General features: G+C 68.1%; 54 protein-coding genes (2 of these 54 only partly in view). 32 read left to right on the top strand and 22 right to left on the bottom strand.

The window, feature by feature from the left end; all coding sequences use genetic code 11:
- From DZG09_RS05900 to DZG09_RS05910, 3 genes are all read left to right on the top strand, one after another.
- On the top strand, positions 1-184 hold the final stretch of the coding sequence (locus DZG09_RS05900; protein ID WP_119696701.1) for a TetR/AcrR family transcriptional regulator. The gene continues 755 nt to the left of window position 1, outside the view; only the last 184 of its 939 coding nucleotides appear in the window; its start codon lies beyond the left edge, outside the window; its stop codon occupies positions 182-184.
- A gap of 306 nt (positions 185-490) precedes the next feature.
- Positions 491-694, top strand: coding sequence for a helix-turn-helix domain-containing protein (locus DZG09_RS05905; RefSeq protein ID WP_087054935.1), 204 nt, complete (start codon positions 491-493; stop codon positions 692-694).
- Positions 695-986: 292 nt separating this feature from the next.
- Entirely contained in the window at positions 987-1,085 is a 99-nt protein-coding gene (locus tag DZG09_RS05910; protein ID WP_003792170.1) for a 30S ribosomal protein bS22, read from the top strand.
- A 162-nt stretch (positions 1,086-1,247) separates the two neighbouring features.
- Here the strand turns inward: DZG09_RS05910 and DZG09_RS05915 are convergent, their stop codons facing one another.
- Positions 1,248-2,558: a M20/M25/M40 family metallo-hydrolase gene (locus tag DZG09_RS05915; RefSeq protein WP_119696702.1), complete on the bottom strand. Its 1,311-nt coding sequence runs from the start codon at positions 2,556-2,558 to the stop codon at positions 1,248-1,250.
- A gap of 194 nt (positions 2,559-2,752) precedes the next feature.
- Here DZG09_RS05915 and DZG09_RS05920 point away from each other — a divergent pair, with 194 nt between their 5' ends.
- Entirely contained in the window at positions 2,753-4,330 is a 1,578-nt protein-coding gene (locus DZG09_RS05920; protein WP_119696703.1) for a molybdopterin-dependent oxidoreductase, read from the top strand.
- Positions 4,331-4,382: 52 nt separating this feature from the next.
- Here DZG09_RS05920 and DZG09_RS05925 read toward each other — a convergent pair whose 3' ends face one another.
- Both DZG09_RS05925 and DZG09_RS05930 read right to left on the bottom strand, forming a co-directional pair.
- The gene (locus tag DZG09_RS05925) at positions 4,383-5,522 is read right to left on the bottom strand and encodes a sensor histidine kinase (RefSeq protein WP_205529075.1); all 1,140 of its coding nucleotides are present in this window, start codon (positions 5,520-5,522) and stop codon (positions 4,383-4,385) included.
- On the bottom strand, positions 5,519-6,265 hold the full coding sequence (locus tag DZG09_RS05930) for a response regulator transcription factor (protein ID WP_119696704.1): 747 nt from the start codon (positions 6,263-6,265) through the stop codon (positions 5,519-5,521). Before DZG09_RS05930 ends, DZG09_RS05925 begins: the two co-directional genes overlap by 4 nt.
- 133 nt (positions 6,266-6,398) lie before the next feature.
- Here DZG09_RS05930 and DZG09_RS05935 point away from each other — a divergent pair, with 133 nt between their 5' ends.
- The 5 genes from DZG09_RS05935 to DZG09_RS05955 all read left to right on the top strand — a co-directional run bounded on the left by DZG09_RS05935 (position 6,399) and on the right by DZG09_RS05955 (position 9,554).
- Positions 6,399-6,893 (top strand): hypothetical protein, encoded by a 495-nt coding sequence (locus DZG09_RS05935; protein WP_162893179.1) that lies wholly within the window; start codon positions 6,399-6,401, stop codon positions 6,891-6,893.
- 191 nt (positions 6,894-7,084) lie between these two features.
- The gene (locus DZG09_RS05940) at positions 7,085-7,375 is read left to right on the top strand and encodes a rhodanese-like domain-containing protein (protein WP_119696706.1); all 291 of its coding nucleotides are present in this window, start codon (positions 7,085-7,087) and stop codon (positions 7,373-7,375) included.
- The gene (locus DZG09_RS05945; protein ID WP_119696707.1) at positions 7,372-7,626 is read left to right on the top strand and encodes a glutaredoxin family protein; all 255 of its coding nucleotides are present in this window, start codon (positions 7,372-7,374) and stop codon (positions 7,624-7,626) included. The genes DZG09_RS05940 and DZG09_RS05945 overlap by 4 nt, the downstream gene beginning before the upstream one ends.
- 51 nt (positions 7,627-7,677) lie before the next feature.
- On the top strand, positions 7,678-7,974 hold the full coding sequence (locus tag DZG09_RS05950; protein ID WP_119696708.1) for a Dabb family protein: 297 nt from the start codon (positions 7,678-7,680) through the stop codon (positions 7,972-7,974).
- 233 nt (positions 7,975-8,207) lie between these two features.
- Positions 8,208-9,554 (top strand): MFS transporter, encoded by a 1,347-nt coding sequence (locus tag DZG09_RS05955; RefSeq protein WP_119697421.1) that lies wholly within the window; start codon positions 8,208-8,210, stop codon positions 9,552-9,554.
- A 134-nt stretch (positions 9,555-9,688) separates the two neighbouring features.
- Here the strand turns inward: DZG09_RS05955 and aspS are convergent, their stop codons facing one another.
- On the bottom strand, positions 9,689-11,455 hold the full coding sequence (gene aspS, locus DZG09_RS05960) for an aspartate--tRNA ligase (RefSeq protein WP_119696709.1): 1,767 nt from the start codon (positions 11,453-11,455) through the stop codon (positions 9,689-9,691).
- Between the two features lie 205 nt (positions 11,456-11,660).
- Between aspS and DZG09_RS05965 the strand changes: the two genes are divergently transcribed.
- From DZG09_RS05965 to DZG09_RS05980, 4 genes are all read left to right on the top strand, one after another.
- Positions 11,661-12,611, top strand: coding sequence for a DUF368 domain-containing protein (locus tag DZG09_RS05965; protein ID WP_119696710.1), 951 nt, complete (start codon positions 11,661-11,663; stop codon positions 12,609-12,611).
- Positions 12,612-12,693: 82 nt separating this feature from the next.
- Positions 12,694-14,055, top strand: coding sequence for a sensor histidine kinase (locus DZG09_RS05970; protein WP_119696711.1), 1,362 nt, complete (start codon positions 12,694-12,696; stop codon positions 14,053-14,055).
- Complete coding sequence (locus DZG09_RS05975; protein ID WP_119696712.1) at positions 14,043-14,759, top strand: response regulator; 717 nt, start codon at positions 14,043-14,045, stop codon at positions 14,757-14,759. The genes DZG09_RS05970 and DZG09_RS05975 overlap by 13 nt, the downstream gene beginning before the upstream one ends.
- Positions 14,756-15,844 carry a hypothetical protein gene (locus DZG09_RS05980; RefSeq protein WP_119696713.1) on the top strand — a complete coding sequence of 363 codons (1,089 nt, stop codon included), beginning with the start codon at positions 14,756-14,758 and terminating at the stop codon, positions 15,842-15,844. Before DZG09_RS05975 ends, DZG09_RS05980 begins: the two co-directional genes overlap by 4 nt.
- A 106-nt stretch (positions 15,845-15,950) precedes the next feature.
- Here DZG09_RS05980 and DZG09_RS05985 read toward each other — a convergent pair whose 3' ends face one another.
- Complete coding sequence (locus DZG09_RS05985; protein ID WP_119696714.1) at positions 15,951-16,322, bottom strand: DUF3054 domain-containing protein; 372 nt, start codon at positions 16,320-16,322, stop codon at positions 15,951-15,953.
- Between the two features lie 52 nt (positions 16,323-16,374).
- Here DZG09_RS05985 and DZG09_RS05990 point away from each other — a divergent pair, with 52 nt between their 5' ends.
- The 6 genes from DZG09_RS05990 (at position 16,375) to DZG09_RS06015 (ending at position 27,699) form a co-directional block, all read left to right on the top strand.
- Positions 16,375-17,004, top strand: a complete 630-nt coding sequence (locus tag DZG09_RS05990) for a histidine phosphatase family protein (RefSeq protein WP_119696715.1) — start codon at positions 16,375-16,377, stop codon at positions 17,002-17,004.
- Positions 17,005-17,089: 85 nt separating this feature from the next.
- On the top strand, positions 17,090-17,689 hold the full coding sequence (locus DZG09_RS05995) for a TlpA disulfide reductase family protein (RefSeq protein ID WP_119696716.1): 600 nt from the start codon (positions 17,090-17,092) through the stop codon (positions 17,687-17,689).
- Between the two features lie 28 nt (positions 17,690-17,717).
- Entirely contained in the window at positions 17,718-18,503 is a 786-nt protein-coding gene (locus DZG09_RS06000) for a cytochrome c biogenesis CcdA family protein (protein WP_119696717.1), read from the top strand.
- A 58-nt stretch (positions 18,504-18,561) separates the two neighbouring features.
- A complete protein-coding gene (gene resB / locus DZG09_RS06005; RefSeq protein WP_119696718.1) occupies positions 18,562-20,442 on the top strand; it encodes a cytochrome c biogenesis protein ResB in 1,881 nt (626 codons plus the stop codon).
- 198 nt (positions 20,443-20,640) lie between these two features.
- The gene (ccsB, locus tag DZG09_RS06010) at positions 20,641-21,666 is read left to right on the top strand and encodes a c-type cytochrome biogenesis protein CcsB (RefSeq protein WP_119696719.1); all 1,026 of its coding nucleotides are present in this window, start codon (positions 20,641-20,643) and stop codon (positions 21,664-21,666) included.
- A gap of 465 nt (positions 21,667-22,131) precedes the next feature.
- Positions 22,132-27,699, top strand: a complete 5,568-nt coding sequence (locus DZG09_RS06015; protein WP_119696720.1) for a GH92 family glycosyl hydrolase — start codon at positions 22,132-22,134, stop codon at positions 27,697-27,699.
- Positions 27,700-27,762: 63 nt separating this feature from the next.
- Here DZG09_RS06015 and DZG09_RS06020 read toward each other — a convergent pair whose 3' ends face one another.
- From DZG09_RS06020 to DZG09_RS06065, 10 genes are all read right to left on the bottom strand, one after another.
- On the bottom strand, positions 27,763-29,247 hold the full coding sequence (locus DZG09_RS06020) for an aldehyde dehydrogenase family protein (protein ID WP_119697422.1): 1,485 nt from the start codon (positions 29,245-29,247) through the stop codon (positions 27,763-27,765).
- Positions 29,248-29,357: 110 nt separating this feature from the next.
- A complete protein-coding gene (locus tag DZG09_RS06025) occupies positions 29,358-30,251 on the bottom strand; it encodes a sugar phosphate isomerase/epimerase family protein (RefSeq protein WP_119696721.1) in 894 nt (297 codons plus the stop codon).
- Position 30,252: 1 nt separating this feature from the next.
- Positions 30,253-31,035 carry an SDR family NAD(P)-dependent oxidoreductase gene (locus tag DZG09_RS06030; protein ID WP_119696722.1) on the bottom strand — a complete coding sequence of 261 codons (783 nt, stop codon included), beginning with the start codon at positions 31,033-31,035 and terminating at the stop codon, positions 30,253-30,255.
- Positions 31,036-31,079: 44 nt separating this feature from the next.
- Positions 31,080-31,901 (bottom strand): SDR family NAD(P)-dependent oxidoreductase, encoded by an 822-nt coding sequence (locus DZG09_RS06035; protein WP_119696723.1) that lies wholly within the window; start codon positions 31,899-31,901, stop codon positions 31,080-31,082.
- Positions 31,902-31,977: 76 nt separating this feature from the next.
- Positions 31,978-33,018: a sugar ABC transporter substrate-binding protein gene (locus DZG09_RS06040; protein WP_119696724.1), complete on the bottom strand. Its 1,041-nt coding sequence runs from the start codon at positions 33,016-33,018 to the stop codon at positions 31,978-31,980.
- 91 nt (positions 33,019-33,109) lie between these two features.
- Positions 33,110-34,096, bottom strand: a complete 987-nt coding sequence (locus tag DZG09_RS06045) for an ABC transporter permease (protein WP_119696725.1) — start codon at positions 34,094-34,096, stop codon at positions 33,110-33,112.
- 1 nt (position 34,097) lies between these two features.
- A complete protein-coding gene (locus DZG09_RS06050; protein WP_119696726.1) occupies positions 34,098-35,609 on the bottom strand; it encodes a sugar ABC transporter ATP-binding protein in 1,512 nt (503 codons plus the stop codon).
- Positions 35,606-36,670: a zinc-dependent alcohol dehydrogenase gene (locus tag DZG09_RS06055; RefSeq protein WP_119696727.1), complete on the bottom strand. Its 1,065-nt coding sequence runs from the start codon at positions 36,668-36,670 to the stop codon at positions 35,606-35,608. The genes DZG09_RS06050 and DZG09_RS06055 overlap by 4 nt, the downstream gene beginning before the upstream one ends.
- Positions 36,667-37,641: a transketolase family protein gene (locus tag DZG09_RS06060; RefSeq protein ID WP_119696728.1), complete on the bottom strand. Its 975-nt coding sequence runs from the start codon at positions 37,639-37,641 to the stop codon at positions 36,667-36,669. Before DZG09_RS06060 ends, DZG09_RS06055 begins: the two co-directional genes overlap by 4 nt.
- Positions 37,641-38,516, bottom strand: a complete 876-nt coding sequence (locus DZG09_RS06065; RefSeq protein ID WP_119696729.1) for a transketolase — start codon at positions 38,514-38,516, stop codon at positions 37,641-37,643. Before DZG09_RS06065 ends, DZG09_RS06060 begins: the two co-directional genes overlap by 1 nt.
- A 235-nt stretch (positions 38,517-38,751) precedes the next feature.
- Here DZG09_RS06065 and DZG09_RS06070 point away from each other — a divergent pair, with 235 nt between their 5' ends.
- Positions 38,752-39,264, top strand: coding sequence for a MarR family winged helix-turn-helix transcriptional regulator (locus DZG09_RS06070; RefSeq protein WP_162893180.1), 513 nt, complete (start codon positions 38,752-38,754; stop codon positions 39,262-39,264).
- Positions 39,265-39,305: 41 nt separating this feature from the next.
- Positions 39,306-39,737, top strand: coding sequence for an HtaA domain-containing protein (locus DZG09_RS06075; RefSeq protein WP_162893181.1), 432 nt, complete (start codon positions 39,306-39,308; stop codon positions 39,735-39,737).
- Here the strand turns inward: DZG09_RS06075 and DZG09_RS06080 are convergent.
- The gene (locus tag DZG09_RS06080; protein ID WP_119696732.1) at positions 39,689-40,282 is read right to left on the bottom strand and encodes a MarR family winged helix-turn-helix transcriptional regulator; all 594 of its coding nucleotides are present in this window, start codon (positions 40,280-40,282) and stop codon (positions 39,689-39,691) included. The genes DZG09_RS06075 and DZG09_RS06080 overlap by 49 nt on opposite strands.
- Before the next feature lie 147 nt (positions 40,283-40,429).
- Between DZG09_RS06080 and DZG09_RS06085 the strand changes: the two genes are divergently transcribed.
- The 11 genes from DZG09_RS06085 to DZG09_RS06135 all read left to right on the top strand — a co-directional run bounded on the left by DZG09_RS06085 (position 40,430) and on the right by DZG09_RS06135 (position 50,481).
- Positions 40,430-41,629, top strand: a complete 1,200-nt coding sequence (locus tag DZG09_RS06085; protein WP_119696733.1) for a cytochrome P450 — start codon at positions 40,430-40,432, stop codon at positions 41,627-41,629.
- A gap of 30 nt (positions 41,630-41,659) precedes the next feature.
- Positions 41,660-42,640 (top strand): ABC transporter substrate-binding protein, encoded by a 981-nt coding sequence (locus DZG09_RS06090; protein WP_119696734.1) that lies wholly within the window; start codon positions 41,660-41,662, stop codon positions 42,638-42,640.
- Between the two features lie 45 nt (positions 42,641-42,685).
- Positions 42,686-43,540, top strand: coding sequence for an ABC transporter permease (locus DZG09_RS06095; protein ID WP_240423733.1), 855 nt, complete (start codon positions 42,686-42,688; stop codon positions 43,538-43,540).
- Positions 43,540-44,340, top strand: coding sequence for an ABC transporter permease (locus tag DZG09_RS06100; RefSeq protein ID WP_240423735.1), 801 nt, complete (start codon positions 43,540-43,542; stop codon positions 44,338-44,340). The genes DZG09_RS06095 and DZG09_RS06100 overlap by 1 nt, the downstream gene beginning before the upstream one ends.
- A 5-nt stretch (positions 44,341-44,345) precedes the next feature.
- A complete protein-coding gene (locus DZG09_RS06105) occupies positions 44,346-45,167 on the top strand; it encodes an ABC transporter ATP-binding protein (RefSeq protein ID WP_240423736.1) in 822 nt (273 codons plus the stop codon).
- Positions 45,164-46,123 (top strand): PDR/VanB family oxidoreductase, encoded by a 960-nt coding sequence (locus DZG09_RS06110; RefSeq protein WP_119696735.1) that lies wholly within the window; start codon positions 45,164-45,166, stop codon positions 46,121-46,123. The genes DZG09_RS06105 and DZG09_RS06110 overlap by 4 nt, the downstream gene beginning before the upstream one ends.
- Positions 46,124-46,157: 34 nt before the next feature.
- On the top strand, positions 46,158-47,813 hold the full coding sequence (locus DZG09_RS06115) for a dihydroxyacetone kinase family protein (protein WP_119696736.1): 1,656 nt from the start codon (positions 46,158-46,160) through the stop codon (positions 47,811-47,813).
- Positions 47,814-47,860: 47 nt separating this feature from the next.
- Positions 47,861-48,283: a hypothetical protein gene (locus DZG09_RS06120; protein ID WP_162893182.1), complete on the top strand. Its 423-nt coding sequence runs from the start codon at positions 47,861-47,863 to the stop codon at positions 48,281-48,283.
- Positions 48,280-48,657, top strand: a complete 378-nt coding sequence (locus DZG09_RS06125; RefSeq protein WP_119696738.1) for a DUF5615 family PIN-like protein — start codon at positions 48,280-48,282, stop codon at positions 48,655-48,657. Before DZG09_RS06120 ends, DZG09_RS06125 begins: the two co-directional genes overlap by 4 nt.
- Before the next feature lie 57 nt (positions 48,658-48,714).
- On the top strand, positions 48,715-50,160 hold the full coding sequence (locus tag DZG09_RS06130; RefSeq protein ID WP_119696739.1) for a glycoside hydrolase family 43 protein: 1,446 nt from the start codon (positions 48,715-48,717) through the stop codon (positions 50,158-50,160).
- Positions 50,161-50,256: 96 nt separating this feature from the next.
- Positions 50,257-50,481 carry a hypothetical protein gene (locus tag DZG09_RS06135; protein WP_119696740.1) on the top strand — a complete coding sequence of 75 codons (225 nt, stop codon included), beginning with the start codon at positions 50,257-50,259 and terminating at the stop codon, positions 50,479-50,481.
- An 86-nt stretch (positions 50,482-50,567) separates the two neighbouring features.
- On the opposite strand, the gene DZG09_RS06140 is transcribed toward DZG09_RS06135, so the two are convergent.
- The 6 genes in view from DZG09_RS06140 to DZG09_RS06165 are tightly spaced (each overlapping or abutting the next) and all read right to left on the bottom strand, a layout consistent with a single transcriptional unit that may run on beyond the window.
- Positions 50,568-51,302, bottom strand: coding sequence for a tyrosine-protein phosphatase (locus tag DZG09_RS06140; protein WP_119696741.1), 735 nt, complete (start codon positions 51,300-51,302; stop codon positions 50,568-50,570).
- Entirely contained in the window at positions 51,299-52,078 is a 780-nt protein-coding gene (locus tag DZG09_RS06145; protein WP_119697426.1) for an ABC transporter ATP-binding protein, read from the bottom strand. Before DZG09_RS06145 ends, DZG09_RS06140 begins: the two co-directional genes overlap by 4 nt.
- Positions 52,075-52,881 carry an ABC transporter ATP-binding protein gene (locus DZG09_RS06150; protein WP_119696742.1) on the bottom strand — a complete coding sequence of 269 codons (807 nt, stop codon included), beginning with the start codon at positions 52,879-52,881 and terminating at the stop codon, positions 52,075-52,077. The genes DZG09_RS06145 and DZG09_RS06150 overlap by 4 nt, the downstream gene beginning before the upstream one ends.
- Positions 52,878-53,756, bottom strand: a complete 879-nt coding sequence (locus tag DZG09_RS06155) for an ABC transporter permease (protein WP_119696743.1) — start codon at positions 53,754-53,756, stop codon at positions 52,878-52,880. Before DZG09_RS06155 ends, DZG09_RS06150 begins: the two co-directional genes overlap by 4 nt.
- Entirely contained in the window at positions 53,753-54,736 is a 984-nt protein-coding gene (locus DZG09_RS06160) for an ABC transporter permease (protein ID WP_119696744.1), read from the bottom strand. Before DZG09_RS06160 ends, DZG09_RS06155 begins: the two co-directional genes overlap by 4 nt.
- Positions 54,733-56,090, bottom strand: partial view of an ABC transporter substrate-binding protein gene (locus DZG09_RS06165; RefSeq protein WP_162893183.1) — the 3' portion only. It continues 151 nt past the right edge of the window; only the last 1,358 of its 1,509 coding nucleotides appear in the window; its start codon lies beyond the right edge, outside the window — the gene reads right to left on this strand; its stop codon occupies positions 54,733-54,735. Before DZG09_RS06165 ends, DZG09_RS06160 begins: the two co-directional genes overlap by 4 nt.

Consider the following 56,090-nt stretch of genomic DNA (forward strand, 5'->3'; position numbering starts at 1 on the left):
GCTCGTTCCCGAATGGACGGAGCCGGATGATGCGGACGTCGCCGAAGACAAGCGGTATCGAGCCGCGGTGAAGGCGACGGCCGAGGCGGAGAAGGGAGTGCGTCAGGCGGAGAAGCTGCTGCGCCAGGCACGCAAGCAGCAACGGCTGGCGCTGCGCGAGGCGCGGGAGCGCGCGAAGCCGTAGGGCTGGGGTGTGTCTCGCAATTAGTCGCCTACTGCGCAGGTCGCGTGCACGCGCCTCGTCTTCGTTGTCGTCGGTCGACGATGCGGAGCATCGACTCCCTCCTCCGCCTCGCGAGGCGAGCGATTGAGCGTCGAAGGCGCGAAGCGCCGAGCACGCACCCGCGGCCTTGCTCGCTACGGCTCAAATTATGAGACACACCCTAGGAGAAGGCAACGATTCGAGATTCACGCTGGTCACTCGGGTTTACATGAGCTGTATTCTGCCCCTAGAGTGAATGGTTAGATCCCGGGGAGGAATCAAATCAACATGGCTGAGTTGCCCGACGTGCGCTTTCTCACGGTCGCTGAAGTCGCCGACATCATGCGGGTCTCCAAGATGACCGTGTACCGTCTTGTGCACTCAGGCGATCTCCCCGCCGTGCGCTTCGGCCGCAGCTACCGTGTTCCCGAGTCGGCGGTCACCGCCGCCCTCGAATCCCCGCTCGACAACCGCGACAACCTCGCTGGCTGACCCGACGCGCCCGCGCCCCGCTGCCGAGATGCGCACTTCTCGCCGAGAAGCGCCGTTTTCGATGCCGATTCGTCGCGAATGTGCGCTGTTCGGTGTGCGAACATCCGGGCGCAAACGACACGTTCTGGCGCGGGAGATGCTCCGATCATCCGGATGCCTGACCGTCCGGTGACAAGGGCGGCGGGCGGATGCGCTAGGATCGTCCGAGGCACTTTTTCCTGCCGTGCCCGTTCCCGGATGTCGGCAACTGACGGGTGCCGAGCGTCCAGCCCCTAGACATAGCGAGGTTTCCGTGGGTTCAGTCATCAAGAAGCGCCGTAAGCGCATGGCGAAGAAGAAGCACCGCAAGCTGCTTCGCAAGACTCGCCACCAGCGTCGCAACAAGAAGTAACTGCGACGAGTCCAATCACGCCGGTGCCCGTTCGGGCCCGGCGTTTTTGGTGCACGCCCGTGCCTGCGCCCGCGCCGACCGTTTCTTCATTTCTGGCACATCTCCGGGTGGGTACGGCACCGGAGATGTGCCAGAAATGAAGAGTTGTGCGGGTGCGCTGTGTTACGCGGTGGTGAGGATTCGGTGCGTGGTGCGGGCGGCGAAGCGGAGCGCGTCGACGGGAACGCGCTCGTCGGCGGCGTGGAACTGGCCGTACACGTCGAAGTCGTCCGGCACGCGCAGCGGGACGAAGCCGTAGCCGCGCACTCCCAGCTTCGCGAAGTGCTTGTTGTCGGTCGACGCGGGCAGCAGGTACGGCACGACCACGCCATCCGGATCCTCCTCGACCAGCGCGCGTGAGATCGTCCCGACGAACTCCGCGTCAACGGGAGAGGAGATCGGCGAGATCGAGATGTCCCAGTCGAGGTCGATGTCATCGCCCGCGAGGCGGGTGAGCTCAGCACGCAGATCGTCCTCACCGCCCGGAAGTGCCCGCACGTCGAGCTCGGCGTGCGCCGCGGCTGGGATCACGTTGAACTTGCCGCCTGCTCGCAGCACTGTCGGAGCAGCGGTCTGCCGCGCCGACGCCTGGATCAGTCGGCCGGTGAAGCCGAGTCCTTCGAGCTGAGCGTCGAGGTCATCGTCGGTGAACTCCGTGCCTCGGGCCTCGCCGACGACCCGCAGGAATGCGTCGAGTGCCCGTGTGCGCACGACGGGGAAGCGGTGCTCGCCGATGCGCGCGGCGGCACCGGCGAGTCGTGTGACGGCGTCGGTGGGCCTCGGCCGGGACCCGTGACCTGCTTCACCGCGAGCGGTCAGCCCGACGTGCCCGACTCCCTTCTCTGCCGTCGCGAGCAGGTACGCGCGCCGGTCAGGCAGGATCGGCACGGAGAAGCCGCCGACCTCGCTGATCGCATCGCCTGCCCCGGCGAACAGCTCCGGCCGGTTCTCCACGAGCCACTTCGCGCCCCAGGTGCCTCCGGCTTCCTCGTCGGCGAGGAAGGCGAAGATGAGATCGCGCCGCGGCAGTGCGTCTGTGCGGGCGAGGTCGCGCGCGATCGCAAGGATGACGCCGGCGAAGTCCTTCATGTCGACGGCGCCGCGGCCGTAGAGCATGCCGTCGTGGATCTCCGCACCGAACGGCGGATGCGTCCAGTTCTCAGCGTCGACGGGAACCACGTCGAGGTGGGCGTGCACGATGAGCGCCTCGGCATCCGGATCGCTGCCCGACATGCGTGCGACGACGCTTCCCCGACCGGGGACCGGCTCGACGAAAGTCGTGGCGATCCCGACCTCCTCGAGCTTCGCCTGCACGAATCTCGCGGCACGCGTCTCACCGTCGCCGATGGTGGCAGGGTCGCCCGTGTTGACCGAATCGATCCGGATCAGTTCCCTGACGAGATCGACGGCCTCGTCCTCAACCGAAGTGCGCATCCTCCCACCGTAGAGGCACCCGCGACCCTCGACGGACGGTCAGCGCGGCTCGCGAGATGCGCACCTTCTCGACGAACAGGCGTCAGAATCGGCGCATCTCGACGAGGAGTGCGCATCTCGGCATCCTGGGTGCGGGATGTTTCGAGGCTGTAAGGTTTGAGCCGCCGCGGAGCGGGCGGGGTACGTTCGGGGGCATGAGCGACACGGAGAGCGGCGTGCAGGAGGCACCGGATGCGCCAGAGGCGGCGCCTGAGGTCGGGCGCGTACGCGCAGCGAGCGGACGAGCCGTGGTCGCAGGGCTCGTGTCGGTCGTCGCGGCGGCCGGCGTCGGCGAGCTGATCGCCGCGCTGTTCGCCAGCGAGGCGAGCCCGTTCGGCGCGATCGGAGCGGTCGCCGTCGACCTTGCGCCCGCGTGGGCCAAGGACCTCGCGATCGCGCTGTTCTACACCAACGACAAGAACGCGCTTCTCGTCGGCATCGCGATCGTGCTGCTCCTGGTCGGCGCGGTGGCGGGCCTCGTCGAGCGGCGCATACCCTTCCTCGGCCGATCGATCGTCGCACTCCTCGGCGTCGCGGGCATCGCGGCCGCAGCCACCCGGGTCAATGCTCCCGAACTGTTCTGGGCGCCGTCGCTCGTCGCCGGCGCGCTCGCCTTCGTGACACTCGGGCTGCTGCTGCCGCCCCATCCGGCCGGCGAGACGGGCGATCCGCTGTCGCGCCGCGGCTTCCTCATCGGCAGCGCCGCAGCCGCCGTCGTCGGTGCGATCGGCACGGCGGTGGCCACGGGCATCCGTGCGGGCGGCCAAGCCGTGAAGACGCTGCGCGACGCAGTCACGCTTCCCTCGGCGCAGGCGACGGCCACGATCCCGGATGCCGCAGAGCTGGACATCGACGGGCTTGCCAAGGCCGTCACACCCAATGCCGACTTCTACCGTATCGACACTGCCATCGTGGTGCCGGAGGTCGACCCGGCCGCGTGGTCGCTGCGCATCCACGGTCTCGTCGAGAACGAGATCACCATCACCTGGGACGAACTGCTCGCCCTCCCGCTCTCGGAAAGCGCCGTCACGCTCTCATGCGTGTCGAACCAGGTCGGCGGCTCGCTCGTCGGCAACGCCGTGTGGCTGGGGCATCCCATCCGGGAGCTGCTCGCGCGCGCAGTGCCGCTGCCCGAGGCGGACATGGTGCTCTCCCGTTCGCACGACGGTTTCACCGCAGGCACGCCGCTCGAGGCGCTCACCGACGACCGCGACGCGCTGCTGGCCGTCGGCATGAACGGCGAGCCGCTTCCTCTGGAGCACGGCTTCCCCGTCCGGATGGTCGTGCCGGGCCTGTACGGCTACGTGTCGGCGACGAAGTGGGTCGTCGAACTCGAGGTGACGCGCTTCGACAGCGCTCGCGCCTATTGGACGGATCGCGGCTGGTCGGAGCGCGGACCGATCAAGCTGCAGTCCCGCATCGACGTGCCGCGCGAGCGCGACGTCGCGGCGGGGGAGCAGGTGATCGCGGGCATCGCATGGCAGCCGCACACCGGCGTGGCCGGGGTCGAGGTGCAGATCGACGACGGGCCGTGGCACGACGCGACATTGGCGACAGCGATCTCCGACGACACGTGGGTGCAGTGGTCGCTGCCGTGGACGGCGGAGCCAGGCAACCACACGATCCGCTGCCGAGCGACGAGCGCCGAAGGCGAGCGGCAGACCGACGCCCAGGCCCCGCCCGCGCCGAACGGTGCGACCGGATGGCACAGCATCGTCGTGCAGGCGAGCTGAGGGGGCTCTGAATGACGATGGGTGGATCCTCGAACTTGGGGAGCACTTGTCGTCATTCGGGGACGGTCGCGGGCAGCACCAGCGTCATCCGGAATCCGTCGGTGAGGTTCTCGGCACCGACTTCACCGCCGTGTGCCTCGACGATTCCCCGCACGATAGCCAGGCCGAGGCCTGCGCCTGCCGCCTCCTGCTCCGCGGAGCGTGCGGTGTTCGCGCGCCAGCCGACGTCGAACATCCGACCGAGGTCCTCGCTGGCCATGCCGCTGCCGTGATCGAGCACGCTGATCACGAGTCGCTCATCGCTCAGTGTGTGGGCCGAGACCACGATCTCCGACCCTGTCGGCGCATGCCGCACGCCGTTGGTGAGAAGGTTCCCGATCGCGCGGGTCAGCTCGCGCGGGTCCGCCCAGACCAGGTGCGACTCGATGCCGCTCTGTCGGATCCGGATGCTCCTGGCCGCCGCATCCGCCTGCACGTCGACGACGGCGTCGGAGACGAGGTCGAGCAGCACGACCGCCTCACGGTTGAGTCGCATCGTGCCGCTTTCGAGCTTGGAGAGCTGGAACAGGTCGTCGACCATCCGGTTCACAGTGTCGACTCTGCTCCGGATGATCCGCACAGACTCGACCGGATCGTCGACCATGCCGTCCTCGAGCGCCTCGGTGATCGCCCTGATGCCCGCCAAGGGTGTGCGCAGGTCGTGCGAGATCCAGGCGAAGAACTGCCGCCTGGATGCGTCGAGGCTCGCGATCTCCGCGCGTGCGGCGGCCAGTCTCTCCGATGCGTCGGCGAGCTGGGCCGACACGTCGTCGAACTCCCGCCATCCGGGCCGGGCGTCGTGCACGACGGCGCCGTCGCCCACTCGCTGCGCCTTCTCCACGAGAGCGGCGCTGGACGCCCTGGCGGTGCGCCGGATGATGAACCAGGCGGCCGTCAGGCTCACGACGGCCGACATCCCGATCACCCAGATCAGCACCGCGAAGTCGTGCGTCGAGAAGAACATCTCGGCGACGATCGCGACGGTGGACCCCACGATGGCGAGGATCGCCGCGGCCACCACGATCGTGAACTGCGAGGCGATCGAGCCTCGGCGGTTGATCCGCAGCGCGATCAGCGCGAGCGCCATCGCGACGACGGTGCACGCGAGGGTCGTCAGTGCGATCGTGGCGAGGTCGCCGGGCGTGAGCATCATCTCGTCAATGGCGCATCCCCTCGGTCGGCTCGTGCTGCGGGGTCATCCGGCGTTCCATCGCCGAGCGGAGTGAAGCGGTACCCTCTGCCCCACTCCGTGCGCAGGAACACGGGGAACCGTGGATCCGGTTCGATCTTCTCGCGCAGACGGCGTACGTGCACTGTGACCGTCGCCGCGTCGCCCGCGCTCCACTGCCACACGTCGCGCAGGATCTCGTCGCGGGTGAGCGGACGGTCGGGGTGGCGGGCGAGATACAGGAAGAGCTCGTATTCGCGCGTGGTGAGGGCGAGCTCGCGCCCAGCGACCCAGACGCGGCGGTGGGCGGGATCGACTCGGAAGTCACCCGCTGTGAACACGGCGACGGGGTCGGCGGCGCTGCGCCGGCGCAGCAGCGCCTGCACCCGCAGCTGCAGCTCGCGCATGGCGAAGGGCTTCGCGAGATAGTCGTCAGCTCCGTGTTCGAGGCCTTCGATGCGGTCGTCGACGGCGCCGAGAGCGGTGAGCATCAGGATGGGCAGGTCGGACCGGGCGCGCACGTCGCGGGTGAGTTCGTCACCGCTGACGCCGGGGAGCATCCGATCGACGACGAGCGCGTCCGGCAGCTCTCTGTGCAGGGCGCGCTGGGCGCTGAGTCCGTCGGAGTGCAGTGAGACGTCGAGCCCGGATACCCGCAGGTAGTCGCCGACGACGGTTCGCACGGTCGGGTCGTCTTCGACCACCATGACCCGCGGTGCGCTCTCCATGATCCGAGGCTAACCCCGCGCGCGCTCGTGCATCGGTTCCTTACGGCTCTGAAAGATGTGGGGTCACCGGTTGCGACTGTTGGTTCTCTGGGGATGAGCTGCGAAACGCAGCGCAACGAGAGGAGTGATCCGGATGCGTAAGACGGTCATGATGGGAACGGCACTGCTCGGACTCTCCGTGCTGCTGGCGGCCTGCGCCGGTGCCGACGAGTCGATGGACGACGAGGAGATGGACGGCGCACCGTCCAGCGAGCAGATGGATGGGGAGTCGATGGATTCGGGGGACGAGATGGACGACGAATCCATGGACGACGAGTCTATGGACGACGAGTCGATGGGCGAGGCGCGCAGCGGAGCGTTCGCCGGCGACATGATGGTGGCGGGATCCGTGACGGTCGCAGACGGCGAGGTGACGCTCACGGACTTCTCGTCCGACGGCGAGAGCCTGCACCTGTACCTGGCGGAGGGCGACGACCAGATGGCGGTGGAGGCCGGTCTGGACCTCGGCGAGCTCACGGGCGACGCGGAGCAGAGCTTCGACGCGATGGGGGATACCGCCGACTACACCCACGCGGTCGTCTACGCACCGATGGACGGAGAGGTCTACGCAACCGCAGAGCTGATGTAGACCGTCTCCCGCCGCTCCGGTGCTCGGGCTTCGCCCTGCGACCGTCAATCGCTCGTCCTGCGAGCGCGGGCGCTCTCCGTCCTCGCTCAATCCGGTGCTCGGCGGGGGCTTGGGGCCGTCAATCGACCTCGCATCGCGATCTCAAGTCGATTTTCGGCACCGGAGCGGCGCTCGGGGAGGACAATAGGGGCATGCAGGAGATCACGGTTGCCGAACTGAAGGCGCGCGAGAACACACCTCTCATCGACGTGCGGGAGGAGCACGAGTTCGTCGCGGGGCATGTTCCCGGCGCGATCAACGTGCCGATGTCGCAGATCGCACAGCGAGTCGACGAACTGCCCCGGGAGTTCGACGTCATCTGCCATCTCGGAGGGCGCTCCGCTCAGGTCGCCCAGGCGCTCGAGCCGCACGGCTACGAGGCGACGAACGTCGCGGGCGGCACGGATGCGTGGATCTCGGCCGGCTACGAGGTCGAGCGGTGACCGAGGTCACCATCATCAGCAAGCCGGACTGTCATCTCTGCGATGTGGCTCGGGACGTCGTCGAGCACACCATCGCCGATCTGCCCGACGCAGTCGCCGATGGCATCACGGTGACCGAGCGATCGATCATCGACGATGATGAGCTGCACGCACGGTGGTGGGAGAAGATCCCCGTCGTGCTCATCGACGGCGAGCTGCACGGACACTGGCGCGTTTCACCGGAGCGGCTGCGCGCCGCGCTCATCGGCTGACACGACCGCACGTACGATGGGTGCCACCGCCCAGACATCCGGAGGACCCTCATGATCCGTCACCTTGCGCTGTTCACGGTCGTCGACGAGAAGCAGGCCGAGAAAGATGCGCTGGTCGCGGAGGCGGCGGTGAGGCTCGCGCCGCTCGTGGGGCAGGTGCCTGGTCTCCGCTCGATCGCGGTGCACACCGACGAGCTGGGCGAGGGCAACTACGACTTCGCGATCATCGCCGACATGGACGACCTCGAAGCCGTGAAGGCCTACGCCACCCACCCCGCCCATGTCGAGGCCGCGTCGTTCATCGGGACTTTCCGCGGCCAGCGAGCCGTCGTCGACTACGAGATCTGAGACGCGCGCGAACGCACCGAACGCCGCGTCGTCGGCGCTCGCGGCGCAGGGCGCACGCGTGAGGCGCCAGGCGGCACTCGTCGCTGCGGCGAACCCGGTGTGAGGGACTCCCGAATGTCGCAGGCTCGTCCTACTCTGTGATCATGGCAGACGAGGCGCTCGATCCGGGCGGTGCGCACCGGGGCGCGGACGACGCGGCGAGCGAGGAATCACCGGAGCCGCCGCCCGGCGGTATGCGCACGTTCCTGCACATTCTGCTGAACACGGCGCTCGCCAATGTGACTACGAGCTTCCTGTGGTTCGCGCTGACGTTCTGGGTGTACCTCGAGACGAAGTCGGTCCTGGCGACCGGCGTGATCGGCGGCGCATATATGCTGCTCGTCGCCGTGTTCAGCATGTTCTTCGGCACGCTCGTCGATCGCTTCCGCAAGCATTCGGTCATGCTGTGGGCCACGGCGGGCACGTTCGTGATGTTCGCCGTCACCGGTGCGATGTATCTCACGCTGCCCGAGGCCGCCCTTCTCGATCTGACAGCGCCGTGGTTCTGGCTGTTCGCCGCGATCATGCTCACCGGCGCGGTCGTCGAGCAGCTGCGCAACATCGCGCTGTCCACGACCGTGTCGCTGCTCGTGCCGGGTCCGCGGCGGGCGAATGCGAATGGTCTGGTCGGCACAGCGCAGGGACTGGCGTTCATCGTCACCAGTGCGCTGAGCGGGCTCGCGATCGGCTTCATCGGCATGGGCTTCACGATTCTGATCGCCGTGGTGTTCATCGGGCTGACGCTCGTCCACCTGATGCTGCTGCGGATTCCGGAGCCCGTCATCGTGCACGGCGATGGCGGCACGCGGCTGGTCGACATCCGGGGCGGTTGGCGCGCCGTCAGGTCAGCGCCCGGTCTCGTTGCGCTCGTGCTGTTCACGACGCTGAACAACCTCGTCGGCGGTGTCTACATGGCCCTGATGGACCCGTACGGGCTCGAGGTGTTCGGCGGTGCGAAGCTGTGGGGCATTGCGCTCGCGATCGCTTCGACCGGCTTCCTCATCGGCGGTGCGCTGGTGGCGAAGTTCGGGCTCGGGCGCAATCCGATTCGCACCATGCTCGCGCTGGCCGCGCTCGTCGGTGTGCTCGGCGGCACCTTCGCGCTGCGGGAGTGGTGGTGGCTGTACGGCGTGGGCATCCTGCTGTTCATGGTGACGATGCCCGCCATCGAGGCGGCGGAGCAGACCGTCATCCAGCGAGTCGTGCCGTTCCGTCAGCAGGGGCGCGTGTTCGGCTTCGCGATGACGTTCGAAGCGGCGGCGGCTCCGATCACGGCCTTCCTGATCTCCCCGCTCGCCGAGTTCTGGGTCATCCCGTACATGCGCACCGACGCCGGGCGCGGCACGTGGGGCTGGCTGCTCGGCGACGGCACGGTGCGCGGCATCGCGCTGGTGTTCCTCTTCACCGGTCTGGTCGCCGTCGCACTCGCGCTCGCCGCGTTCATGACGAGGCAGTACCGGATGCTCTCGGCCCAGTACGCCGAGGTCGCGGCGGCCGACGAGGCGGCTGGTGGAGATGAGGTGACCGGCGAAGAGAGCTGAGCCGCGCCACCACCTGAGCTGGGCCGTCGGCTGCACGTGCGGAGTGCATGCGAGCCGCGAGTGCCTGCGCCGTTGCGGAGGCACTCGCGGAGAAGGGCGGAAGTCGCGGTGGCGACCCCCCGACGTGTCGAGGGCTACTCTTCGTCCGGATCGGCGTCGACGCCGGCCTCGGCGCGCTGCTCCGCGGTGATCGGGGCGGGAGCGGCGGTGAGCGGGTCGAAGCCGTTGCCGGTCTTCGGGAACGCGATCACCTCGCGGATCGAGTCGGCGCCGGCGAGCAGGGAGACGACGCGATCCCAGCCGAGCGCGATGCCCCCGTGCGGCGGGGCGCCGAATGCGAACGCGTCGAGCAGGAAGCCGAACTTCTCCTGCGCTTCGGCCTCGCCGATGCCCATCACATCGAAGACGCGCTCCTGGATGTCGCGGCGGTGGATGCGGATGGAGCCGCCGCCGATCTCGTTGCCGTTGCAGACCAGGTCGTACGCGTAGGCGAGCGCCTCTCCCGGGTCGGTGTCGAACGTGTCGAGGTACTCGGGCTTGGGCGATGTGAACGCGTGATGCACGGCCGTCCACGCCGAATGGCCGAGGTCGACGTCGTCGTCCTCACCCGTGGGCTTGAACATCGGTGCATCGACGACCCATACGAATGCCCAGTCGCCCTCGGCGATCTGCCCCGTGCGGTGAGCGATCTCGACGCGAGCGGCGCCGAGAAGCGCGCGCGCTTCCCCTGTGGAGCCTGCGGCGAAGAACACCGCGTCGCCCGGCTGAGCGCCGGTGACCTCGGCGAGGCCCTCGCGCTCGGAATCCGAGAGGTTCTTGGCGACGGGCCCGCCCAGCGTGCCGTCCTCGGCGACCGTGACGTAGGCCAGGCCCTTGGCCCCGCGCGAGCGCGCCCAGTCCTGCCACGCGTCGAACTGGCGGCGGGGCAACGACGCGCCGCCAGGCATCACCACGGATCCGACGTACTCCGACTGGAAGACCCGGAACGGGGTGTCGGAGAAGTACTCTCGCAGCTCGACGATCGCGTTGCCGAACCGCAGGTCGGGCTTATCCGAGCCGTACAGGCGCATCGCGTCGGCGAACGTGATCCGTTCGATCGGAGTCGGAATCTCCACATCGATCAGCTGCCACAGCGCCGTGGCGAGCTGCTCGCCGAGCGCGATGACGTCCTCCTGGTCGACGAAGCTCATCTCGATGTCGAGCTGTGTGAACTCCGGCTGCCGGTCGGCGCGGAAGTCCTCGTCGCGATAGCTGCGGGCCAGCTGGTAGTAGCGCTCCATGCCCGCCACCATCAGCAGCTGTTTGAACAGCTGCGGCGACTGCGGCAGGGCGTACCACGATCCGGGGTTCAATCGCGCTGGGACCAGGAAGTCGCGGGCGCCCTCGGGGGTGGAGCGCGTCAGCGTCGGGGTCTCGATCTCGACGAAGTCGTGCTCGTCGAGCACGCGGCGGGCGGTCTGGTTGGCCCTGGAACGGAGTCGCATGGCCGCTGCGGGGCCCGGGCGGCGCAGGTCGAGGTAGCGGTGCTTCAGGCGCGCTTCTTCGCCGACCGTCTCCTGGCCGTCGAGCGCGGTCGAGACCTGGAACGGCAGCGGTGCCGACTCGTTGAGCACCTCGACGTCGGTGGCGATGACCTCGATGTCGCCGGTGGGCAGGTTGGCGTTCGCGTTGCCGTCGGGGCGGGCCGAGACCTCGCCGGTGACCTTGAGCACGAACTCGCTGCGCAGCGGGTGCGCGACCTCTTCGTCCCGGATGACCACCTGGGCGATGCCCGACGCGTCGCGAAGGTCGATGAAGGCGACGCCGCCGTGGTCGCGTCGGCGATCCACCCACCCCGAAAGGGTGACGGTCTGGCCGATGTGCGAGGCCCTGAGCGAGCCGGCGTCATGAGTGCGGAGCACGGATGTTCCTCCTGGTAGAAACGGGATCGCACCAGTCTATCCTCGGGCCTGCTGCGCTGACCGCGGACGCATGCCTCCCTCCTCGGTCCCGCGATGCACGCGCCCCGGCATCCCCCGCATCCGCCGTTCTCCCGGGCGCGCTCGATACCCTCGTTCTCGACGTGCGGTCGTCCGATGCCGCACGCCCGAATCGAGACTGAGGCTGATGACTGCACACACCACGCTGACCCGTCCAGCGAAGCCGGTTCACACTCCCATCAACATCGTCCGGGGTTTCCTGGTCGGGCTGGCCGAGCTCGTACCCGGCGTCTCCGGCGGCACGCTCGCGCTGGTGCTCGGAGTGTACGAGCGGGCGCTGCTGTCGGTGACCGCGCTGGGCCGCGCTGTGAAGGCACTGGTGCGCGGCCCGTCGCGCACCGAGGGCTTCCGCACGAACATGCGCGAGGTGGAGTGGTGGCTCGTCGTTCCCGCGCTCGCCGGCATGGCGGCCGCGGTGCTGTTCGCCGCAGGCCCCGTCTCCGCGCTGGTCGAGGCCCACCCCGAGAACGCGCGCGGGCTGTTCTTCGGTCTCGTCGCGGTGAGCCTGGTGGTACCGATCCGGATGATCCCCGCAGGCGGCTGGAGGGCGGGCCGCGTCGTCGTCGGTGCGCTGGCGGTCATCGTCTCCGCGGTCGTCTCGTTCGTGCTCGTCGGGTTCGCTTCGAACTCCGACATCGAGCACCCGCAGTGGTGGTTCGTGCTGCTCGCCGCGGCTGTCGCGGTCTGCGCGCTGGTCGTCCCCGGCGTCTCGGGATCGTTCTTCCTGCTCGCGGTCGGTCTGTACCACCCGACGCTCGAGGCCGTGGACAGCCGGGATCTCGGGTACATCGGCGTGTTCGCGCTCGGCGCCGTGATCGGTCTGCTCACCGTTGTGCGCGGAATCACATACCTGCTCTCCACTCACCGATTCGGCACGCTGCTGGTGATGCTCGGGCTGATGCTCGGTTCGCTGCGCGCGCTGTGGCCGTGGCAGGGCGGCTCAGGCGGCGCCGACGGACACGGGACGCTGCTGGCTCCGACCGATCCGGCCGGCCCGATCCTCTGGGCTCTGCTCGGTGCGGCGCTCGTGGGAACGCTGATCATCACGGAGTCCGTGGCCGGACGTCGAGCACGCTGACACTCGTCGTCGGGATATCCCCACCGACAACTGACCGGCACGCCCCGATGTGCGTCGGCCTCCTGGTCCATACCTTAGATGTATGACCACGACATCCGTGCCCACCGGGGCCACCCATCCGGTGACGCCGCTCCAGGCCTCGGCGGCGTCCGCCACGGCCTCACCGCCGAGAAGGCGCTCGATCGCCGGGCCGCTGACGGCGCTGCAGGCCATCTGCCACATGGCGCTGCTGGCCGGCTACGGCCTGGCCGTATTCATCACGCTCGGCACCCTGCTCGGCATCGGAGTCGGCCTGGCGATCGCACTGGTCGGTCTCGTGCTGCTGCTCGCGTTCGTCTACCTGCTCTACGGTGCGGCGTTCCTGGAGACCGCACGCGTCGAGGGTCTGTACCGCTTCGGCTTGCCGACGCTGCTGCCGCGGCGATCGCCGAAGCAGGGGTTCCCGGGATTCCTGCACACCGTGTGGCTCCAGTTCATCGACGGCGGCACGTGGCGGGCGATCGCGCATCTCGCGATCGGCACGGTGCTCGGCTACGTCGTGTGGTCGTTCGCAATGACCTTCGTCTGGGCGCTCACCGTCTCCTTCGCCCCGCTCTGGGGCGGCGCCGTGCGGGCGTTCGGGATCGACTTCGACCAGCCGTTCAGCTTCGTCGCCACGGCGGTCATCGCAATCGTCAGCCTCGCAGCGCTGTACGGCGTGGCTGTGCTGCACGGGGCGATGTCGCGTGTGATCGTCGCACCGATGCGCGAGGCGCAGCTGGCGGCGCAGGCGCGGGAGGCGTCCTACCGGGCAGAGCAGGCGACGGCCCAGGCGTACAGCGCCGCCAGCCAGCGCGCCGACGCGATCAGGGCGGGGGAGCTGGAGCGCACCCGCATCGAGCGCGACCTGCACGACGGCGTGCAGCCAAGGCTCGTCTCCGTCGGCATGACCCTCGGGCTCGCGCAGACGAAGATCGAATCGGACCCGGATCAGGCGAAGGGCCTCGTCGCGGAGGCTCACACCTCCACGAAGGCGGCGATCACGGAACTGCGCCAGCTGGCCAGAGGCATCCACGCATCCGTGCTCGATGACCGCGGCCTCGACGCCGCGCTGTCGGCGCTCGCCGGCCGCTCGCACATCCCCGTGCACCTCGACGTGCGCGTCGAGGGAAATCCGGGCCGCGACGAGCAGGCCGCGATGTACTTCGCGATCGCGGAGAGCCTGACCAATGCGGCCAAGCACTCCCGTGCAACCGACTGCCGCGTGGTCGTCCGCTCGCGTCCGGATGTCGGACAGCTGTGGGCGAGGATCGAGGACAACGGCGTGGGCGGCGCCCGCATCGTTCCGGGTGGAGGCCTTGACGGCATCCGGAGCCGGATCACGGCGCTGGGCGGAACCGCCCGGCTGGAGAGCCCCAACGGGGGGCCGACATCGCTGGAAGTGAGCGTGCCATGCGCATTCTGATCGTCGAAGACTCCGTTCTGCTCCGCGAGGGGCTCACGCGGCTGCTCGCCGACGCCGGCCACGAGGTCGTCGCCGCGCTGGCGGACGCGACGGACGTCACCGCAGCGGTTGCTCGTACGGTGCCCGACCTGTGCATCGTCGACGTCCGCCTCCCTCCGACGTTCCGCGATGAGGGCATCCGGGCGGCTCTTGAGCTGCGTCGGCGCGACCCGAGCCTCGCTGTGCTCGTCTTCTCGCAGTATGTCGAGGAGCGGTACGCGAGCGATCTGATCGCGCAGCACGGCGGGGCCGTCGGGTACCTGCTCAAAGACAGGGTCACCGACGTGGCAGAGTTCCTCGAGTCGATCGATCGGATCGCCGAAGGGGCGACCGTGCTCGACCCGGAGGTCGTGGCGCAGCTGCTGACCAGGCGTTCGCGCGACGAGAAGATGCAGCGACTCACCGAGCGCGAGCGCACCGTGCTCTCACTGATCGCGGAGGGCAAGAACAACGCGGGCATCTCGAAGGTGCTGTTCATCAGCGCAGGCGCGGTCGAGAAGCACATCACGTCGATCTTCCAGAAGCTCGACCTGGATCAGGACGACCAGGGCAACCGCCGCGTGCTGGCGGTGCTCGCACACATAGAGGCCATGGGGGAGCCGGCCCCCGTGGCACCGCAGGCACCGCGAGCCGGAGAACCGCACCAGACGGGAACGAACTCATGACGAATCTCACGCCACCGCCGGCAGACGGCGAGAACCAGCAGAACAGCGGAACGGTCGGCGGAGCTCCGGGATCGGTTCCCGGAGGCCAGGACGCCAAGGGAACGGAGCAGCCCGCTGGTGATCTGCCGCCCGCGGGCGCGGCGACATCCGAGCCGGGGCGGCAGGCGGGCGCCGGAGGGTCGGTGCCGCCGGATGCTCCGACAGGGCCGGGTCAGCCGGCCGGCGCGGGAGCTCCCGCGCCGGGGCAGAGCGACGCGGCGCGTCTCGGCACCCGAGCGGTCGCGATCACCGCGACCGTGATCGGGGCAGGAGCGCTCCTGTTCGCGGGAACCGGAGCCGCCTTCAGCGCTGTGAGCGACACGCTGTACGTGGCGCAGGCACAGGACCCCGGTGCCGATGGAACGATCTCCCTCGACGCGAGCGTGGCCGGTGTCACCGATGTCGACATCGACCACTCCTTCGGCAGCATGCGGGTGCGTTTCGACGACGTCAGCCGAGCCGAGCTGGAAGCCACCGGAACGAACACGGAGTGGCGCTTCGAGCGCAAGGGCGACACCCTCGTGGTGCGTCGGCACGCCGACGGCATCGGCTGGGGCGACTGGAGCTGGTTCGGTTCGGGCTGGGGCGCCGACCGTCGTGCCACGCTGACGCTGCCGGAGAGCATCGCCGGGGTCGATCTCGACATCGACACCGGGGCGGGTGATGTGCTCGCCACGGGCGAGTTCGGCGAGGTGGCGTTCGACATGGGCGCGGGGTCGGTCGAGATCGAGGGCACGGCGGAGAGCGTCGAGGGAGAGATCGGTGCTGGACAGGCCATCCTCGAGCTCGCCGACGTGCGCGCCCTCCGAGTCGACGTCTCGGCGGGGGACCTTCAGGCGAGCCTGACGGGTGAGGCACCGGAGATCGTCCGCCTCGAAGTGAGCGCGGGCGGCGCGGATGTGACCCTCCCCGACGTGCCGTACGACCTGCGGCAGGACGTGTCAGCCGGCGACATCGAGACGCACGACCTGGAGGTCTCCAGCCGGTCGGAGAACGTCATCGACGCGCGGGTGTCCGCCGGCGGGATCGAGCTCCGCGCGGACTGACACGGCCGGGGCTCGACCCTGCTGCCGGGATGCGCCGCTGTGGTCCGTGAGGATGACCATGGCGGCGCATCTCGATGGTGCGCGGGTTGTGTGCCGGGCGAGAATCTCAGCGTGCCTTGGTGCGGCCGCGGCGGGTGGTGCGAACCCCCGCAGCGATGAGGCGCCAGCCCATCAGGAGGACGAGCAGCGTCAGCGCCGCGACGATGACGAACGCTGCGGCGGTGCCTCCGCCCGTCGCAGCCCGCAGCAGCAGGCCGCCGCCGACCGTCACGGCCCAGACAGGAAGGCCTGTGCGCACCGGTCTCGACGGGGCCCGCCACGCGAGCGAGACGACCCAGCCGACCACGAGCGCCGAGAGGAACGGCCACGCCACCTCTGCCAGGCCGACGGCCGAGAAGCCGCCGTGGTGCTGCATCATGCCGACGGCGGCGAATGCCACCACGGCGACGGCGTCTCCGACGAATGCGAGAGGCTTCATGCCTCGAGCGTAGGAGACGCCCTCTGATCATCCGGACCATACACTGGGGCAGGTGACGGCGAAGCGACTCCATCTCGTGCGGCACGGCGAGGTGCACAACCCCGACCGGGTCCTGTACGAAAGGATCCCCGGCTACGGGCTCAGCGAAGACGGGCGCCGGATGGCTCAGGCCGCGGCCGACCACGTCACCGCCCTCGGCCGGGACGTGACGGCACTGGTGCGCTCTCCGCTGCAGCGCACCGCGGAGTCCGCCGAACCCTTCGAGCGTGCGTTCGGCCTCACGGCGACTCCGGATGAGAGGGTCATCGAGCCGTGGAACGCCTTCGCAGGCAAGGTCATGCGCACCGCCGTGCTCAACCCGCTCAACTGGCCCAAGCTCATCCGTCCGTCCGTTCCCAGCTGGGGTGAGCCGTACCGGCAGATCGCCGACCGGATGCGCGAGGCGCTCGACGACCTGTGGCTGAGCACGCCGGACGGCGATGCCGTGATCGTGTCGCACCAGGCGCCGATCTGGATCACGCACCTCGCCGTCGCCGGGGAGAAGCTGCCGCACGACCCGCGCACCCGCCGATGCGCACTTTCGAGCGTGACGTCGTTCGAGCGCGGCCGCAGGACATGGCACGAGGTCGACTACGCCGAGCCCGCGGCCACCAGCGGTGCCGTCGACGTGGGCGCGGTCTGATCCGCTTTCGCGAACCAGCGTCCTTCGCCGAGCGGGCTCACCGGGCACCCAGGTCGCACCGAACCTGCACTCGTAGGATGACGGCGTGACTCGTCGCCTCCGGATTGCCGCCGTCGCGGCTGCGCTCGTCGTCGGCACCGTGCTCGCCGGATGCTCCTCCGACCCGGTCGCCGATCAGTACCTCAGCGGCGAGAACAAGGGCTACATCGCCGGCGACTTCCGTGTCGAGGAGGTCCCGATCGACCAGCGCGGCGAGCCGGTCGAATGGTCGGGGGAGACCGAGCACGGCGATGAGCTCTCCAGCGCGGATACCGCGGGAGACGTCACCGTCGTCAACTTCTGGTACGCCGAATGCGGGCCGTGCATCGCGGAGGCACCGGATCTCGAACAGGTCTGGCAGGAGTACCAGGACGATGACGTGCAGTTCATCGGCGTGAACACCTACAACCAGGCCGCGACGGCCGCGAGCTTCGCACGGGACAACGACGTGAGCTATCCGAGCATCATCGACGTGAACACCGGTGCGGTGAAGCTCGCCTTCGCGGCCGAGACACCGATCCAGGCGACCCCCACGACGCTGGTCCTCGACCGGGAGGGCCGCATCGCTGCACGCATCATCGGCCAGCTCGCCGGCCCTAGTGTGCTCTCGACCCTCGTCGGCGACACCCTCGAAGAGCAGTCGTGATGCGCCGATCGGGATCGGAGACCGCCTGATGGACGCGGGAACCCTCGTCTTCGACGGCGCACTGTGGCTGGCGCTGCCCGTCGCGCTGCTGGCCGGACTGCTGTCGTTCCTCTCGCCGTGCATCCTTCCGCTCGTGCCCGGCTATCTCGGCTTCATCGCCGGCACCGTCGCGCCGAAGAACCAGGTGTCGGTGCTGCCAAGCGACAGTGCCACCGATGCCCCGTCGCGGGGTCGGTTGGTCGGAGGGGTGCTGCTGTTCATCGCAGGCTTCACTCTCGTGTTCGTCACGGTGATCGTGCTCGGCGGAGTGGCAGGCGGCGCCATGAGCCAGTTCAACCTGCAGTACGGCGACCTCGTCACACGCGTCCTCGGCGTCGTCGTGATCGCACTCGGCCTGGTGTTCCTCGGTCTGTTCGGCTTCGCGCAGCGAATCGCACGGCCGCAGATCAGGGGCAACATCGGCCTCGTCGGTGCCCCGTTGCTCGGCATCGCGCTCGGTCTCGGCTGGGCGCCATGCATCGGTCCGACGCTCGCGGCGATCTTCGCCGTCGCCTACAACACCGAAGACGGCCTGCGTGCCGGGCTGCTCGGTCTGGTCTACTCGCTCGGCCTCGGCATTCCCTTCGTGCTGCTCGCCCTCGGCTTCGGCTGGGCGTCGCGATCTGTCGGATTCCTCCGGCGCCACGTGCGAGCGATCAACATCATCGGCGGCGCGCTCCTGGTCGCGCTCGGTGTGCTGATGGTCAGCGGCGTGTGGACCATGCTCATGCTCCACCTGCAGGGGGTGTTCGCCAGTGTCCCGACCATCCTCTGACGACGCGGAGAAGGCGACTCCGGATGGCGAAGGGTCGAAAGCGGCTGACCAGTCGAAGATGAACCCCGACTCGTCCGACCCCCGTCGGCCCAGCGACCATTTCGATTCGGCCGACCTCTCGGCATCCGGCGCCTCCGAGCCATCCGGCGCCGTCTCTCCCGCATTGGGCATCGTCGGCTGGGCGCGCTGGGCGTGGCGCCAGCTCACCAGCATGCGGACCGCGCTGGTGCTCCTGCTCCTGCTCGCCGTCGCGGCCGTGCCAGGTTCGCTGTTCCCGCAGCGCTCAGCAGATCCGAATGGCGTCACGCAGTATCAGAGCGATCATCCGGACATCTTCGGGTTCCTCGACAGCATCTCGATGTTCGACGTGTACCACTCGCCATGGTTCTCGGCGATCTACATCCTGCTGTTCGTTTCGCTGATCGGCTGCATCCTGCCTCGCACGAAGCACCATCTGAAGGCGCTGCGCTCGCGCCCGCCGCGCACGCCGGCGCGGCTCGGCCGACTTGCCGACTTCCGCTCGGAGACGGCGGATGTCGATGCAGAGGAGGCGATCGACGCCGCGGCCAAGCAGCTGCGCGGCGCCGGCTACAGGATCGAGCGCTACGACTCCCCGGCCCGGGGCAAGCGCCCCGCGACCAGGAGCGTGTCGGCCGAGCGAGGCTATCTGCGCGAGACCGGGAACCTCGTCTTCCACGCGGCGCTCGTCGGCGTGCTCGTCGCCGTCGGTATCGGCGGCGCCTTCAAGTACACCGGACAGCGGGTCGTCGTCGAGGGCACCACCTTCGTGAACACGCTGCTCGACTACTCGTCGATGAACCGCGGACAGGCGGTCGCGGAGGACGCGCTCGAACCGTACGCGATGACGCTCGACAGCTTCGACGTCACCTACCAGCCTCCCGGCAGCAACGCGATGAGCCAGGCGGGCGACTTCGCGGCCAACGTCACGATCCGTCGCCCTGGTGGGGACGAGACATCCGGCGTCGTGAAGGTGAACAGCCCGCTGACGATCGGCGGCGACAGCATCTATCTGCTGGGCAACGGCTACGCCCCGACGATCACGATCCGTGACGTCGACGACGAGATCATCTACCACGATTCTGTGGCCTTTCTCCCTTCGGGCGATGCGCAGATGACGTCGCAGGGAGTCGTCAAGGTCGCAGACGGACTGCCGGAGCAGCTGGGCCTCGTCGGCTTCTTCTATCCGACCGTCGCAGAGCTGGATACGGGTGCGTACGCCTCGCAGTACGGCGATCTGCTCAACCCGCTGCTCACCCTCGACGTGTATGCAGGCGATCTCGGCATCGACGACGGAACGCCTCGCAATGTGTACGCGCTCGACCCGACCGGCATGGACCGGCTCACGGGCGGCGACACCGGCGTGGAATCGATCGAACTCGCGCCGGGCGACACGGCCGACCTGCCAGACGGCATGGGGACCATCACGTTCGAGGATGAGACGCCGGAGGGCACCGACTCCGCGCTGGGCTCGACCGAGTCTGTCAAGCGGTTCGCCTCACTGCAGGTGCATCATGACGCCTCAGCGGTATGGGTGCTCGTCTTCGCCGTGCTCGCTGTGCTCGGCCTGCTCACGGCACTGTTCGTGCCGCGCCGGCGCATGTGGGTCAAGGCCGTCGAGACCGAAGACGGCGTCGAGCTGGAGTACGCAGGCCTCGCCCGCGGCGAGGACCCGACGCTGGCCGCTGCGGTCGATCAGATGGCGGAGAAGCACCTCGTCGGCCTCGGCGTCACGCCGAAGGAGCCGGATGCGGCGGCCGAGCCGGCCGAGCCGGATGGCGCGCGGGAGACAGTCGAGCCGGATGGGGCTGCTGTGCCGGACGAGGCATCGGATGCTCCGAAGGAGGCTGCCGCGCCGGAGACGCCGGATGATGCGTCGGACGGACCGCGGCGGGGCGACGCCGCGGGCTCCGGGCGCTGACACAGCGGCGATATCGCCGAGAGTCACGCGTCGTTCGCTTCGTCTGCGAGTGCGCTGAGCCGCGGCAGAATCGTCGAGGCACTGCAGCATCCGGGAGGAGATGCAGCGTGTCCGTGATTCTGCCGCGTCTCGAGGGTCGCCCATCTGCGTGTGACGTTCCCTGCTCAGACGCAGGCGCCGAGGCGTAGGCTTCTGCACATGCCCGACGTCGCCTCCCTCGACACGTACTCTGTGATTCTCGTGTGGACCGCGATCGCGATCTACACGCTCGCCTTCATCGCCTACGCGGTCGACCTCTCGAAGCGATCACAGGAGTCGATCGAGCAGCACGACGCTGCACATTCGCGTCAGCGCGAGAAGATCGGGGCACTGAGCGCCGCCTCGGCGTCGTCCGTCGACGTCGTCTCGCACGCGGCCGACTCGAGCGCGGCTCCCGTCGGGGCTGCGAAGGCCCCGCGCCGGGTGTTCAGCCGCGTCGGCACGGCTCTCACCGCGCTCGGCTTCCTCATGCACCTCGGTGGCACCCTGCTGCGGGGCATCGCTGCTGAGCGGGTGCCCTGGTCGAACATGTGGGAGTTCGCCATGACGGGCACCCTCCTGATCATGGCGGTGTACCTCGGCGTGCAGTTCTGGAAGGACCTGCGTTTCCTCGGCACGTTCATGACCGGTCTCGTCGTCGTGCTGCTGGGCGCCTCGTCGACCTTCTACGTCGCGATCGTGCCCCTGATGGATCCGCTGAAGTCGGTGTGGCTGGTCATCCATGTCTTCGTGGCATCGCTCAGCACAGCGTTCCTCGCGCTCGCTTTCGGCCTCAGCGTGATGCAGCTGCTGCAGGCGCGTCGCGAACGGCTGGCGCTCGTCGCGGCGGAGAACGGCGACGGCCCCAAGCGAAGCTTCCTGCGCACGCTGCCTTCGGCCGAAGCGCTCGAGGGTCTCGCGTACCGCCTTGCGATAATCGGCTTCATCCTGTGGACCTTCACGCTCATCGCCGGCGCGATCTGGGCGCAGGAAGCCTGGGGTCGCTACTGGGGCTTCGACGTGAAGGAAGTGTGGACCTTCATCATCTGGGTGCTCTATGCCGGCTACATCCACGCCCGCGCGACTCGCGGCTGGCGCGGCACGCGCTCCGCGTGGCTCGCGATCGTCGGCTTCGTCGCCGTGATCTTCAACTTCACGATCGTGAATATGTACTTCGACGGACTCCACGCCTACTCCGGCCTCTGAGCGGTCCGCGAGCACTGCGCTGGCGGCGTTGTCCTCAGCTGACGTGCGAAGCACGCCTCCTTCGTCCGCCTTGCCATCACAGCATTCGCGAACTGCTCCGCGGCGCGCGCGGAGCCTAGGAAGATCCGCGATCTCTCGGGTGATCGCTGGGGAATCGTCCTAGATTCTGCGCGACCTCCTAGTTTTCGCGCGCGGTTCCGGATGTCCGCATGCCGCGGATACCGCACTGAGAGGAAGCGGGCGCTGTGGCCGCACCCGCTGCCCCGACGAGGAAGCGGATACCGCGCTGAGGGGGACACGGGGGTTCCGTCGCGGGCGGGATTCTGGCATGGTGACGTGTGACAGCGCTGTCACGTTCCGTTCATCTGGCGTTCCTATGAAGGTCGTGTGGGGCACCTAGGTTCGAGGTTCCGGCAGGCGTCTGCCCTGACTTCTGTTCCGCCCCCGACCCCTCGGAGATTCCCTATGCCTTCCCCCGAACCAGTGCTGCGCCGTCGCCGCGCTGCCGTGGCCGCCGGTGTGATCGGCGCGCTCGCCGCTGCATCCGTCGTCACCACCGCTCCCGCTGCGATCGCTGCCGAGGACTCCTCGCTCTCGGCCTTCGACGCGGTCGACCAGTTCATCGGAACCGGGATGGACGAGAGCAACAACTCTCGCGGCAACGACCACTACGGCAACACCTTCCCCGGGGCGACCGTGCCGTTCGGCATGGTGCAGTCGAGCCCGACGACCTACCAGTCGGACAACGGGGAGCAGTTCGGCGGCTACAAGTACGAGGCGGACGAGCTTCGCGGCTTCGGCATGACACGGCTGTCGGGGACCGGCTGCCGCTCCAACTACGGCGGCTTCGACTTCCCCGTCATTCCGTTCACGGGCGAGCTCACGGACGATTCGCTCCCCGTCAATCCAGCGAGCGACATCTCCGACTACTTCCTGCCGTTCTCGCATGAGGATGAGACGGCAGAGCCCGGATACTATTCGGTTGCACTCGACTCCGGCGTCGACGCCGAGCTGACGAGCACAACCCGCACGGCCGTGAGCCGCTACTCGTTCGACGCGGACGCCACCCTGCTCTTCGAGGCGGGAGGGTCCAACAACGAGATCCACGCATCCGACATCGCCTTCGATCCGGACACGGGGGAGCTCAGCGGAACGGTCAGCGCGAACATCGTCTGCAACGGCGGCGGGCAGTACACCGCGCACTTCTCCGCCACCTTCGACCAGCCCGTCGAGTCGTACGGCGTCTGGACACCGGATGGGCTGGAAGCGGGCGGGACCTCGGCCGATGCCTCGTCGAAGCACGGGGCGGGCGCCTGGGTGAGCTTCGCCGACGGCACCGACGTGACGGCGAAGATCGGTCTCAGCTACGTCTCGGTCGACGGTGCCAGGGCGAACGCGGAGGAGGAGACCGCCGACCTCACCTTCGAGGAGGTGCGCTCCGACGCAGCGTCGACATGGCAGGAAGCGCTCGGCACGATCGACGCGACAGGGGGCAGCGACGACGATCGCATCACCTTCTACACGGCGCTGTACCACGCACTGCTGCATCCGAACACGTTCCAGGACGTCGACGGCACCTACATCGGCTACGACGGCGAGAGCCATACGGTCGAGGAAGGGCGCGACTTCTACGTGAACTTCTCCGGCTGGGACACCTACCGCGGGCAGTCGCAGCTCGTGGCGATGGTGTATCCGGATCGCGCGAGCGACATCAACCAGTCGATCGTCGACATGGTCGAGCAGTCGGGACAATGGACCAGCTGGCCGAGCTACAACCAGGTGCAGACGAAGATGAGCGGCGACTCGCTGCAGAACATCGTCGCGGCGACCGACGACTTCGGCGCCACCGACTACGACCGCGAGACCGCGCTTTCCACGATGGTCGAGACGCAGACGCTTCCGATGACGGACTCCGCCCGTTCCGACGGCGTGATGTACGGCATCCATGGCTGGGTCGACGGCGACCGGCGCGGCGCGGCGACCTCGCGCACCCTGGAGTACACGAGCAACGACTTCGCCATCGCGCAGCTGGCGCAGCGACTCGGTGACGAGGCGGCGTACGAGACGTTCTCGACGCGCTCGCAGAACTGGAAGAACGTCTTCAACTACGCCCGCGAGCACATCGACGCCCGCAACCGCAACGGCTTTCTGAACACCTCCCTCACCACTCAGGGGGCGCAGTTCGAGCAGTCCACAGGGCTGCAGTACGGCTTCAACGTGCCGCACAACATGGCGGCGCTGATCGAGGCGCGCGGCGGGACCGATGCGGCCACCGCGGATCTCGACGCACTGCTGGCCGACCTCGACGGAGGCGCGTTCAGCGACACCGCCTATCTCGCCAACCAGCCGAGCTTCGGCCTGCCGTGGGTCTACAACTGGCTGCAGGCTCCGCACAAGACGACCGACACGCTGTACCGCGCAGCCGACGAGCTGTTCCGCACCGATCCTGAGGGTCTGTTCGGCAACGACGACCTCGGCTCGCTGAGCGCCTGGTACGTGTGGGCGAACCTCGGCATCATGCCGGCGATCTGGGGCACGGCCGACCTCGTCGTGTCCGCCCCCATGTTCGAGCACATCGAGATCTCACCCGTCGGCGCCGAGCGCACGATCACGATCGACGCGCCGGGCGCTGGCGAGGACCGCAGGTACACCACCGCGCTCTCGGTGAACGGAGCCCCGCAGACCGCGTCATGGCTCTCGCCCGAGTTCGCCCGCTCCGGCGGGACGCTCGACTTCACGATGAGCGCAGAGCCCGGAACGTGGGGCACCGGCGCGGACGACGCGCCGCCGTCGTACCCGGCAGGAACCGACAGCCCCAACTCGGTCGGGATCACCGACGACGGAGCCGTCAACATGGGCGGCCTCGACGCGGGAGGGATCGGCCTGTCGCGTCAGGACCTCGAGGATGCGGGCGTCACCGGCGGCACCCGGCTCCCGATGGGGGAGACCGGGGTCAGCTTCACCTGGCCGGACACGGCCGCAGGCGAGGTCGACCACTGGATCCCCAGCGGCCAGGTCCTCGAGTTCGGCGACATCGAGGCATCCGGAGTCTCCTTCCTCGGGCTCGCGACGAACGGGCCCTCCCGCGGCACCGCGTCCGTGACGTATGCGGACGGCTCGACCCAGGACATCGACGTCCGGTTCACCGACTGGACGTCCGGCAGCATCGAGCCTGGCAACATCCGGATGATCGATCTCACGAAGCGCAACAAGCTCGACGGCGGATACGACACCGCGGCGCCGACCGTGTACGGCACGGCCGTCGTACCGCTCGACGAGAGCAAGAAGGTGCGCAGCGTCACCCTGCCGACCGAGGTCAGCCGCGGGATCATGCACGTCTTCGACGTCGCCCTGCAGCCGATCGCCGACGGCGAGGAGCCGACGGATCCGGAGCTCCCGACCAGGCCGGACCCGACCGACCCCACGGAGCCGACGACGCCAGACCCTGTCGACATCGACGGCGAGTCGGTCATGGCGGAGGACGCCGAATGGCGCTTCCACGACACGGAGGAGGACCCGGCCGCCGGCCTCGATGACAAGACGGCATGGACCGCGGCGGACTTCGACGATTCGGGTTGGAAGACCGGAACGACGAGCTTCGGTGCGAAGCGCGGAGATATCGCTGATCTCGGCGGCGGCTTCACTCCGAACACGCTGGTGTCGCAGTACAAGGAGGACGGGTCGAACGTCGAGGCGATGTTCTTCCGCGGCTCGTTCGAGCTGTCGGAGGGCGACCTCGAGCTGGTCACGCAGCTGAACGGCGAGCTCGCCTACGACGACGGCGCCCGCGTGTACGTCAACGGTGAGATGGTCGGCGGCTTCCGCGACGCGCGCATCGACGACGGCGAAGGGAATATGGTCTACGCGGGCGACAACGAGTCGGCACCGAGCACCGATTCGTTCAGCGTGCCGGCGGAGCACCTTCAGGCCGGGACCAACGAGATCGCAGTCCAGGTGCACAACACCAACGCCGGCAGCTCCGACATCTACATGCAGCTGCTCTCGCTCACCGTGGTGGCGAAGGACGCCCCTGCGGCGATCTCCGACGTCGTGCTGAGCCCCGGCATCGACCAGACGCAGCGCAACCTCACCTTCTACACCGACCGCGAGGTCGACACCCAGGTGCAGATCGCGCCGGTGGACGCGCGCACCGGGGCGGAGTTCCCTGTCGCGGATGCCCGCGTCATCGACGCAGCAACGGAGGCGACGCGCGACGGCCGATTCTCCAATCGCGCTGTCCTCGACGCCCTCGACGAGGACACCAGCTACATGTACCGCGTCGGCAGCGACGATTCCGGGTGGTCGCGCTCCTACGAGCTCTGGACGGGAACGTATGACGACACCCACAGCTTCGTCTTCTTGGCCGACTCGCAGATCGGCGCGTCGGGGAACTGGGAAGCCGACGGCGAGCGCTGGTCGGCCGCGCTGGATCAGATCGACGCGCACGAGAAGGACGCGTCGATGATCGTCAGCGGGGGCGACCAGGTCAATTCGCACCGGTCGGAGGACGAGTACCGGGTTCTGCTGGAGCCGGAGCTGCTGACGCAGCTGCCCTTCGCCCCCACGATCGGCAACCACGACAATCAGTCCGACCAGTACAACTCGCACTTCTTCACGCCGAATCAGTCGGAGACGCACGGCTACGAGGACGCGGAGGAGCGCGCGGGCGGCGACTACTGGCACATCTACAACGGCGTGCTCTACCTGAACATCAACTCGAATGCTCGCAGCGAGAACGAGGAGGACCACATCGCCTTCATGCGGGAGGTCGTCGAGGAGCAGGGTGAGAACGCCGACTGGATCGTCGCCGTCATGCACCATTCGCTGTACTCGGCGGCGTTCCACTCGCTCGAGCAGGATGTGATCGAGCGCCGTGAGGCACTGTCGCCCGCGTTCAGTGAGCTGGGCGTCGACCTGGTGCTCGCAGGCCACGACCACAGCTACACGCGCAGCTATCTGATGGAGGGCACCTCGCCCGCCGGCGACCTCGAAGCGCAGGAGCAGTCGGGAGTGACCCTCACAGCCGAAGAGGGGCAGGTGCTCTACGTCACGGGCAACTCGTCGACGGGCAGCAAGTTCTACGGCATCGACGAGAACTCGCCCGAGGCCGCGGTGAAGTTCCAGTCGAACGAGCCGCAGTACACGGATGTCGACGTCTCGCCGGAGGCGGTCACGCTCACGACGTACAAGACGATGGACCGAACGGTCGTCGACGAGGTGACGCTGACCCGCGCGGTCGACGACGAGACCGGCCCGGTGCTCTCCGGCGTCGAGGCGACGCAGACGCCGCAGGGCCAGCCGTTCGATGCGATGGCAGGCGTGAGCGCGACCGACGAGATCGACGGCGACGTCACGGACGCGATCGAGGTGACCGGCGAGGTCGACACGCGGGTGCCAGGCGAGTACGCCATCACGTACCTGGCGGTCGACGGGTCCGGCAACGAGACGCGGGCCGAGCGCACCGTGACGGTGACCGCGGTCGAGCCGACGTTCATGGGCGTTCCGGATGCGAGGACGGTCGTCGAGGGCGAGGAGTTCGATGAGATGGAGGGGATCTCGGCGATCGATGCGAACGGGGACGACATCACGGATCTCATCGAGGTCGAGATGGCGTCTGCGCAGTCCGCAGGCTCGGCCCGACTCGTCGCGCCGACGGCGGGAGACTACGCCCTGGTCTACTCCGTCACGGACGAGTACGGCACGACCGCGACAGCCGAGACGGCCGTGACGGTCGAAGCGGCTGAGGAGCCGACCGACCCCGGTGACGGTGACGGGACCGATGGTGGGACTGACGGTGACGGAACCGATGGCGGAGGCGACGGTGAAGCGACCGACGGCGCCGGAACCGACGGTGACGCGACGGACGCCGGTGACGGCGACACCGACGGTCAGAGCGGCGCCGACGCTTCGGACGGCATCGACGAGTTGCCTGCAACCGGCGGGACCGTCTCGGCCGTGTGGGGCGTCCTCGGGATCCTCGCCATGCTCACCGGCGCGGGCATCCTGCTCGGCCGCCGCGTGACGCGCACCTGACACACCACGCACTTCGGCCCCTGGCCCGCGACAGCGGACCAGGGGCCGAAGTGCGACCGGCGCTCAGTGCGCCATCGCGGCGAGAGCCTCCTCGTCGAGGGTGGCGAGCGAGCGCGTGTCCTGGAAGTCGCGCACGCCGTGGATACCCTGCTCACGGCCGTAGCCGGACTGCTTCACACCGCCGAACGGGGCACGCAGATCGAGGCGGGTGGCGCCGTGGTCGTTGAACCAGACATAGCCGCACTCGAGCTGTGAGCCGATGCGCTGCGCCGTCTCCGGGCTCGACGTCCACACGCTGCCGCAGAGACCGCCCCATGAGTCGTTCGCGCTGGCGACGGCCTCGTCCTCCGTGTCGAACGGGAGGATCGGGATCACAGGGCCGAACTGCTCCTCCGTGACGACGCGAAGCGACGGATCCGGATCGATCACGAGCGCAGGGCGCAGGAAATTGCCGCCCTCCAGCTCACCGCCCGGCAGCTCGCCGTACTCGCGCACTTCGGCGCCCGAGTCCTTCGCATCACGGATGAGACCCTCGACGAACTCCTTCTGGGTCGGCTGATGCAGCGGGCCCATCGTGGTGCCCTCGTCGAGACCGTAGCCCAGCACGGTCTTCTGCAGCCGTGCCTCGAGCCCCGCGACGACGTCGTCCAGGCGCGAACGGTGCACGTAGATGCGCTTGGCATTCATGCAGATCTGACCAGTGGTGTCGTAGACGCCCGCGAACAGCCGATCGAGGTGCGTGTCCGACAGGTCGGCGTCCTCGGTGATGATCGCAGCGTCGTTGCCGCCGAGCTCGAGCGTCACGCGCGTGAGCGACTTCGAGGCCATCTCCATCATCTTCTTGCCGCCGCCGACTGATCCCGTGAAGCACACCTTCGCGATGTCGGTGTTCTGAATCAGCGACGACATGTTCTCGTCCTTGCCGGTGACGACCTGCAGCACACCGGCGGGCAGCCGCTCGGCGACGCGCTGCACCACGCGCGTGGTCGCCAACGGCGCCGAGGGCGGTGGCTTCACGATCGCGGTGTTCCCGGCCAGAAGCGCGTGGGGAAGAGCCGCGGCGAGGATCGCGATCGGCCAGTTGAACGGCACGATAACCGTGACCACACCGAGCGGCTGATAGCCGACCTTCGTCGTGACCGGGATGCCGGGCGCGGGCTCCAGCGTCTCGACGGCATCGACCTTGTCGGCCTCCGCGAGCGCGAGGTTCCAGCGCAGCTCGAATACGAACGCGTCCGCCCACGCCTCGCCGACGACCTTGCCGTTCTCCTGCGAGAGGATCGCGGCGTCGTCGTCTCGGTGCTCGCCGAGCGTTGCGACGGCGTCGGCCATCTGCTTCGCGCGCTCCTGCGGCGTGAGCGCCGACCACGCCGGATACGCCGCCCTGCCCGCGGCGACCGCGTCGTCGACGTCGGCGGGCGACGCGGAGGCCGCTTCGCCCACGATCCGACCGGGCTTGGCAGGGTCGGGGATCCGCAGCACCTCTTCCGTGGAGCGCTCCTCGCCGTTGATGAACAGTGCCGTCTTCGCGGCGTTCGAATCCGTCATGGATTCCTCTCCTTCGTTGTTCGGCGCAGCGTCTTCGCCGCGCGACGTCAGTTGGCGTGCATCCCGATCCGTCGCCTGCTGCGGTCCGGAACGCACCTGCTTCGATTCTGTTATGAAACGCCCGCCTCGTGGGCCGCCCATCCGGATTCGATGATCTCCGCCGCGTCGGAGGCGACGCTCACACCGTCCCGATACGTGGGACGCCAGATCGCAAGCGCGTCCTGGGCGGCAGGAGACAGCAGCGAAGCGGAGAACGCCTCGACGCCCCAGCGGCCCGTGTAGCCGGCGTCGAGCGCACCGCGCACGACGCCGGCTACGTCGACCGAGCCTCGGCTGAGCAGACCCCGTCCCGACTGGCCGAGCTCGATGTACGCCAGCCGCGGCAGAGCCATCCGGATCGCCTCGGATGCATCGGCCTCCTCGATCGCCATGTGGAAGGTGTCGAGGTGGATAGCGAGATGTTCGGAACCGCTCTGCTCGGCGTATTCCATCGCCTGCTCCGCGGTGTTCACCATCGCGGTCTCATAGCGGTTGAGGACCTCCATCGTCATGGTGATGCCTCGCTCGAACGCTTCCTCCGCCGCCAGTCCGACGGCTGCGGCCGAGCGCCGCCATGCGTCCAGCGGCACGCCGGTGGTCGGTCGGCCGAAGGGCCCGTACGGCACACCGCCGAGCCGATCGGAGCCGAGTCGCGCTGCGAGCTCGATCGCGTCGCGCAGGGCCTTGGCACCCGCCTCGCGCACCCAGGGGTCGACGCTGGAGACGTCGGCGTCCGGTGTCTGCCCCGCCATCGGGATCGCCGTCAGACCGCGGCGCTCGCACGCTTCGCGCAGGGCGTCGACGTCGAGGTCGCGCGAATCGATCGGCGGCAGCACGATCCGTCGATAGCCGAGTTCCGCGACGGCGTCGAGCACGTCGCCCGACCCCGGTGACGCGGGCTCGGGCAACGCCGCACTGACGTGGAACGCGACGTCGAGCTGCTCGGGGATCACCGTGGCCGACATGTCAGAACACCGGCAGGTCGAGACGCTGCTTGAACACCGAGTAGCCGTCCTCGACGTTCACCACCGTGCCGTTGATGACGCGCGACTCGTCGGAGCCGAGGAATGCCACCACGTCGGCGATCTCGTCGGGATCGGTGAGCCTGCCGCGCAGCTGCTCGGAGGCGAAGGTCTGCTTGAGCTCCTCGCTGAACTGGTTGATGATCGGCGTGGCCACGCGTCCCGGTGTGATGGCGACGGCCCGGATGCCGTGCTCGGCGAGCTCGTACGCCGCCGACCGCGTGAATGAGATCACGGCGGCCTTCGCGGCGCTGTACGTGAACGACAGCTCCGCGGCATCCTGGCCGTACACCGACGATGTGCTGATGATCACGCCTCCGCGCCCCTGCTTCGCCATCTGACGGCCGGCCGCCACGATGCCGTAGTAGACGCCGTCCTGGTCGACGCGGATCAGCCGGTGGTAGTCGGCCTCGATGTCGTGCTCGAGCAGCGGCTTGCCGCCCGCGATGCCCGCGTTGTTGAAGATGATGTCGACGCCGCCGAAGGCGTCGACCGCGGCCTGCACCATCTGCTCGACATCGGTGAAGTCCGACACGTCGACGGCGTGCGCGACGGCCGCTCCTTCGAAGCCCGCCGCATCGACTTCGGCGACGACCGACTGCGCGGCAGCGAGATCGAGGTCGGCGACGAGCACCTTCGCACCGTCCCGCACGTACCGCAGCACGGTCGCGCGCCCGATTCCGCCGGCGCCTCCGGTGATGATGGCTGACTTGCCGGAAAGCTTCATGGTTCTCCTTGGGTGTGTTCGGTGTCGGTCGGCGTTCAGCCGAGTCAGAAAGCGGTGTGCGACAGTGCGGCTGCGCCGCCGTCGACGGTGAGGGTCGCGCCGGTGATGAACGACGATGCGGGCGAGACCAGGAAGAGCATCGGTCCCTGGACCTCGTCGGTCGTCCCCATCCGGCCCATCGGGATCGTCGATTCCCATTCGCGTTCGAAGTCGGGATCTATCTCGACCCTGCCGTCGCCGATCCGGGTGCCCTTGATCGGCCCGGGTGCGATCGCGTTGACCCGGATGTTCCGGGGAGCGAGTTCGAGGGAGACCTGGCGGACGAAGTTGAGGATGGCGGCCTTGGTGGTGACGTAGCCGTACGACACCATCGGGTCGGTGCGCATCCCCGCGGTGGAGGACGTGACGAGGATGCGGCCGCCGGGCTCGAGCAGCCTTGCGGCCGTGCGCACCGTCTCGAATGTGCCGGTGAGGTTGGTCGCGACGACCTCGTCCCACTCCTCGTCGGAGTACGCGGCCAGCTCGCCGCCAGAACGATAGCTCGGCCCGCCGGAGATGCCCGCATTGGCTACGACCACAGTGGGGCGGCCGACCTCCTGCACGACGCGGCCCATCACCTCGTCGACCGCGCCGCGCCGAGTCTGGTCGATGGAGTAAGCGTGGGCAGCGCCGCCCGCGGCGATGATGCCATCTGCCACCGCGGTCGTGCGCTCGGCATTGCGCCCCAGCACGACGACCGTGGCACCGGCCGCGGCATAGGCCTCGGCTCCGGCCTGACCGAAACCGCTCGACGCCCCTGTGACCACGACGATGTCGCCCGTCATGTCGAACAGCGAGCAGATGCCCTCGCGTGTGGTGATGCTCATTCGTTCACTCCTGTGGTCGATGCCGGGCGACAACCGTCACCGGAGGTGGGGGCGGGACTTCCCGCCCCCACCCGGGTCATTCGGTGACGCCGAGCGTGGGCTCGAAGTCGTCGGCGTTCGAGGGGTCGACGATGGTCGGTTCGAGCTCGACGAAGCTCTCCTCGGGAAGAGCGGCCGAATCGGCGTAGTCGGACAGGTAGCCGACGAGATCGTCGACGACGGCGATCCAGTCCTGCGAGGCCGTGGCGTACATCGGGCCGCCCTCACGGATCTTGTCGACCGTCTGGGCGAGCGCGTCCACGCCCGTGACGAAGATGTCGTCGCGGCCGGCCTCCTCGATCGCCTGCACCGCTCCGAGGGCGGCGTCGTCCCATCCGGTCCAGACGCCGTCGAGACCGTCGGGATTGGCCTGCAGGTAGTCGGTGACGAAGTTGAGCGCTTCGGTGCGGCTGGTACCGGGATCGAGCACCTGCTTCATCTCGCCGCCGACGATGGTGGCGCCCTCCTCCTCGAGAGTCTCGACGGCCATGTTGCTGCGCGTGTGGATGCCGACGTGCGGATCGTGGCCGATCACCATCACGTTCTTGCCGTCGACTCCGCCCATCGCCTCGCCCAGCGCGGCGATCGTCTGATCGGCCATCGCCCGCTGTCCGAAGGTCTCGTCGATGACGAAGTCGGGGTTGGCCTCGACGCCGCCGTCGATCGAGAAGATCGGGATGTCCGCGTCCTGCGCCGACTGCACGATCGGGGCGATCTGGCGCGGATCGGGGAACCCGGCCATCACCGCATCGGCTCCCTGGGCGATCGCGGCCTGCACGTCGCTGTTGAGCTTGTCGTAGTCGAATGCGCTGGTGTAGAGCGTGACGTCCCAGCCCTCAGCTTCGCCCTTTTCGACGAAGTCGTCCATGGCGAGCTTTCCTGCCGGTGTGCCGTAGCCGGCGGTGAACGCCGCGACGGTGAAGGTGCCGTCGTCGCCGAGGCCGTCGGTCTTGTCCGAGTCGCTGCTCGAACCGCCGCCGCCCATACCGGTGTCGACGGAGCAGCCGGCGAGTGCGACGGCGGCGAGAACGCCGACGCCGACCGCCGCGAAGCGGGGGAACAGGTGTGATGTGCGCATCGTGAAACTCCCTTGTGTCTGTGATGCTGTGTTGTTTCTTCAGTGCCAGCGGAAATCGCGACGGCGATCGTGGCCGTCCGACGGGGCCGGGTCAGGAGGTGGACTTCTTCTTCATGCTCGACAGCAGCACGGCGGCGATGATGATCGCGCCGATGAGCACCTGCTGCACGTAGGTGTTCACACCGACGAGGTTCAGGCCGTTCTGCACGACGCCGATGATGAGCACGCCGATGATCGTGCCGCCGACGTTCGCCCGTCCGGAGCGCAGCAGTGTCATGCCGAGGAAGGTCGCGGCGACGGCGTACATCATCATGGTCTCGGCACCGCCCGACCCTGCCGAGCCGAGTCGACTGACCAGGATCACGCCGGCGAGCGCCGAAAGAGCGCCGGCCGAGACGAAGGCGAGCATCCGGGTGGGGCGCACGGCGACACCGGAGAGGCGCGCGACCTCGGCGTTGCCGCCGATCGCGTACCATTTGCGCCCGATCGTCGTGAACCGCAGCACGAGCCAGATCAGCACGGCGACGATCAGCGCATAGAACACCGGGAACGGCACGCCGTTCAGCCGCGCCTGGCCGATGACGCCGAACTCCTCCGGCCAGCCGTACAGGGTCGTCCCATCGGTGACGATGAGCGTGAGCCCCGCGGACGTGGTCATCATCGCGAGCGTCGTGATGAACGGCGAGATGCCGAAGTACGCCACGAGTGTGCCGTTGATGAGCCCGATGCCTGCGCCGACCGCGATCGCGACGATGATCGCGAGGGGGATGGGGGTGCCGCCGATCATCAGCGCAGCGGCAGTCGCACCGGACAGCGTCGCCGTCGTGCCGACCGAGAGATCGAAGTCGCCGACCACCATCACGATCGTCTGCGCGACCGCGATGATCGCCAGGATAGCGATCTGGTACGTGATGTTCGTGATGTTGGCCGGCGTCAGGAACACGCCGCCGCCGATCACCGTGAACACGATCACGAGCACACCGAGGGCGACGACCGTGCTGCTCTGCCACACCCAACCGGGAACGCCTCGCCGCACGGGGGCGGCCGCCTCGACCTTGAGGGCTTCTGTCTGCGCCATGTCAGGCGCTCCTTCCGTATGCGTGAGTGAGAACGAGCTCTTCGTCGGCCGCGGCGGCGTCGATGTCGCCTGCGATGCGACCCTCGTGCATGATGAGCACGCGGTCGCTGAGCCCGATCAGCTCGGGGATCTCGCTGCTGACGAAGACGACCGTCGTGCCGGATGCGGCAAGGCTCCGGATGAGCCGGTAGATCTCGACCTTCGTGCCGACGTCGATTCCTCTGGTCGGCTCGTCCATCAGCAGCACTTTCGGCGTCCGCGCCAGCATCTTGGCCAGCACGACCTTCTGCTGATTGCCGCCTGACAGGTGCCCGACGGGCTGGCGAGGGCTGGAAGCCTTGACCTGCAGCTTCTCCATGCCGGTGCGGGCGAGATCACTGATGCGCCGGTAGGAGACGATGCCGCCGGGGGAGACGCGTCGCAGATTCGGCACGGCGATGTTCTCGTCGATGCCGCTTGACAGGATCACACCCTGGCTGCGCCGCTCCTCCGGCACGAGGGCGACGCCCGCGGCGAGTGCCCTGCCGACGCCCCGCCCGCTGTACGGTGTGCCTTCGACCGATACGCGGCCACCCGTGCGCTTCTGCGCGCCGGCGAGCAGTCGCATCAGTTCGCTGCGGCCGGAGCCCGCGAGCCCGCCGATGCCGACGACCTCGCCGCGGCGTGCGGTGAACGATGCGCCGATGACCCGCTTGCCGCTGAGGTCGTCGACGGTGAGCACGACCTCATCGGTCGCCGTGCCGCGATCGGGGTAGACATCGTTCTGCTCGCGCCCCACCATGTATGTGATGACGCTGTCGATCGACGATTCGGCGACATCCTGGGTCACGATCGTGCGGCCGTTGCGCATCACCGTGAGCCGGTCGCAGATCTCGAAGACCTCTTCAAGCCGGTGCGAGACGTAGACGATGGCGACGCCGTCGGCGCGCAGCCGCCGGATGACGCCGAACAGATCCTCGATCTCGGTATCGGTGAGCGACGCTGTCGGCTCGTCGAGGATGAGCACGCGGGCGTCGATCGACAGGGCGCGGGCGACGGACACCATCGTCTGCTGCACGGGGGAGAGATCGCCTGCGAGCGCGCGCAGCGGGATGCGCTGACCGAGCCGGTCGAGCTGCCGCTGCGCCTCGCGCCGCATCTCGTTCCAGTTCACGATGCCGCCTGCGGACGGTGCGCCCTTGGCGAGTGCGATGTTCTCGGCGACGGTGATCGTCTCGATGATGGACAGCTCCTGGTACAGCGCGACCACGCCCGCCCGGTTCGCCGCTTTCACATCGGAGAACTCGGCGCGCTCGCCGCCGACGCGCACTTCGCCTGCGTCCTGGCCGTGCACGCCGGTGACGACCTTGATCAGCGTCGACTTGCCTGCGCCGTTCTCGCCGAGGAGCGCGTGCACTTCGCCTGCACGCACCTCGAGATCGACGCCGCCGAGGGCCTGCACTCCGTCGAAGTGCTTCGTGATGCCGCGCACGTCGAGCGCGAGCTCCGCCGTCTCGGCGGTCGCCGTGGTCATCGCTCGTCCTCTGCGAGACGATTGCACCGGATGATGACCTTCGGATGCTGTCCCGAGACGTGCATCCGGAACGCGTCGGCCGCGTCGTCGATGTCGAACACCGACTGCGTGAACTCGTCGAGATCGAGGTGCGGCAGCAGCTGCACGGCGCGGGGGAACGCATAGGGCGAGACGAACACACCCGTGATGGTGAGCTCCTTCAGATACAGGTAGTCCGAGAGGTTCAGCGGCATCTCGTAGCTCTCCGGATACATGGCGCCGTATACGACGGTCGCCCCCTGGGCGGCGATGTCGAGCAGTCCGCGCACAGCACGCGGGGAACCGGACGCGTCTATGACGACGTCGTACCCGTACCGGTCGGTGATCTCGTCCGCCCGCGCGGCCTGGTCCTCGGCGACTGGATCGATCACGTGCTGCGCGCCGTGGCGCAGCGCCATCTCGCGCCGTTCGGCGATCGGCTCGATGAGGGTCAGCGCCGTGGCGCCCGAGCGCGCGAGCACCTGCAGCGCCAGCTGGCCGATGGGGCCGCCGCCGCAGATGGCGACGCGGTCGCCCACGCGAACGCGGGCCTTGTCCGCGATGCGGACCGCTACCGACGTCGGCTCCAGCAGGGAGCCGTGCAGCAGAGACACCTCATCCGGGAGCTTCTGCACCTGAGACTCGTGCCAGGTGAGGGTCTCTGCCATGCCGGGCCGGTTGTACTCCTGGATGTTCTCGCAGAACTGCTGACTGCCGGCAAGGCAGGCGCGGCACGTTCCGCAGAAGCGCAGGAAGTTGCCCGAGACGCGGTCTCCGACGCGCAGGCCCTTGCGGGTCGCGCGCTCACCGAGCGCCTCGACGACGCCAGAGATCTCGTGACCGAGAGGGATGGGCACATCCGTGCCGAAGAAGCCCTCTGCCAGGTGAGGGTCGGAGCCGCAGATCGCCGCGTACGCGACGCGGATGCGCACGTCCTCAGGGCCGAGCTCCGGCTCCGGGAGGTCGACGACGCCGATCGCGCCCCGCTCATCCGGATTCTTCGCCCGCAGACTGCCGATCTTGGTGACGGCGACTGTCTTCATCGAGTGGCCTCCTGAGCCTGTACCGCCCGGCGCAGGGCGTCGACGGTGTGCGAGAGGCCGTAGCCGTGCTTGTTGCGCAGCTCCTCGTCGTCGCCGAAGCCGGCGTACACCTGCGGGATGCCGAGGCGTTCGAACGAAGTCAGGTTCACGCCGTTGTCTGTGACGACGTCGGAGATCCGGGTGGCGAGGCCGCCGTAGGTGAGGTGGTCCTCGAGCACCACGAAGCGGCCGTCGGTCTCCGAGGCCGAGCGGATGACCAGCTCCGCGTCGATGGGCTTGAGGGTCCACATGTCGACCACGCGAACGCTCACGCCCTCCTTCGCCAGCTCGTCCGCGGCGTCGAGCGCCTGCGCAACGGTGGTGCCGTGGGTGAAGAGTGTGACGTCGCTGCCATCGCGGGCGACGATGCCCCTGCCGATCCTGATGTCGTGCTCGCCCGGCGCGTAGAGCACCTTGTCCTTCTTGCCGACGGCGAGGCGAATGTAGATCGGGCCGGACATCTCCATCGACTGGCGCAGCACCTCGCCCACCATGACGGGGTCGCCGATCGACGTCACGGTCATGTTGGTCAGCGAGGCCATCAGGCTGAGGTCCTCGACGGCGTAGTGGGTGGAGCCGCCGTTGCCGACCAGGCCGCCGTGGGTGCCGATGATCTTGACAGGCAGGTTCGGGTAGCACACGTCGGAGCGCACCTGCTCGAGCGCGCGCATCGAGAGGAAGGGGAGCATTCCGGAGACGACGGAGATGTTGCCGTCGTAGGCGAGGCCCGCGGCGATGCCGACGCACGCCTGTTCGGCGAGTCCGACGTCGATGAAGCGGTCGGGGAAGGTATCGCGGAATTCGACGAGGGTCGCGCCGATGTCGGGCGTGAGGACCCACAGATTGTCGCGTTTCGCGCCCTCGGCGGCGAGGGTCTCGCCGATCACGGAGCGGGCCGACAGCATGTCGCCGAAGGTGAATGTCTCGGGCATCAGGCGTTCTCCTTCGTGCGGGAGGCATCGAGCGAGGCGAGTGCGCGCTCGAGGTCGGTGGGGTTGAGCGAGCCGGCATGCCAGGCGAGGTTGCGCTCCATGAAGTCGACGCCCTTGCCCTTGACGGTCTCGCAGACGAGCACGGTGGGCACGTCGCTGTCGGTGTCGGGGAGGGAGTCGATCGCGTCGACGAGCTGCGACATGTCGTGCCCGTCGATCTCGACGACGTTCCAGCCGAACGCACGCCACTTGTCGGGGTAGGGCTCGAACATGACGCGCTCCTCGGCGAAGCTCGTCATCAGCTGGCGGTTGCGGTCGACGATGGCGACGAGGTTGCCGAGCCTGTTGCTGCGGCCGGCCATCACGGCCTCCCACACCGAGCCCTCGCCGGTCTCGCCGTCGCCGAGCAGCGTGATCACACGGTGCTTCTCACCGCGGCCGCGGGCGCTGAGCGCCATGCCGACAGCGAGCGGCAGGCCGTGGCCGAGGGAGCCGGTGGATGCCTCGACTCCGGGCAGCTGCACCTTGCAAGGGTGCATGCCGTAGGCGCTGTCGAGCTGGCCGTAGGTGGCGACGATATCGTCGTACTCGAAGAAGCCGCGGATCGCCATGGCGATGTACATGCACACAGCGGCGTGGCCCTTGCTCAGCAGGAAGCGGTCGCGGTTCGGGTTGCTGATGTCGCTCGGGTCGACGCGCAGGCCGTGTTGGAACAGTGCGGTCAGGATGTCGGCGACCGACATGTCGCCGCCGATGTGGACCGCGCCCTCGTAGGTGCCGCAGAGCTCCAGCAGCTTGCGGCGGAGCTCGTAGGCCAGGTCCTCCAGCTCCGCGACCGAGCGGTGCTCGCCAGGATCGATTCCGGCTGTGGTCATGCGTGTGTCTCCTCGCCTTCGAGGTCGATGGCAGCCCGCGGGTCGCCCTCGACGTTCGCACTGTCTGTTCCGGGCCTACGTTGGCCCCGTGGAGGAGACGATAGCAGGATGCGATTTAGATGTAAACAAGAATAGACTTAAACTTGTTGATTCACGCCTCATATCCGTCCCGATCCGCGACCTGGTGCGACAATGGGGCGGGTACCGCGGTGGGCCGCCGTCAGAGGGGAGCGAGATGACCGACGTCAACGTCAGCGCAGAGACGGAGGCCGCATCGCGCGGAGTCCCCGCAGGTGCGGTCACCGAGCCGCTCGAAGACGTCATCTCGCCCGATCTGTTCGTGCCCCGTCTGGTCGCATTGCTGTCCAATGCGCTGGTGTGGCGCGAATCGCACGAGCTGAGGCGCACGGTGGGCCTCGGTACGAACGATTGGCGCGTGCTCTCGGCGCTCGCAGTTCGACCCGGTCTGCCGTCGAACGAGGTGTCGGAGTTCCTCACCGTGAACAAGGCTGTCGTGTCGAAGAGTGTGAACACGCTGCTCGATCACGGCCTCATCGTCGTCGGAGACGGTCCCCGCGGCTCCCGCCCGCTGTACCTGAACGAGGCGGGCGCCGAGATGCACGCGCGGATGAAGCCGATCTCCACGAGCGGTGAGGAGATCATCCTCGCCGGGATGACCGATGACGAGGTCCGTACGGTGACGGAGACTCTGCAGGGGATGCTCGACCGGATAAACGCGGCATCGTAGCCGGAGTGTCGGAGCGGAGTGGGGGCGGCAGAATGGACGGTATGGACAGGTCATGCATCGTCGAATGGGGCGTGAAGCGTTCGCTGCTCGAGTACATGCAGCGCGCAGGAGATCTCGAGGTCGAGGTCGAAGGCGGTGCGGGCTTCGACGCTGATGCCGGGGTGACGATCCCTGCCGTGCGCGAACCGGATGGACGAGTGCGGTTCCTGGGGTCTGTGGTCCTGCGTGCGCATCAGGGGGCGCTCGAGGTTCCGATCGTCGACGGCGAGATCGCGGATGATGTGCTCTCGATCGCCGACCCGGCGGGCGAGGACGGGGACAGGCTGGCTCTGGTCGCGCTGGTGGCGGTGCCGGGGAATGGTGAAGGCGCGCAGCGCTGGACATCGCGACTCGCAGAAGATGCCGATGCCCTGTTCAGGTACAACTACGTGCCGCGGGCGGCCTTCGAGGACGTGGTGGTTCGGGAGGCGTGAGCGACGTCCCGCAGCAGCCCCTGCTCGAACTCCTGCAGCGCGTCGGCGGAGTCGAGGAGTCGGACGAGGAGCGTGTTGAGCGTGGTGACCTCGTCGGCTGACAGGTTCGAGTGGAGGATCTTGTCGCGCTGCAGTGCGACACGGAGCAGGTCCTCGTGCACGTGAGCTCCCTCGTCGGTGAGGAAGAGATGACGCGATCCGCGCGATCCGTTCAACTGGGCGACCAGTTCCAGTTCAAGCAGTCGATTGACGCTGCGTGAGGCGATCGACTTGTTCATGCCGAGGACCTCGATCACGTCTCGGGCGGTCGCGCCGGGATAGTTCGCCAGCGCCGACAGGATGCGCCACTCGTTCATGCCGACACCGTGCAGATGGTGGAAGATCCGAGATCCGCCCCAGACGAGGATGTTCGAGACGAGATGGATGAGCGCTGGGGTGTACTCGTCACGAACGATCGTGTCCGTGGGGGTGGCGGTCACCAGCCCCTGCGCGCGGGCCTTCTCGAGGATCGACTCCCGAGCGCGGGGCTCGCCTGGTGTGAACATGCGGGAATCCTATCTGGCTGCCGGAGCGGAGGGCCGACGATGATGCGATGGAACATGTAGGTTGCAATTAATCTAGGTTAAATATAACCTGCTTGTGTCTCTGACGGAAGGCCGCGAGACGCGACCACGAACGACACGGAGTGATCAATGCCGACCACCCACATGGGAGCCGCAGTGCTGTCGATCGACCCGTTCTCCGAAGAAGGCCTCGAGAACGCGCTCGAGATCGATGATGCGATCCGCGAGTCCGGTGAGGTCGTGTACCTCGAGAAGTACGGCACGTGGTTCACCGGCCGTCACTCCGTCGTCGAGGACGTGATGCGCGACTACGAGACCTTCGAGTCGGGCGCGGGCACGGGGCTGACGAACACACGACTCGAGGAGAACTGGCGCAAGCCGAGCGTGATCCTGGAGAACAACCCGCCGTCTCACACCAAGTATCGCCGGATCATGACATCGATCCTGAGCCAGAGAGTCGTGCGACGGCTGCGGGCATCGTTTCAGGCGGACGCCGACGCGCTCGTCTCACGAGTGATCGGCGGCGAGCTCAACGCGGCGAAGGATCTCGCCGAGGCGTATCCGCTTCACGTGCTGCCGAACGCGCTCGGGTTCCACGAGGAGGGTCGCAGGCATCTGCTGCCGTACTCGAACCTGAACTTCAATGCGGCGGGGCCGCGCAACGAGCGCTACCGTCGCGCGGCAGAGGAATCGCGCGAAGCCTCCGAGTTCGTCGCATGGCAGATGCGTCGTGAGGCGCTCGACGAGGAAGGGCTCGGCCAGACGATCTACGGCTTCGTCGACGAAGGCGAGATCACGGAGGAGGACGCAGGCATGCTCGTGCGGACCTTCCTGTCTGCCGGCATCGACACGACCGTGTTCGGCATTCAGTTCGCTCTGCGGCATCTCGCTGATCAGCCCGGGGTATGGGAGAGGCTGAGAGGTGATCCGTCTTTGGCACGCCAGGTGTTCGAGGAGACGCTGCGCTTCACGCCGTCGAGCCCCTTCATCGGCCGTACCACGACGCGTGAGGCGGCGTTCGGTGAGGCGGTGATCCCTGCGGGACAGAAGGTCGTCGTCGCGCTCGCCGCGGCGAACCGCGACCCCCGCCGTTGGGATCGCCCGAACGATTTCGACCTCGACCGCGACACATCCGGTCATCTTGCGTTCGGTACGGGCGTCCATGGCTGCGTCGGGCAGATGATGGCGCGCATGGAAGCGACGTGCCTGCTGACCGCGCTCGCGCAGCAGGCGGAATCGATCGAACTGATCGGTGAGCCGGAGATCTTCTATTCCAATTGGCTTCGCGGCTTCGAGAACCTGCCGATGCGCATCACGCGCGCGGCATAGAAACACCTCAACACACAAGGAGAAGGCTCAATGAAGAGGATTTCGATCATCACAGCAGGCGCCGCTGCGCTTGCGCTGACGCTCGCGGGATGCGGCGGCTCTGGAGACGCACCGGAGGAGTCGGAAGGCGGGCTCCGTACGGTGAACGTCGTCGGCGTACCCGTCGTCGACATGGCGGCACTGTACGTCGGCGAGAACCAGGGGTTCTTCGAGGACGAAGGGCTCGAGCTGAACATCGAGTTCGGCCAGGGCACCGCCGCGATGATTCCCGCGCTGCTGAACGGCCAGTACGACGTTCAATACGGCGGGTCGATCAACCTGCTCCAGGCCATCGACGCCGGTATGCCGCTGCAGGCGATCGCTGTCGGCGGGCGCACGACAGGCGTGCAGGGCGAAGACCACGGTGCCCTCCTCGTGAGCGAGGACAGCGACATCCAGTCACCGAAGGATCTCGAGGGCAGGACCATCGCCGTCAACGCGCTGCACGGTCTGCACGAGGTCGCGCTGTGGCAGTCGGTCACGAAGGACGGCGGTGACCCGGAGAAGGTGACGTTCGTCGAGATGGCGCTGCCGGACATGGGGGCGGCGCTCGAGAACGGCGAGGTCGATGCGGTGTCGACCGCCGAACCCTTCCTGGGGCTGCTGCTGGATGAGGGCACCAGGCAGGTGACCAGCCCGTACGCTGACGTGGACGAGAACTTCGCCACGGCGCTGTACTTCGGATCCGACGAAGCGATCGCGGAGGATTCCGATCTGTACGAGTCCTTCGTCAGCGCGCTCGAGAAGTCGTTCGCGTACAGCAGCGAGCACTCGGACGAGGTGCGCGCGGAGCTGGGGAACTTCACTCAGATCGATCCGGATGCTGCCGAGACGATGATCCTCACCGACTTCACCTGGGGTCTGAGCTACGACGACCTTCTGATCGTCGCGGAGGCCGGCGCGGACGCCGACACCATCGATGATCCGGAAGGCACCGCGAAGAAGGCTGCCACGTACGTCGATCCGCAGTGATCACCGTCGCGTGACGTCGACTTCGGAAAGGAAAGTCGTGTCATCATGACTCAGGAATCCACCGTGCGCGGGCGAGCATCGCTGACGCGGACGATGTCGACCATCGCGCTGGCGCCGAGGCGGCAGCGCTCCGGTCCCAATCCTGTCGTATGGGGAACCGGGGGGCTCGCGCTCCTCGCACTCGTTCTCGAGCTCGGCCCCGTGATGGGGCTGGTGAATCCCCGTTTCTTCCCTCCGCTGCACGAGATTCTGCAGTCTCTGGGTGCTCAGGTATCCACGAGCACGTTCTGGGCGGCGCTCGGGAGCACGGTCCTCGGATGGCTCGTCGGGCTCGGTGTCGCCACGGTGCTCGGCGTCGTGCTCGGCGTGGTGATCGGAAGCATCTCGATCGTGGACCGGCTGCTGTCGTCCACGATCGAGTTCCTCCGCCCGATTCCGTCGGTGGCGCTCGTTCCGCTCGCGGCGCTGCTGTTCGGAGCGACGACACAGGCCACGCTCGTCCTGGTGGTGTTCGCGAGCCTGTGGCCCATCCTGATCCAGGTCGTGTACGGCGTGCGCGATGTCGACCGCACCGCGCTCGACATCGCGGCCAGCTACCGGCTCGGTCTTCCGCGCACGGTGGCAAAGGTCATCTGGCCGAGCATGATGCCGTACCTGATCGTGGGATTCCGGCTGTCGGCGGCGGTTGCGCTGATCCTCGAGATCACCGGTGAACTGATCATCGGGTCGCCGGGGATCGGCAATCTCATCACTGTCGCGCAGTCTTCGGCCGCGACATCCAATATGTACGCATTCGTCCTGGTCGCGGCGCTCCTCGGTGTGGTGATCAACGTCGGTGTGCGGTTCCTGGAGCGTCGCATGCTGTTCTGGCATGCATCCGTACGAGGGGAGGGGATGTGATGTCGTACGCCGCCGATCGTTCGCGCCGCATCAGAGGCATCCTGATGAGGATCGTCTCCGTTCTCGCCGTTCCTGTCGTGCTGATCGCGATCTGGCAGGTCGCCGCCCACTCGGCCCAGCACATCTACTGGCCCAGCCCGAGCACGATCCTCGGAGCCTTCCCCGACACCTGGTTCACCGGGAGGCTGACGGGTGACGTGCTTCCCAGCCTCGGCCGCCTTCTCGCCGGGTATCTGCTCGCAGTCGTCATCGGGGTGCTGGGCGGTGCGCTCGTGGGGAGCTTTCTGCGCCTCAGGCTGCTGCTCGAACCGGTTTTCGAGCTCTTTCGCGCTGTGCCGCCGCCCGTGCTCGTACCGATCATCATGCTGTTCACCGGTATCGGCACCAACATGCAGGTGACGGTCATCGCATTCGGCTGCGTCTGGCCCATTCTGATCAACACGGTCGAGGGCGTGCGCGGCATCGAGAGCACCCAGATCGACACGGCGAACTCGTACCGGATCACCGGTGCGCGCCGATTCTTCCGCGTCGTCGTTCCCGCGGCGTCTCCCAAGATCTTCGCCGGCGGTCGCCAGGCGCTGTCGATCGGCATCATCATGATGGTGATCAGCGAGATGTTCGCGTCGACGAACGGCATCGGACTCAACGTCATCGAGTTCCAGCGGTTGTTCCAGCTCACCCCGATGTGGACGGGAATCATCCTGCTCGGCCTCATCGGAGTGCTGGCCAACGCGCTCTTCCGGCTCGTCGAACGCCGCGTGCTGCGGTGGTACATGGGCATGCAGGCCCAGGAGAGGTGAACATCATGAGCGAACGTGAAGACGAAGTCATGCTGTCCGTCAGGGGACTGAACAAGGTCTACGGCACAGGCCCCGGTGCTGTCGAAGCCATCGGGCGGCTCGACTTCGAAGTGAAGCGCGGCGAACTGGTGTGCATCGTCGGGCCGTCCGGGGCGGGCAAGACCACGTTCCTGCGATGCATCTCCGGACTGCTCGCACCCAGCTCAGGCGAGGTGGAGCTGGAGGGAAGCGCCGTCTCGGAGCCTCCGGAGGGTATGGCGGTGGTGCTGCAGGACTACAGCCGCAGCCTGTACCCGTGGCTGAGCGTGGCCGACAACGTCGAGCTTCCGCTGAAGGCGAAGGGCATCGCGAAGGGCCGCAGGCGCGAACTCGTGGCTCAATCGCTCGATGCGGTGGGGCTCGCACGTGCGGGGCGCCAGTATCCCTGGCAGCTCTCCGGTGGCATGCAGCAGCGCGTCGCGATCGCCCGTGCGGTCGCGTACGAGCCGCACATCCTCGTCATGGACGAGCCCTTCGCCGCGGTCGACGCGCAGACGCGCGCCGACCTCGAGGATCTGGTCAGGCACCTGTGGCGGACGCTCGGCGTGACCGTGCTGTTCGTGACGCACGACATCGATGAATCGGTCTATCTGGGGCAGCGCGTCATGGTGCTGTCCCATGCTCCGACGTTCGTGCTCGAAGAGGTCTCGGTCGATCTCCCTGACGAACGCGATCAGCTCGGCACTCGCGCGCTGCCGCGCTTCGCAGAGCTTCGGGCCAGGGTGTACGAGCTCATCCAGCAGGCGAAGCACACCGACTACCGATCGCAGGAGGAGGCCGCTGTATGACCGCGGAGACCCTCACGCTGCAGGTGGCCGAGCGGACGGACGAGGCCGAGGGGGTCATCAGCGTCTCTCTCGTCGATCCGCAGGGCAAGCCGCTGCCGGAGTGGCGCCCCGGCGCCCACATCGACATCCTCGTAGATCGCCAAGGCGCCGCTCCGCTGATCCGGCAGTACTCCCTCTGCGGTGACCCGAACGACACATCCGGCTACCGAATCGCGGTGCTTCGCGAGGATGGGGGCTCGGGCGGCAGCCGTCATCTTCACGACGCCATCCGTCAGGGCCAGCTCGTGCGCACGTCCGTTCCGCGCGACAACTTCGGATTCGAGCGAGCCGACCGACTCGTGTTCATCGCCGGCGGCATCGGCATCACGCCGATTCTGCCGATGCTGCGCGAAGCCGAGCAGAACGGGGCGGACTGGGAACTGCACTACGCGGGTCGCTCGCGGGAGTCGATGGCTTTCGTCGCTGCCCTCGATGAGTTCGGCGATCGCGTGCATCGCTACGAAAAAGCCGGAGGGCGGCGCATGGATGCGGGTGACCTCGTCCGGCGCGCGCATGCCGCCGGCGCGCGTGTCTACGCGTGCGGGCCCCAGCGGCTCCTCGACGACCTCGAAACCGCGGCGGAGGCATCCGGATGCGACGTGCGCGTCGAGCGGTTCGTCAACGACCAGGAGACCAACCTGGCCACGGACCACCCCTTCGACGTCGAGCTGGAGCTGACGGGCAGGACCATCAGGGTCGAGCCGGGTGAATCGATCCTCGGCAAGGTGCGCGAGGCCGGGGTGCCCGTGCCGTCGTCGTGTGAGGGCGGCACATGCGGCACCTGCGAGACCTTCGTCGTGCAGGGCGAGCCCGATCATCGCGATGCCGTCCTCAGCGCGAAGGAGCGTGCGGAGAACGAAGTCATGATGATCTGCGTCTCGCGCTGCCTCGGCAAGAAGCTCGTGCTCGAGATCTGAGCGCGTCATACCCGACACAGGCAGGATGGATCGCATGAAGAAGCTGATCAACGCTCCAGAGGACGTCATCGACGACTACATCGCAGGGCTGGTCTCGTCGTGGCCGCATCTGGCGCGGCTCGACGATGCGCCGGTGGTGGTGCGCAGCGACGCCGAGCGCAAGCCGGATGATCGTGTCGCGATCGTCTCCGGCGGCGGTTCGGGGCACGAACCGGCGCACGCGGGGTACGTCGGGCGCGGCATGCTCGATGCTGCAGTGCTGGGGCCGGTGTTCACATCGCCATCGGTCGACGACGTCTACGCGGCGATCCACGCCGTCGCGACGGGTGCCGGTGTGCTGCTGATCATCAAGAACTACACCGGCGATGTGCTCAACTTCTCGCTCGCCGCGGAGATGGCGCGTGCTGACGGCATCCGGGTCGAGCGGGTGATCGTCGCCGACGACGCTGCTCTCGGCGACTCCGCCGGAGCCGGCAGGCGCGGGCTCACGGCCACTGTGCTCGCACACAAGGTGGCGGGTGCTGCGGCAGAACGAGGAGCGAGCCTCGACGAAGTGACACGCACGGTGGAGCGCGTTCTGGCGCGGGCGGCGACGATGGGCGTCGCGCTCGGCGCCTGCACGGTGCCGGGGAGCGAGCGCGCGAACTTCGAACTCGGCGAGCGCGAGGTCGAGTGGGGCCTCGGCATCCACGGCGAGCCCGGGCGCAATCGAGGCGAGGCGCAGAGCTCCGCCGAGACTGCTGAGGTTCTCGTCGAGCAGGTCTGGGCCGCCATCGACGGCGTTTCGGGCGACGAGATCGTCGTGCTCGTGAACTCGCTGGGCGGTACCCCCGACCTCGAGATCCGCATTCTGCATGGCGACGTGCTCCGCGCGCTGGAAGCCCGCGGAGCACGCGTGCGGCTGACATGGGCCGGGCCGTTCCTGACATCGCTCGAGATGCCGGGAGCATCGGTGACCGTCGCAGCTGCGGACGACGAACTCGTCGAGCTGCTCAGCGCCGAGGCGGTCGTCGCGGCGTTCCCGCACCGCACCGCTGAGCACGTCGGCGTGCGATCGCGGCCGTCGGGGGCGCCGAAGACGGATGAGGCTCCGGGTGGCGATCCGACTCGGATCGGCGAGCAGCTGTTCCGGATCGCCTCGCGCGTGTGCCGTGCGGCGATCGATGCGGAGACCGAGTTGACCGAACTCGACCGCAGGGTCGGCGACGGCGACATGGGCACCAACCTGGCCAGGGGTGCACGGGCGATCCTCGATGCGGAAGCCTCGCTCGCGGCCAGTGCAGACGCCGCGGCGTTCCTGCGCGGCGCATCCGGAATCGCCCGCCGCGTCGTGGGCGGCACATCCGGACCCCTCTACGCCGCGATGCTGCTCGGCATGGGCGAGGAGATCGCGCGTTCGGGTGACGCCGGCGGCGCGTTCGCGCACGGAGTGGAGCGGCTGATGGCGATCGGCGGCGCGAAGCCGGGAGACCGGACGATGGTCGACGCTCTCGCGCCCGCTGCCGAGACGTTCCGTTCGGGCGGCGGCCTCGGCCAGGCCGCCGAGGCGGCGCGGGCCGGAGCGGAGGCGACGGCACAGGGGGCGGCGCACCTCGGCAGGAGCAGCTACCTCGGCGACCGTGCGATCGGTGTGCCCGACCCCGGCGCCGTTGCGATCGCGAAGCTGCTGGAGGCGCTCGCCGCGGAGTGATGGCGGGGTTCTGGGCGATGTCGAAGGTCTCGGCTACACTGTAGTGCATGGTAGCCCCGATGAATATCCGATTCGCCTCGGGCGTGGAAGAGCATCTCGCCAGCTTCGTGAAGCGCCACGCTCAGACGAAGAACAGCGTCGTCAACACTGCGGTCGCCGAATGGCTGAAGATGCAGGCGCATCCGCGCATCCGGTTCGTGCAGGTGGAGACGGGTGAACGGCGCGCGGCGCTGATCGATGGGCCGCAGGTGTGGACGATCGCCGATGCGTGGAACGCGCACGACGAAGGGAAGCGCAGCGTCTCAGCGATCGCCGACACATCGGGCCTTCCCGCGGTCGCGGTCGACGCCGCGCTCGCCTACTGGGCCGAGAACCGCGACGAGATCGACGGCGTGATCGAGCGGCATCATCTGGCGCAGGATGAAGCTCTGGCGGCCTGGGAGGCTCGGCGGAAGCTGCAGGCGGCGTGAGTGAACCGGGGCGGAGGGCTCTTGCGCTTCTGCTCGATGAACACTATCCGGAGCGGACAGCCGGGGCTCTGCGTGAGCGCGGCATCGACGCGCAGGCCGTGGTGTCAAGGGCGGATCTCGTCGGTCGGAGCGACTCCGCCGTGCTGCGAGCGGCGGCGGATGAGCGACGCGCCGTCGTGACGGAGGACGTCACCACGTTCTCGATCGCCATGGCGAGTGCGGCAGATCACACCGGCATCATCTTCTGCCACCACGCGAGGTTCCCTCGCACGCCGAAGGGGCTGCGTGCGCTGGAGGCGGCATTGCTCCGGTTCGCGTTCGAACCGCCTCTCGGGCTCGTCGGTGAACCCTTTGTCTGGTGGCTCAGTGATTGAGCCCCGGGCAGTGGAGATCGCTGGGTATCGCCATACGGCTCGCGTAGGTTCGTCGTCATGGGCGAAAAACCGATTCTTCCCGGCTTCCACCCCGATCCGTCGATCTGCCGTGTGGGGGAGGAGTACTTCATCGCGAACTCGTCGTTCGAGTACGTGCCGGGCGTTCCGATCCACCGCTCTGCGGACCTCGTGACGTGGGAGCTGGTCGGGCACGCACTGCCCGATGCGGAGGAGATCGCATCCCCGGAGGGCGCTGAGGGTGCGAGCAGCGGTGTCTTCGCGCCGACGCTGCGCCACCACGACGGTCGCTTCTGGTTGACGACCACGACCATCGGGCGCATCCGGGAAGGGCAGCTCATCACGCACGCCGAGCATCCGGATGGCCCGTGGTCGGAACCGGTGCGCGTGCCGGACACGATCGGCATCGATCCGGATCTGGCGTGGGACGATGACGGCCGGTGCCTGCTGACATGGCGCAGCATGAGCCCGCCCGGCATCTGCCAGGTCGAGATCGATCCGGAAACCGGGGAGCGCTTCGGCGAAGCCCGGATGCTGTGGCCGGACGGCGGGCTCGCCGACACCGAGGGGCCGCACCTCATCCGGCGCGGTCACTGGTGGTATCTGATCGTCGCCGAGGGCGGAACCGGGCTCGGACACGGGGTCTCGGTGGCGCGCTCACGCGACCCGCGCGGCCCGTTCGAGCAGCACCAGGCGAATCCGATCTTCTCGCACCGCAGCACCGGGCATCCGGTGCAGGCCACCGGGCACGCGGATCTCGTCGAGCGGGCCGACGGCGGCTGGGCGATGGTCTTCCTCGGCATCCGGCAGAACGGGTCGTTCCCGCCCTCCCACGTGAACGGTCGGGAGACCTTCCTCGCGGGCGTCGACTGGGTCGAGGACTGGCCGGTCGTCGACGAGGATGTGCTCGCAGGCGCCGCGGATCCGGCGGGATTCATCGAGCGATTCGAAGCGTTGGGCGCGCGTTGGGTGTCACCGAGCGTCGCGCGGGAGTCGTTCTCGCACGTCGATGACGGACTCGTGCTCGCAGCGGGACGCGACGCCGATTCGGCCGAGCAGACCCGGGTGCTGTGCAGCAGGGTCTCCGCGCTCGAATGGGACGCGACGGCGGCAGTCGACGCAGATGCATGCCTGTCGGTGCGCATCGACGCGGGGCACTGGTACGGGGCGGAGATCGTCGGCGGGGTGCTGCGGGCGCGCGCGGTGTCGGCGCCGTTCGACAAGGTGCTCGCGCAGGCTGCGCTTCCGGTAGGCGCGCGTCTCGCGCTGCGGGCGCGCGCGAGAGACGGGTACCACTCCAGCGGCGTCGGGCCCGACACGGTGTCGATCGGCTACGAGGCGGACGGTGAGTTCACCTCGATCGCCGAGATCGACGGACGGTACGTCTCGACCGAGCTCGCCGGAGGATTCACCGGCCGGATGATCGGTCTCGAGGCTGTCGGCGGGGAGGCGCGGTTCGCGGAGGTCGTATTCGCGCCTCGGTGATGCGGGGTTTTCGCGCGCAGCCGATGGGAAACTGTCCTCGATGCTGGTGATCACGACTCATGCAAGAATGTCGGAGGTTCTTCCTGGACTTGGGGCATGGAAGGAAACCTGATCGGACTCGCCGAGGCGCTCGAGCAGCTCGCCTCCGCCGGCGGTGAGCGTGCGGTCGGGGAGCTGTCATCGGCAGAGCTGGTGGCACTCGCGATTCGTCGACGCGGCACCGGCACGCATGCAACGGCGTGGTTCATGCCGCCCGCAAGCGCCGACCCCGCCCGCGCGCCCCAGCGTGGCATGGGTGCACACCTCGGGCTGGCGGCCTGAGTGCTGGCGGCCGTTCGACGCAGTTCCCGGATGAGATAGGCACGACGAGGGGTGGCTCCGCGATGACCGGCCGCGGCACTCCGCTGTCACGTTCCGATGGCGGAGGTGCGCTCGATGAGGAGTCGCGACGCGTCCAGCGTCGGCTGTGGCACTCCGTGGGCGAGGAGGAATGCCTCCGCCCCGCCGAACTCGTCGCTGACGCGAGCCAGCGCCCCGGCGAGGAGAGCGCGCGGAGCTGACGTCGCTCGGTGCGCCGCACCGCCCGGCAGGTCGTCGGGACCTGCGACTCCGAAGAGATCGCGCAGGTAGTCGCGTCCGAGCGACGACTGCGAGAGCTCGTAGTCGGAGAGCACGTCGGCTCTGTCCGCTCCGAGCAGGTCGAGTACGATCCCGATCACGACGCCGGTGCGATCCTTGCCAGCGGTGCAGTGCACGAGGGTCGGCCCTTCCGAGACCCGCGTGAGCACGGCGCCGACGGCGGCGGCCACCGACGGCGCGAAGTCACCCAGCATGATGTCGTACAGCTCGTCGAGCGTCTGGAAGCGGATGGATCGGAGCCGATCCTGGAACACCGGGAGGTGCTCGACGCGCAGATCGGCCGCGCCCCAGACATCCGGGCTCATGCTCCTCTCCTGCTGGTCCCGCAGATCGACGATGCTGCGGACGCCGAGGTCGTGGACGGCGGCGGCGATGCTCGGGTCGTCGCGAAGCGGGGCGGCCGAGCGGTACAGCACAGCGTCGGCGAATCGGCCGCCGCCGATGCGGATGCCGCCGATGTCGCGCAGATTGTGCAGGCGCACCCGCTGCATCGTCTCAGTCATCGAATCCCCGCCGTCCTGCGCGGCGGGAGAGCGGGAATGCTCGAGATCAGTTCGCTCGTATAGGGGTGCTCCGGCGCACTCAAAAGTCTGCTCGTAGGTCCGTGCTCGACAAGCCGGCCCTCGTGCATCACAGCGGCTTCAGCGCACAGCCGGTCGATGATGCCCAGGTCGTGCGAGATGACCACGAACGTCACGCCTTCGTGCTCGGCGAGCCTGCGCAGCAGCGCGAGCACGCTGCGACGCACCGACACGTCGAGGGCGGAGACCGGCTCATCCGCGATGACCACCTCGGGGCGCGGCGCGAGCGCTCGTGCGATGGCGACCCGCTGACGCTGTCCGCCGGAGAGCTCGTGCGGACGCCGCACCGAAAGCTCGGCAGGCAGCTCGACCGCAGCCAGGAGCTCGTGCACTCGAGCGGCGTGATCCCGCTTGCCCGTGGCGATGCGAAGAGGCTCGGAGATGAGATCCTCGACCCGCATGCGCGGGTTCAGCGAGGCGTACGGGTCCTGCAGCACGAGCTGCACGCGACGGCGGAAGTCACGCTGCGCCCGCCTGTTCATGGACGCCACCGATCGGCCGTCGAAACGGATCTCACCGGCAGACGGCCGGACGAACCCCAGCATCGACATCGCGAGCGTCGTCTTGCCCGAGCCCGATTCCCCGACGATGCCGAGGCCGCTGCCCTTCGTCAGTGACAGCGACACGTCATCCAGCGCGGGACGCGAGCGGCGCGAGTACCGATGCGAGACGCCGTCGATCTCGTAGAGAGCGGTCATGCGGCGACCTGCATCGCCGGCGCGGGAGGATGCCATCCGGTCTCGTATGCGGCCTCGACGAGCGCCGACGTGTACGCCTCCATCGGGCGTTCGATCAGATCCATCGGCGTGCCGTGCTCGACGACGCGCCCGCCCTGCATGACGAGCAGACGATCGCAGGTCTGAAACGCGACGGCCATGTCGTGCGTGACCAGCACGAGGCCCGCGCCGTATGCGCGGCAGCGGTCCTCCAGGAGGCGCAGAATGCGGGCCTGGATCGTGACGTCGAGAGCCGTCGTCGGCTCATCCGCGATCAGCAGCGACGGCCGTGATGCCAGAGCGCCCGCGATGACGACGCGCTGACGCTGCCCGCCTGACAACTCGTGGGGGTAACGGCGGATCGTCTCGTCAGGGTCGGGCAGGCCGACCTCGGATGCGAGTTCGATCGCGATGCGCTCCCGCTCACGACGACCGAGCCTGCGTCGTGCCTCGAGCGGGCTCGTCATCTGGCGGCCGACCCTCATCAAGGGATCGAGCGCAGTCTGCGGCTCTTGGAAGACCATGCCGATCGCAGATCCGCGCACGGACGCGAGGCGCTTCTCGTCTGATCCCAGGACTTCCTGCCCGTCGACGACGACGCTGCCGGTGGCGACGGCGCGCTCGGGCAGGAGCCCGGATGCGGCGAAGCACGTCAGCGACTTTCCGCTTCCGGACTCCCCGATCAGGCCGACGCGCTCGCCGCGGTCGACGGTGAATGACACGCGATCGACCACGCGGCGCCCCGCGATGTCGACGGACAGGTCGGTGATGGTGAGGAGAGTCATGATGCGACGGTCGCTTTCCGTGATGGGTCGGTGCTCGAGGGCGTGGTCGTGCGGGTCCGGTGTGCCCGAGGCAGGAGCCCGTCGCGCAGTGCGTCGCCGAGCAGGTTGAGGCCGACAACGACGATGACAATCGCGAGAGCGGGGGCGATGAGGTACTCGGGGCGGGTGAGGATCTGCGACTGCAGATCGGCGAGGGAGCGGCCCCAGCTGGGCGTGGGCGGCGGGGTTCCGAACCCCAGATAGCTCAGCCCCGCCTCTGCGAGTGCAGCTGAGGCCATCACCTGCGAGGTGCGCACGATGAACGTCGGCGCGATCGCGGGCAGCACATGAACCCTGAGAATGCGTGCCCGTCCTGCGCCGGCAGCACGCGCCAGCAGGACGAAGTCGCTCTTCTGCGCCCGGCGCAGCTCGGGAAGCACGGTGCGGGCGATGATGACGGATGCTGACAGTCCGATGGAGATCGAGGCGATCAGCGTCGATGCGCCGAACCCGGTCACGAGGATGATGGCCACGATGAGGGTCGGGAACGCGATGGACACGTCGACGAGGCGCTGCAGGAACGCCGAGAGCGTGGGAGGGACGATCGAGAGGACGATCGCGATGATGATGCCGAGGAACGCGGCGATGCCGGTTGCCAGCAATGTCGCGACCAGCGTCACGCGCGCGCCGACGAGGACCGAACTGAGCTGATCCCGGCCGAGCGAGTCGGTGCCGAGCGGATGATCAGGACTGAACGGAAGCCATCCGGCGGCCGGATCCACGGCGAGCGGATCGTGCGGCGTCCATACCCATGAGACGACGGCAGTCAGCACGAGCAGCGTGAGCGAGGTGAGGCCGATCAGCCCGGTGGGAGAACGGAAGAGGGCGCGAGTCATCGCTCGACCGCCAATCGTGGGTCGACGAGACGATTGATCAGGTCCAGGGCCAGAGTCATCGTCATGATGAGCGCGGTGAGGAACAGGAGCGTGCCCTGCACCGCGGAGAAGTCGCGGTTCCCGACGCCTGTGAGCACCAGCTGTCCGATGCCGGGGAGCGAGAACACCTGCTCGACGATGACCGCACCCGTGAGGAGCCCTGCGATCTCGAGTGCGACGACAGTGAGCAGCGGAAGCGCGGTGTTCCGCAGTCCCTGCCGGACCAGGATCAGCGGCAGCCGCCAGCCGTGCGAACGCGCCGTGCGCACCCATTCCTGTTCCAGGACGTCGAGGGCCGCCGACCGCACGAACCGGATGAGCACCGCTCCGTGAGCGATGCCGAGGGTGAGAGCGGGCAGCACCAGCGAGCGCGCCGCGTCGACGGGGCTGCCCCAGCGATCGGCGGGAAAGCCCTGGGCGGGGAGGAGCCCGAGATCGACGGCGAAGACGCGCACGACGACGATGCCGACGACGAACGTCGGGATGGCGATGCCCAGTTGAGAAGCACCGGAGATCGCCTGACCGTACCAGCGGTTCGTGCCGACAGCGGCGAGCATTCCGAGCGGCAGAGCGACGATGATGCCGATTGCGAGGGCGGCGAGCCCGAGCGGGGCAGTCACGGCCATCTTCTCCGCGATCTCCTGGCCGATGTCGCGGTGGTCGATGAGCGAGCTGCCCAGATCTCCGCGCATCGCCTGAGCGACCCAATCGAGGTACCGGATGATCGCAGGGCGATCGAGGCCGAGCTCGCTGCGGATCTGCTCGAGCTGCGCCGGTGTCGCGTCGGTCCCGGCAAGGATCGACGCCTGATCGCCCGGCAGGATCTCCAACGAGGCGAAGATCACGATGCTGGCGACGAACAGGGAGAAGACCAGCACCGCGAGCTGGCGGGCGACGAGTGCCGTCGCCCGCCAGCCGCGGCCTCCGAGCCGGAGCGTCACTGTGCGGCAACCGCCACGGATGCGATCGGCATGCGATTGGCGAGCCCGTTCAGCGGCATGCCGGTGATGCCGGTGCGCGCCGCGACGACGGTCGTGGGGGAGTAGAGCCAGTCGCTGACGGCCTGCTCGCTGATGTGTCTGGCGAGCTCACGGGTGAGTTCGACCGCCTCGTCGGCGTCGGTGGTCGCGATCGATTCTGCGACGAGTCGCTGAGCGTCTGCGTCGTCGTAGTTCCAGTAGTAGTCGGGATTGCTGTAGTTGCCCGTCAGCGCGGGGGCCACGTGGAGCACCATCGACAGGTCGTAGTCGTGGTTGTTGAACACCTGCTCCAGCCACGTCGAGAACTCGAGCTGCTCGATCTCCACGTCGATGCCCACCTCGCCGAGCTGTGCGGCGACGTACTCGCTGATGCGCGTATCGTACGTGTTGGAGACGCGGAAGCCGAGCTCGAGATCCTCTGCATCCGCTTCGGCGAGGAGATCGCGTGCGGCGGCGGGATCATAGGCGTCGATGTCGGTCAGATCCTCGTACCAGGGGTCGGACGGCGTGGCCATGCTGCCGACTCGGGTGGCCTGGCCGCCCAGGGTCTCGATGAGCCCGTCTTTGTCGATCGCCATCCGGATGGCGCGCCGTACTCGGACGTCGTCCAGGCCCTCCACCGCGTGGTTGATGCCCAGGGTCATCCAGCTGCGCGAGTCGCCTTCGGTCAGGGTGTACTGCGACTCGTCGTCGAACAGCGGCGTCGTCTCAGCGGTCGTCGTCGTGAGGACGTCGACCTCGCCGGCCAGTAGTGCGTTCGCAGCGGTCGTCGCGTCGGAGATGAAATGCACGACGGCTCCGCCGTTCTCCGGCTTCTCGCCCCAGTAGTCGTCGAAGCGTGTGAGCGTGACGGTCGATCCCTTGTTCCACTGGGTCACGGTGTAGGGCCCGGTGCCGTTGGTCTCCAGGGCCAGATCGGCATCCGAGTCCTCGGAGAGGATCATCCCGGCGTTCGAGGTCAGCGCGCCGAGGAAGCCCGAGTTCCGCGAGGACAGCTCGACTTCTACGGTGTCGTCGTCGATCGCGGTGACCGTCTCCACATCGCTGAGCTGCCCCGCGTCGGGGTTCACGGAGTCTTCGCCGCTTGCCCGGCTGAGAGACCACACCACGTCGTCGACCGTCATGCCGGAACCGTCATGGAATACGACGTCGTCTCGGATGTCGAACGCGTAGGTGAGGCCGTCGTCGGAGACCGACCAATCGGATGCGAGCGACGGCACGTATCCGCCCTCGCCGTCCGAGTCGACGAGACCCTGGTAGACGTTGGGCATCAGGAGCATTTCGAGTGCCGCCCCCGATGTCGTGGAGATGTCGA

It is taken from the genome of Microbacterium halotolerans, assembly GCF_003569805.1.
Taxonomy (GTDB): Bacteria; Actinomycetota; Actinomycetes; order Actinomycetales; family Microbacteriaceae; genus Microbacterium; species Microbacterium halotolerans.

What these genes read in the sequence shown, in the direction of transcription:
- DZG09_RS05905 (WP_087054935.1), top strand. Translation starts at nt 491, where the DNA reads ATGGCTGAGTTGCCCGACGTGCGCTTTCTCACGGTCGCTGAAGTCGCC.
- DZG09_RS05915 (WP_119696702.1), bottom strand. Translation starts at nt 2,558, where the DNA reads ATGCGCACTTCGGTTGAGGACGAGGCCGTCGATCTCGTCAGGGAACTG.
- DZG09_RS05920 (WP_119696703.1), top strand. Translation starts at nt 2,753, where the DNA reads ATGAGCGACACGGAGAGCGGCGTGCAGGAGGCACCGGATGCGCCAGAG.
- DZG09_RS05925 (WP_205529075.1), bottom strand. Translation starts at nt 5,522, where the DNA reads ATGATGCTCACGCCCGGCGACCTCGCCACGATCGCACTGACGACCCTC.
- DZG09_RS05930 (WP_119696704.1), bottom strand. Translation starts at nt 6,265, where the DNA reads ATGGAGAGCGCACCGCGGGTCATGGTGGTCGAAGACGACCCGACCGTG.
- DZG09_RS05935 (WP_162893179.1), top strand. Translation starts at nt 6,399, where the DNA reads ATGCGTAAGACGGTCATGATGGGAACGGCACTGCTCGGACTCTCCGTG.
- DZG09_RS05940 (WP_119696706.1), top strand. Translation starts at nt 7,085, where the DNA reads ATGCAGGAGATCACGGTTGCCGAACTGAAGGCGCGCGAGAACACACCT.
- DZG09_RS05950 (WP_119696708.1), top strand. Translation starts at nt 7,678, where the DNA reads ATGATCCGTCACCTTGCGCTGTTCACGGTCGTCGACGAGAAGCAGGCC.
- DZG09_RS05955 (WP_119697421.1), top strand. Translation starts at nt 8,208, where the DNA reads ATGCGCACGTTCCTGCACATTCTGCTGAACACGGCGCTCGCCAATGTG.
- DZG09_RS05965 (WP_119696710.1), top strand. Translation starts at nt 11,661, where the DNA reads ATGACTGCACACACCACGCTGACCCGTCCAGCGAAGCCGGTTCACACT.
- DZG09_RS05970 (WP_119696711.1), top strand. Translation starts at nt 12,694, where the DNA reads ATGACCACGACATCCGTGCCCACCGGGGCCACCCATCCGGTGACGCCG.
- DZG09_RS05975 (WP_119696712.1), top strand. Translation starts at nt 14,043, where the DNA reads ATGCGCATTCTGATCGTCGAAGACTCCGTTCTGCTCCGCGAGGGGCTC.
- DZG09_RS05980 (WP_119696713.1), top strand. Translation starts at nt 14,756, where the DNA reads ATGACGAATCTCACGCCACCGCCGGCAGACGGCGAGAACCAGCAGAAC.
- DZG09_RS05985 (WP_119696714.1), bottom strand. Translation starts at nt 16,322, where the DNA reads ATGAAGCCTCTCGCATTCGTCGGAGACGCCGTCGCCGTGGTGGCATTC.
- DZG09_RS06000 (WP_119696717.1), top strand. Translation starts at nt 17,718, where the DNA reads ATGGACGCGGGAACCCTCGTCTTCGACGGCGCACTGTGGCTGGCGCTG.
- resB (WP_119696718.1), top strand. Translation starts at nt 18,562, where the DNA reads ATGAACCCCGACTCGTCCGACCCCCGTCGGCCCAGCGACCATTTCGAT.
- ccsB (WP_119696719.1), top strand. Translation starts at nt 20,641, where the DNA reads ATGCCCGACGTCGCCTCCCTCGACACGTACTCTGTGATTCTCGTGTGG.
- DZG09_RS06015 (WP_119696720.1), top strand. Translation starts at nt 22,132, where the DNA reads ATGCCTTCCCCCGAACCAGTGCTGCGCCGTCGCCGCGCTGCCGTGGCC.
- DZG09_RS06020 (WP_119697422.1), bottom strand. Translation starts at nt 29,247, where the DNA reads ATGACGGATTCGAACGCCGCGAAGACGGCACTGTTCATCAACGGCGAG.
- DZG09_RS06025 (WP_119696721.1), bottom strand. Translation starts at nt 30,251, where the DNA reads ATGTCGGCCACGGTGATCCCCGAGCAGCTCGACGTCGCGTTCCACGTC.
- DZG09_RS06030 (WP_119696722.1), bottom strand. Translation starts at nt 31,035, where the DNA reads ATGAAGCTTTCCGGCAAGTCAGCCATCATCACCGGAGGCGCCGGCGGA.
- DZG09_RS06035 (WP_119696723.1), bottom strand. Translation starts at nt 31,901, where the DNA reads ATGAGCATCACCACACGCGAGGGCATCTGCTCGCTGTTCGACATGACG.
- DZG09_RS06040 (WP_119696724.1), bottom strand. Translation starts at nt 33,018, where the DNA reads ATGCGCACATCACACCTGTTCCCCCGCTTCGCGGCGGTCGGCGTCGGC.
- DZG09_RS06045 (WP_119696725.1), bottom strand. Translation starts at nt 34,096, where the DNA reads ATGGCGCAGACAGAAGCCCTCAAGGTCGAGGCGGCCGCCCCCGTGCGG.
- DZG09_RS06050 (WP_119696726.1), bottom strand. Translation starts at nt 35,609, where the DNA reads ATGACCACGGCGACCGCCGAGACGGCGGAGCTCGCGCTCGACGTGCGC.
- DZG09_RS06055 (WP_119696727.1), bottom strand. Translation starts at nt 36,670, where the DNA reads ATGAAGACAGTCGCCGTCACCAAGATCGGCAGTCTGCGGGCGAAGAAT.
- DZG09_RS06060 (WP_119696728.1), bottom strand. Translation starts at nt 37,641, where the DNA reads ATGCCCGAGACATTCACCTTCGGCGACATGCTGTCGGCCCGCTCCGTG.
- DZG09_RS06065 (WP_119696729.1), bottom strand. Translation starts at nt 38,516, where the DNA reads ATGACCACAGCCGGAATCGATCCTGGCGAGCACCGCTCGGTCGCGGAG.
- DZG09_RS06070 (WP_162893180.1), top strand. Translation starts at nt 38,752, where the DNA reads ATGACCGACGTCAACGTCAGCGCAGAGACGGAGGCCGCATCGCGCGGA.
- DZG09_RS06075 (WP_162893181.1), top strand. Translation starts at nt 39,306, where the DNA reads ATGGACAGGTCATGCATCGTCGAATGGGGCGTGAAGCGTTCGCTGCTC.
- DZG09_RS06080 (WP_119696732.1), bottom strand. Translation starts at nt 40,282, where the DNA reads ATGTTCACACCAGGCGAGCCCCGCGCTCGGGAGTCGATCCTCGAGAAG.
- DZG09_RS06085 (WP_119696733.1), top strand. Translation starts at nt 40,430, where the DNA reads ATGCCGACCACCCACATGGGAGCCGCAGTGCTGTCGATCGACCCGTTC.
- DZG09_RS06090 (WP_119696734.1), top strand. Translation starts at nt 41,660, where the DNA reads ATGAAGAGGATTTCGATCATCACAGCAGGCGCCGCTGCGCTTGCGCTG.
- DZG09_RS06095 (WP_240423733.1), top strand. Translation starts at nt 42,686, where the DNA reads ATGACTCAGGAATCCACCGTGCGCGGGCGAGCATCGCTGACGCGGACG.
- DZG09_RS06100 (WP_240423735.1), top strand. Translation starts at nt 43,540, where the DNA reads ATGTCGTACGCCGCCGATCGTTCGCGCCGCATCAGAGGCATCCTGATG.
- DZG09_RS06105 (WP_240423736.1), top strand. Translation starts at nt 44,346, where the DNA reads ATGAGCGAACGTGAAGACGAAGTCATGCTGTCCGTCAGGGGACTGAAC.
- DZG09_RS06110 (WP_119696735.1), top strand. Translation starts at nt 45,164, where the DNA reads ATGACCGCGGAGACCCTCACGCTGCAGGTGGCCGAGCGGACGGACGAG.
- DZG09_RS06115 (WP_119696736.1), top strand. Translation starts at nt 46,158, where the DNA reads ATGAAGAAGCTGATCAACGCTCCAGAGGACGTCATCGACGACTACATC.
- DZG09_RS06120 (WP_162893182.1), top strand. Translation starts at nt 47,861, where the DNA reads ATGGTAGCCCCGATGAATATCCGATTCGCCTCGGGCGTGGAAGAGCAT.
- DZG09_RS06130 (WP_119696739.1), top strand. Translation starts at nt 48,715, where the DNA reads ATGGGCGAAAAACCGATTCTTCCCGGCTTCCACCCCGATCCGTCGATC.
- DZG09_RS06135 (WP_119696740.1), top strand. Translation starts at nt 50,257, where the DNA reads ATGGAAGGAAACCTGATCGGACTCGCCGAGGCGCTCGAGCAGCTCGCC.
- DZG09_RS06140 (WP_119696741.1), bottom strand. Translation starts at nt 51,302, where the DNA reads ATGACTGAGACGATGCAGCGGGTGCGCCTGCACAATCTGCGCGACATC.
- DZG09_RS06145 (WP_119697426.1), bottom strand. Translation starts at nt 52,078, where the DNA reads ATGACCGCTCTCTACGAGATCGACGGCGTCTCGCATCGGTACTCGCGC.
- DZG09_RS06150 (WP_119696742.1), bottom strand. Translation starts at nt 52,881, where the DNA reads ATGACTCTCCTCACCATCACCGACCTGTCCGTCGACATCGCGGGGCGC.
- DZG09_RS06155 (WP_119696743.1), bottom strand. Translation starts at nt 53,756, where the DNA reads ATGACTCGCGCCCTCTTCCGTTCTCCCACCGGGCTGATCGGCCTCACC.